The organism is Pedobacter sp. GW460-11-11-14-TSB4 (genome assembly GCF_059423705.1).
This window is the reverse complement of the sequence record NZ_JBWKYI010000003.1, coordinates 1-57671: the sequence shown is the minus strand read 5'-3', so window position 1 is coordinate 57671 and position 57671 is coordinate 1. Positions and strand designations below refer to the sequence as shown.

Annotated in this window: 50 protein-coding genes (1 of these 50 running past the window's edge); 22 read left to right on the top strand and 28 right to left on the bottom strand. The window is 38.5% G+C overall.

Annotation, left to right across the window (positions count from 1 at the left end; genetic code table 11):
- Positions 1-174: the 5' end (the start) of a chromosome segregation protein SMC gene (smc, locus tag AC07YT_RS04830; protein ID WP_086547074.1), read on the bottom strand. 3366 nt of this gene lie to the left of the window's left edge; the window shows 174 of its 3540 coding nt (coding positions 1-174); it begins with the start codon at positions 172-174; the stop codon falls past the left edge of the window.
- A 126-nt stretch (positions 175-300) separates the two neighbouring features.
- On the opposite strand from smc, the gene AC07YT_RS04825 reads away from it, so the two are divergent.
- Positions 301-720 (top strand): hypothetical protein, encoded by a 420-nt coding sequence (locus AC07YT_RS04825; RefSeq protein ID WP_086547073.1) that lies wholly within the window; start codon positions 301-303, stop codon positions 718-720.
- Positions 721-923: 203 nt separating this feature from the next.
- Here AC07YT_RS04825 and AC07YT_RS04820 read toward each other — a convergent pair whose 3' ends face one another.
- Positions 924-3227 (bottom strand): ATP-dependent helicase, encoded by a 2304-nt coding sequence (locus AC07YT_RS04820; RefSeq protein ID WP_057933526.1) that lies wholly within the window; start codon positions 3225-3227, stop codon positions 924-926.
- A 956-nt stretch (positions 3228-4183) separates the two neighbouring features.
- Here AC07YT_RS04820 and AC07YT_RS04815 point away from each other — a divergent pair.
- The gene (locus AC07YT_RS04815) at positions 4184-4507 is read left to right on the top strand and encodes a DUF493 family protein (protein WP_086547072.1); all 324 of its coding nucleotides are present in this window, start codon (positions 4184-4186) and stop codon (positions 4505-4507) included.
- Between the two features lie 143 nt (positions 4508-4650).
- Here AC07YT_RS04815 and AC07YT_RS04810 read toward each other — a convergent pair whose 3' ends face one another.
- Positions 4651-5004 (bottom strand): winged helix-turn-helix transcriptional regulator, encoded by a 354-nt coding sequence (locus AC07YT_RS04810; RefSeq protein ID WP_086547071.1) that lies wholly within the window; start codon positions 5002-5004, stop codon positions 4651-4653.
- 81 nt (positions 5005-5085) lie between these two features.
- Between AC07YT_RS04810 and AC07YT_RS04805 the strand changes: the two genes are divergently transcribed.
- Positions 5086-5970, top strand: coding sequence for an NmrA family NAD(P)-binding protein (locus AC07YT_RS04805; protein ID WP_086547070.1), 885 nt, complete (start codon positions 5086-5088; stop codon positions 5968-5970).
- 47 nt (positions 5971-6017) lie between these two features.
- Here AC07YT_RS04805 and AC07YT_RS04800 read toward each other — a convergent pair whose 3' ends face one another.
- From AC07YT_RS04800 to AC07YT_RS04785, 4 genes are read right to left on the bottom strand one after another with little or no spacing between them, the layout of a single operon-like run.
- Positions 6018-6389: a nuclear transport factor 2 family protein gene (locus AC07YT_RS04800; RefSeq protein WP_494945188.1), complete on the bottom strand. Its 372-nt coding sequence runs from the start codon at positions 6387-6389 to the stop codon at positions 6018-6020.
- Positions 6390-6410: 21 nt separating this feature from the next.
- A complete protein-coding gene (locus tag AC07YT_RS04795; RefSeq protein WP_086547068.1) occupies positions 6411-7916 on the bottom strand; it encodes a PH domain-containing protein in 1506 nt (501 codons plus the stop codon).
- On the bottom strand, positions 7909-8463 hold the full coding sequence (locus tag AC07YT_RS04790) for a PH domain-containing protein (RefSeq protein WP_086547067.1): 555 nt from the start codon (positions 8461-8463) through the stop codon (positions 7909-7911). Before AC07YT_RS04790 ends, AC07YT_RS04795 begins: the two co-directional genes overlap by 8 nt.
- Before the next feature lie 55 nt (positions 8464-8518).
- Positions 8519-9493 carry an SGNH/GDSL hydrolase family protein gene (locus tag AC07YT_RS04785; RefSeq protein ID WP_086547066.1) on the bottom strand — a complete coding sequence of 325 codons (975 nt, stop codon included), beginning with the start codon at positions 9491-9493 and terminating at the stop codon, positions 8519-8521.
- 302 nt (positions 9494-9795) lie between these two features.
- Between AC07YT_RS04785 and AC07YT_RS04780 the strand changes: the two genes are divergently transcribed.
- Positions 9796-11166: a dipeptidase gene (locus AC07YT_RS04780; protein WP_086547065.1), complete on the top strand. Its 1371-nt coding sequence runs from the start codon at positions 9796-9798 to the stop codon at positions 11164-11166.
- 553 nt (positions 11167-11719) lie between these two features.
- Positions 11720-12700 (top strand): glycoside hydrolase family 43 protein, encoded by a 981-nt coding sequence (locus AC07YT_RS04775; protein ID WP_086547064.1) that lies wholly within the window; start codon positions 11720-11722, stop codon positions 12698-12700.
- A 20-nt stretch (positions 12701-12720) separates the two neighbouring features.
- Here the strand turns inward: AC07YT_RS04775 and AC07YT_RS04770 are convergent, their stop codons facing one another.
- A complete protein-coding gene (locus tag AC07YT_RS04770; protein ID WP_086547063.1) occupies positions 12721-13968 on the bottom strand; it encodes an MFS transporter in 1248 nt (415 codons plus the stop codon).
- Between the two features lie 140 nt (positions 13969-14108).
- On the opposite strand from AC07YT_RS04770, the gene AC07YT_RS04765 reads away from it, so the two are divergent.
- Positions 14109-15005 carry a glycoside hydrolase family 25 protein gene (locus tag AC07YT_RS04765; RefSeq protein WP_086547062.1) on the top strand — a complete coding sequence of 299 codons (897 nt, stop codon included), beginning with the start codon at positions 14109-14111 and terminating at the stop codon, positions 15003-15005.
- Between the two features lie 76 nt (positions 15006-15081).
- Here the strand turns inward: AC07YT_RS04765 and AC07YT_RS04760 are convergent, their stop codons facing one another.
- The gene (locus AC07YT_RS04760; RefSeq protein ID WP_086547061.1) at positions 15082-16179 is read right to left on the bottom strand and encodes a mandelate racemase/muconate lactonizing enzyme family protein; all 1098 of its coding nucleotides are present in this window, start codon (positions 16177-16179) and stop codon (positions 15082-15084) included.
- A 261-nt stretch (positions 16180-16440) separates the two neighbouring features.
- Between AC07YT_RS04760 and AC07YT_RS04755 the strand changes: the two genes are divergently transcribed.
- The 4 genes from AC07YT_RS04755 (at position 16441) to AC07YT_RS04740 (ending at position 20708) form a co-directional block, all read left to right on the top strand.
- The gene (locus AC07YT_RS04755) at positions 16441-18450 is read left to right on the top strand and encodes a thioredoxin domain-containing protein (protein WP_086547060.1); all 2010 of its coding nucleotides are present in this window, start codon (positions 16441-16443) and stop codon (positions 18448-18450) included.
- Positions 18451-18601: 151 nt separating this feature from the next.
- Entirely contained in the window at positions 18602-19159 is a 558-nt protein-coding gene (locus tag AC07YT_RS04750; protein WP_086547059.1) for a hypothetical protein, read from the top strand.
- Between the two features lie 276 nt (positions 19160-19435).
- The gene (locus tag AC07YT_RS04745; RefSeq protein WP_086547058.1) at positions 19436-19960 is read left to right on the top strand and encodes a hypothetical protein; all 525 of its coding nucleotides are present in this window, start codon (positions 19436-19438) and stop codon (positions 19958-19960) included.
- 241 nt (positions 19961-20201) lie between these two features.
- The gene (locus tag AC07YT_RS04740; RefSeq protein ID WP_029280752.1) at positions 20202-20708 is read left to right on the top strand and encodes an FKBP-type peptidyl-prolyl cis-trans isomerase; all 507 of its coding nucleotides are present in this window, start codon (positions 20202-20204) and stop codon (positions 20706-20708) included.
- 88 nt (positions 20709-20796) lie between these two features.
- Here the strand turns inward: AC07YT_RS04740 and AC07YT_RS04735 are convergent, their stop codons facing one another.
- From AC07YT_RS04735 to AC07YT_RS04715, 5 genes are all read right to left on the bottom strand, one after another.
- The gene (locus AC07YT_RS04735) at positions 20797-21426 is read right to left on the bottom strand and encodes a Uma2 family endonuclease (protein ID WP_086547057.1); all 630 of its coding nucleotides are present in this window, start codon (positions 21424-21426) and stop codon (positions 20797-20799) included.
- A 40-nt stretch (positions 21427-21466) separates the two neighbouring features.
- Positions 21467-22684: a hypothetical protein gene (locus tag AC07YT_RS04730; protein ID WP_086547056.1), complete on the bottom strand. Its 1218-nt coding sequence runs from the start codon at positions 22682-22684 to the stop codon at positions 21467-21469.
- Positions 22677-23261 (bottom strand): RNA polymerase sigma factor, encoded by a 585-nt coding sequence (locus AC07YT_RS04725; protein WP_086547055.1) that lies wholly within the window; start codon positions 23259-23261, stop codon positions 22677-22679. Before AC07YT_RS04725 ends, AC07YT_RS04730 begins: the two co-directional genes overlap by 8 nt.
- Before the next feature lie 123 nt (positions 23262-23384).
- On the bottom strand, positions 23385-24077 hold the full coding sequence (locus tag AC07YT_RS04720) for a DUF4397 domain-containing protein (RefSeq protein WP_086547054.1): 693 nt from the start codon (positions 24075-24077) through the stop codon (positions 23385-23387).
- A 168-nt stretch (positions 24078-24245) separates the two neighbouring features.
- Positions 24246-25868: an ABC-F family ATP-binding cassette domain-containing protein gene (locus AC07YT_RS04715; protein ID WP_086547053.1), complete on the bottom strand. Its 1623-nt coding sequence runs from the start codon at positions 25866-25868 to the stop codon at positions 24246-24248.
- A gap of 414 nt (positions 25869-26282) precedes the next feature.
- Between AC07YT_RS04715 and AC07YT_RS04710 the strand changes: the two genes are divergently transcribed.
- The 5 genes from AC07YT_RS04710 to AC07YT_RS04690 all read left to right on the top strand — a co-directional run bounded on the left by AC07YT_RS04710 (position 26283) and on the right by AC07YT_RS04690 (position 29485).
- A complete protein-coding gene (locus AC07YT_RS04710) occupies positions 26283-26963 on the top strand; it encodes a hypothetical protein (protein ID WP_086547052.1) in 681 nt (226 codons plus the stop codon).
- Positions 26964-27146: 183 nt separating this feature from the next.
- Positions 27147-27707, top strand: a complete 561-nt coding sequence (locus AC07YT_RS04705) for a HEAT-like fold family protein (RefSeq protein WP_086547051.1) — start codon at positions 27147-27149, stop codon at positions 27705-27707.
- 188 nt (positions 27708-27895) lie between these two features.
- Complete coding sequence (locus tag AC07YT_RS04700) at positions 27896-28471, top strand: nitroreductase family protein (protein WP_086547050.1); 576 nt, start codon at positions 27896-27898, stop codon at positions 28469-28471.
- Positions 28472-28652: 181 nt separating this feature from the next.
- Positions 28653-28997 (top strand): DUF1801 domain-containing protein, encoded by a 345-nt coding sequence (locus AC07YT_RS04695; RefSeq protein WP_086547049.1) that lies wholly within the window; start codon positions 28653-28655, stop codon positions 28995-28997.
- Between the two features lie 35 nt (positions 28998-29032).
- On the top strand, positions 29033-29485 hold the full coding sequence (locus AC07YT_RS04690) for a 3-oxoacyl-ACP synthase (protein WP_086547048.1): 453 nt from the start codon (positions 29033-29035) through the stop codon (positions 29483-29485).
- 308 nt (positions 29486-29793) lie between these two features.
- Here AC07YT_RS04690 and AC07YT_RS04685 read toward each other — a convergent pair whose 3' ends face one another.
- The 3 genes from AC07YT_RS04685 to AC07YT_RS04675 are packed head-to-tail and all read right to left on the bottom strand — an operon-like array spanning position 29794 to position 32757.
- Positions 29794-30963, bottom strand: coding sequence for an RsiV family protein (locus tag AC07YT_RS04685; RefSeq protein WP_086547047.1), 1170 nt, complete (start codon positions 30961-30963; stop codon positions 29794-29796).
- Positions 30964-31002: 39 nt separating this feature from the next.
- Positions 31003-31866, bottom strand: coding sequence for a polysaccharide deacetylase family protein (locus AC07YT_RS04680; protein ID WP_086547046.1), 864 nt, complete (start codon positions 31864-31866; stop codon positions 31003-31005).
- Between the two features lie 12 nt (positions 31867-31878).
- Complete coding sequence (locus AC07YT_RS04675) at positions 31879-32757, bottom strand: polysaccharide deacetylase family protein (protein WP_086547045.1); 879 nt, start codon at positions 32755-32757, stop codon at positions 31879-31881.
- 176 nt (positions 32758-32933) lie between these two features.
- On the opposite strand from AC07YT_RS04675, the gene AC07YT_RS04670 reads away from it, so the two are divergent.
- Positions 32934-35441 (top strand): S9 family peptidase, encoded by a 2508-nt coding sequence (locus AC07YT_RS04670; protein WP_086547044.1) that lies wholly within the window; start codon positions 32934-32936, stop codon positions 35439-35441.
- A gap of 827 nt (positions 35442-36268) precedes the next feature.
- A complete protein-coding gene (locus tag AC07YT_RS04665) occupies positions 36269-36691 on the top strand; it encodes a PepSY-like domain-containing protein (RefSeq protein ID WP_494945187.1) in 423 nt (140 codons plus the stop codon).
- 547 nt (positions 36692-37238) lie between these two features.
- On the opposite strand, the gene AC07YT_RS04660 is transcribed toward AC07YT_RS04665, so the two are convergent.
- Complete coding sequence (locus AC07YT_RS04660) at positions 37239-38075, bottom strand: M57 family metalloprotease (protein ID WP_086547042.1); 837 nt, start codon at positions 38073-38075, stop codon at positions 37239-37241.
- 122 nt (positions 38076-38197) lie between these two features.
- Between AC07YT_RS04660 and AC07YT_RS04655 the strand changes: the two genes are divergently transcribed.
- Both AC07YT_RS04655 and AC07YT_RS04650 read left to right on the top strand, forming a co-directional pair.
- Complete coding sequence (locus AC07YT_RS04655; protein WP_494945186.1) at positions 38198-41020, top strand: S8 family peptidase; 2823 nt, start codon at positions 38198-38200, stop codon at positions 41018-41020.
- A 144-nt stretch (positions 41021-41164) separates the two neighbouring features.
- Positions 41165-42817, top strand: coding sequence for a M28 family metallopeptidase (locus tag AC07YT_RS04650; RefSeq protein ID WP_086547040.1), 1653 nt, complete (start codon positions 41165-41167; stop codon positions 42815-42817).
- 79 nt (positions 42818-42896) lie between these two features.
- Here AC07YT_RS04650 and AC07YT_RS04645 read toward each other — a convergent pair whose 3' ends face one another.
- Together AC07YT_RS04645 and AC07YT_RS04640 are read right to left on the bottom strand one after the other, a co-directional pair.
- A complete protein-coding gene (locus tag AC07YT_RS04645) occupies positions 42897-43499 on the bottom strand; it encodes an outer membrane beta-barrel protein (protein WP_086547039.1) in 603 nt (200 codons plus the stop codon).
- A 319-nt stretch (positions 43500-43818) separates the two neighbouring features.
- Positions 43819-44376 (bottom strand): NADPH-dependent FMN reductase, encoded by a 558-nt coding sequence (locus AC07YT_RS04640; RefSeq protein WP_086547038.1) that lies wholly within the window; start codon positions 44374-44376, stop codon positions 43819-43821.
- A gap of 103 nt (positions 44377-44479) precedes the next feature.
- Here AC07YT_RS04640 and AC07YT_RS04635 point away from each other — a divergent pair, with 103 nt between their 5' ends.
- Positions 44480-45682, top strand: a complete 1203-nt coding sequence (locus AC07YT_RS04635) for an MFS transporter (protein WP_086547037.1) — start codon at positions 44480-44482, stop codon at positions 45680-45682.
- 53 nt (positions 45683-45735) lie between these two features.
- On the opposite strand, the gene AC07YT_RS04630 is transcribed toward AC07YT_RS04635, so the two are convergent.
- From AC07YT_RS04630 to pyrE, 7 genes are all read right to left on the bottom strand, one after another.
- Positions 45736-46371: a hypothetical protein gene (locus AC07YT_RS04630; protein WP_086547036.1), complete on the bottom strand. Its 636-nt coding sequence runs from the start codon at positions 46369-46371 to the stop codon at positions 45736-45738.
- A 282-nt stretch (positions 46372-46653) separates the two neighbouring features.
- Complete coding sequence (locus AC07YT_RS04625) at positions 46654-47151, bottom strand: hypothetical protein (protein WP_086547035.1); 498 nt, start codon at positions 47149-47151, stop codon at positions 46654-46656.
- Positions 47152-47162: 11 nt separating this feature from the next.
- Positions 47163-47816 carry a porin family protein gene (locus tag AC07YT_RS04620; protein ID WP_145954260.1) on the bottom strand — a complete coding sequence of 218 codons (654 nt, stop codon included), beginning with the start codon at positions 47814-47816 and terminating at the stop codon, positions 47163-47165.
- Positions 47817-47967: 151 nt separating this feature from the next.
- On the bottom strand, positions 47968-50568 hold the full coding sequence (gene clpB, locus AC07YT_RS04615; RefSeq protein WP_086547033.1) for an ATP-dependent chaperone ClpB: 2601 nt from the start codon (positions 50566-50568) through the stop codon (positions 47968-47970).
- A 613-nt stretch (positions 50569-51181) separates the two neighbouring features.
- Positions 51182-53857, bottom strand: coding sequence for an alpha-L-rhamnosidase (locus AC07YT_RS04610; RefSeq protein WP_086547032.1), 2676 nt, complete (start codon positions 53855-53857; stop codon positions 51182-51184).
- A 143-nt stretch (positions 53858-54000) separates the two neighbouring features.
- On the bottom strand, positions 54001-54399 hold the full coding sequence (locus AC07YT_RS04605) for an SRPBCC family protein (protein ID WP_029280423.1): 399 nt from the start codon (positions 54397-54399) through the stop codon (positions 54001-54003).
- A gap of 37 nt (positions 54400-54436) precedes the next feature.
- Positions 54437-55102, bottom strand: coding sequence for an orotate phosphoribosyltransferase (gene pyrE, locus AC07YT_RS04600; RefSeq protein WP_086547031.1), 666 nt, complete (start codon positions 55100-55102; stop codon positions 54437-54439).
- Positions 55103-55176: 74 nt separating this feature from the next.
- Between pyrE and AC07YT_RS04595 the strand changes: the two genes are divergently transcribed.
- Positions 55177-55338, top strand: a complete 162-nt coding sequence (locus tag AC07YT_RS04595) for a hypothetical protein (RefSeq protein ID WP_494945185.1) — start codon at positions 55177-55179, stop codon at positions 55336-55338.
- A gap of 177 nt (positions 55339-55515) precedes the next feature.
- Positions 55516-56559 carry an NAD(P)-dependent alcohol dehydrogenase gene (locus AC07YT_RS04590; RefSeq protein WP_086547030.1) on the top strand — a complete coding sequence of 348 codons (1044 nt, stop codon included), beginning with the start codon at positions 55516-55518 and terminating at the stop codon, positions 56557-56559.
- 94 nt (positions 56560-56653) lie between these two features.
- Here the strand turns inward: AC07YT_RS04590 and AC07YT_RS04585 are convergent, their stop codons facing one another.
- Positions 56654-57520: a hypothetical protein gene (locus AC07YT_RS04585; protein ID WP_086547029.1), complete on the bottom strand. Its 867-nt coding sequence runs from the start codon at positions 57518-57520 to the stop codon at positions 56654-56656.
- Positions 57521-57671: the final 151 nt, after the last annotated feature.

Below are 57671 nucleotides of genomic sequence, written 5' to 3'. Positions count from 1 at the left end.
TGAACGTAAAGCTTTGGTACTCTGCTCGCCCAAAACCCAGCGCATGGCATCGATTACATTTGATTTCCCGCAACCATTAGGCCCCACAATAGCGGTAACACCCTCATTAAAATTGATGGTCACTTTATCGCCAAAGCTCTTAAAACCTTTAATTTCTAACCTAGTAAGTTGCATGGTTTGTAATCGGGAGAACCGACCTCAATAATAAGGATAATTTTGTGGTTTTTCAAGATAAGCATTCTAAAATTTTAAGTCATATTTGGTGTTTACGATGGAAAATCAGAACTTATCGGTTAATTTATGAATATAGAATCTTTTTACACAGGCTGCCTTACTGCACAAGGAGAGAAAATTTATCTGGGAGACAAAATTCGCGGTAAATTTTTCTATAAAATGCAGGTTCAGTATGAAATGGCGACGCAGTCTTTTGTCTTGATTTCGCAAAATCCGCAATCACCTTACCGAAAGTATCTTTTATCAGATTTAGAAAAAATTGAAGGACTGAGTATAGTCGGAAATCAATTATTTTTCAAAGAGCCTAAGGTGGGGGAAAAGGTGAAAATTACAGTTGACAATAAAGGCGAATTTTTTCCTTTTGGTACTGTGGTTGAAGTTATTGAGGTGACAGATGAATGGAATGTGCAAGCTAAATCATTGGATCGTGAACAATTAATTACACTCAAGGCTGGAGAATTTCTCGAAGACCGGTCTGTTTATTAAAAGTGGAGAACGCAGAGAGAAAAGCACAGAGGGCTTAACGTTGGGCAGAATTTTCAAAAGCGATCGTGATGCTGAACTTGATTCAGCATCTATTAAGGTTTATCTATTAAAAATCCTGACCCGATGTAAAATCGGGTCAGGATGATGAATCTTTGTTAATTTTCTGTGTAGCTGAGTTTCCGTGGCTAAATGGAAATTTGTCCTTATTTTACAATCATCAGCTTGGCAAATTTAAGCAATAGCTGTTTATTACCTAAACCCTGGAAGAATACAGTTGCCTTAACATCGGGCAAAGTTCCTTCTAAGCTGATAATTTTTCCGAAACCGAATTTTTCGTGCTCCACTTCCATACCGCCCTGAAATTCATGTGGTTGCGATGGGGTAAAGCCTGGTGTTGGCACGTGTGCTTTTGCCAGTAACGAGGTTGTTTTCGGACGGACTGGTGGGGCAGAAGTAGTTGCGCCGGCCGCTGGTTTCGGTTTGCTAAAGAAATCGCGTGGTTGCGAGGTCCATGTTTTGCGGTCGTCATCAAAGTTTCCGTCGAAACTAGTTGATTTTGCCGGTTTAACATCCAATTCTAAAAACTTCGGACTAATTTCGTTGATGAAACGACTTGGTTCACAGTTGGTTAAAGTTCCCCAGCGGTATCGGGAAGTAGCGTAAGTAAGTGTCAGTTTCACTTCGGCACGGGTAATGGCCACATAAAACAAACGGCGCTCCTCTTCTAAATCAGTTCGGTTGGTTAACGACATTTGTGAGGGGAACAGGTTTTCTTCCAGTCCTACGATAAACACGTTTTTAAACTCCAAACCTTTAGCTGAGTGGATCGTCATTAAAGAAACCGTATCCTTATTCTTATCTCCATCTTTATCATCATTGGTTAAAAGCGCAACATCCTGCATAAAGATATCCAAACCTTTCTCTTCAATGTCTTCGCGCTCCGCAAATTCCTTAATACCGTTTAATAATTCTTGAATATTTTCGTATCTCGCACGTCCTTCAACACTATCATCGGTATATAATTCTTTTAAAATACCTGCATGTTGGGCAATAAATAAAGCAGTATCATAGGCATCGAGCTTTTTTGCCTCTGCCTGAAAGCTTTGCACCATCATGGCAAAATCGTTCAATTGATTGGCTAAACGCCCATCTACATATTCGTGTGCGTTTGAAATTACATCCCACATGGTTTTTCCATGCTGGTCTGCCGCAACAATAATTTTATCAATAGAGGTATCGCCAATACCACGTTTAGGATAATTAATGACACGCTTTATAGCCTCTTCATCCTTCGGATTAAAGGTTAAACGGAAGTAAGCAATTAAATCTTTAATCTCTTTGCGCTGGTAGAAAGATTGACCGCCATATATCCTGTAAGGGATGTTTAATTTGCGTAAACCTTCTTCCATAGCCCTGCTTTGCGCGTTGGTACGATACAAAATGGCGAAATCGTTGTGCTGGTAACCTTTAGTGCTGCGCTCCTGAATAATGGCTTCGGCAACTAATTTACCTTCTTCATTATCGGTAAAAGCCCGCGAAACCTTAATGCGGTCGCCAGGTTCATTATCCGAGAAAACATTTTTTTCGAGCTGGTTTTTATTGTTGGCAATAATACTGCTGGCTGCATCTACAATATTTTGGGTAGAACGGTAATTCTGCTCCAATTTATAAACCTTTAAATCAGGATAATCGCGTTCGAAATTTAAAATGTTCTGGATGTTTGCACCACGGAAGGCATAAATACTCTGAGCATCATCACCTACCACACAGATGTTCTGATAAGCAGCAGCCAGTTTTTTCACAATGGTATACTGCGAAAAGTTGGTATCCTGATACTCATCCACCATCAGGTACCTGAATTTCTGCTGGTATTTATTTAAAACATCCGGATGTTCTTTCAATAAAATATTGGTTTTGAACAGTAAATCGTCGAAATCCATGGCACCTGCTCTAAAACAGCGTTTAGCATAGGTTTCGTAAATCTGGCCAATCAACGGACGTTTATTCTGGATATCTTCGGCCTGTATCTGGTCGTTAGCCTGATATTCGCCCCAGGAAATTAGATTATTTTTAGCTGATGAAATTCTATTGAAAACAAAGTTCGCTGCATATAATTTATCATCCAGCTGCATTTCTTTCAAAATCGCACGGATTACACTTTTACTATCATCCGTATCATAAATGGTAAAATTGCTCGGATAACCGATTTTTTCGGCCTCTACCCTTAAAATTTTCGCAAAAACAGAGTGAAAAGTACCCATCCAAATGTTCTTTGCCTCTGCACCAACCACTTTACTAATACGCTCACGCATATCTTTACTCGCCTTGTTGGTAAAGGTTAAAACCAGAATGTTAAATGGATCAGTACCGGTTTGGATAAGGTGGGCTACACGAAATGTAATTACCCTGGTTTTGCCCGAACCTGCACCTGCAACAATCATTACTGGTCCTTTTGTGTTCTCTACTGCTGCTCTTTGTTGTGGGTTTAATCCTGCTAAATAATCCAAATCGGCTCCTGTTTTTTTGAGGTTCAAAAATAACAATTCCTATCGCTTTTTGCCAAAGTTGTTAGTAATTAGTTTAAAACCTAATCGGTCGTCCTAACGGTTCGTCATTCTGAACTTGTTTCAGAATCAATCATGCCATTAGACTTGTTGAAACTTATAGTCTAACATGGTAAAAAGAACTTGTTTTTGATTGATTTTGAGGAAAGCTACATCCGTATTTCATAGCATTTGGCAGCCCTTTGCTTTGCTCATACTGCTGCTGGCATTACCCACAAGGCCGGTATCCGCTTCGCCAAGGTTTATTTAAATTGGGTTTGTGCTACTATTGAGGGATTAAAACCCACAGCCTATTCTATCGTTCGTCATGCTGAACTAGTTTTATTAGCTGTTCTATTAAGTTTAGGTCTAATAGCTACCTCGTGGTCAGAATCTATCCGGTATTGCTTATATGGCCCTTATCTATCTTATATGGTAAAATGGCCCTTATTTTATTGGGGGCTAATATGGCTATGGTAAATCAGCTCCATGGGTTTATATAAAAGCCAAACCTGTATTTCATCGGCCTAGGTAGCCCTTTGCTTTGCTCATACGCCTACAGGCATTGCCCACCAGGCCGGTATCCGTTTCGCCATGGTTTATTTAAATTGAGTTTGTGCTACTATTTGGGGGGTAAAACCCATAGTTTATTTTGTCACTCGTCATGCTGCACTTGTTATATTAGTTGTTCTTATTAAGTTTAGGTTTAATAGCTACTTCGTAGTCAGAATCTATCCTGCATTGGCTTACATGGCCCTTATCTATCTTATATGGTAAAATGGCCTTTATTTTATTGGGGGCTAATATGGCTATGGTAAATCTGCTCCATCGGTTTTTAGAAAAGCCAGACCTGTATTTATTTAAATTCTGTCAGAATTGCACCCTATTTATTTGGGTATAGAATTTGATATGCTTTGATAATGGAAGAGAAAAAAATAAATAAGGATATCGAGTTTACTGATATCCCGGAGGGAACAAATACAGATATTTATGCTAATTTAAAAGAGAAACTGGAAAGTGTTGAGCAATTTCCGGGTGTGTACAATTTTAAATTTATTATTACGGGCGGACTAGACAAAATACAAGATTTGCGTACCGTTTTACCTGATGATGAGTTTATTGAGCATGCTTCAAAAACCGGGAAATATGTTTCCATTACCGTAAAAAAGATCATGCAAAATGCTGATGAGGTGATTGCTGTTTATAAGCAAGTCGGAAACATTAAGGGAATAATGATACTATAGGCCCCGTACGTATAAAATAATTTTAGCAAAATATTGGTTTTACACGTAGCGGCTTGGCTAACCGCTACGTCAAAGTTTTAAGCTACCTATTGCTCAATATCTTCCCTCCAATTAAAGATAGTCAGAAGGAGTACCTATCAAGGTTAAACCGATCCGTTTTTAACGGCCCAATCTACCATTGAATCCAATACCTCAAAAAGATCCTGCCCCGATGTTGTGAGGCTGTAGGTAACTACCGGCGGAACAACTGCTTGCGCATCTCTATAAACAAGTTCATCATTTTGCAATTGCTTTAAGTGTTGTATAAGCATTTTTTCAGTGATCTGTGGTATTGCACGTTTTAACTCGCTGTAGCGTTTTGGTCCGCTCATTAAATGAAAAATAATAATCGGTTTCCAATAACCACCAATTTTTTCCATTACAAAAGTAACAGGACAGCTGGTTAGCGCTATGCCTTTATTAAAATTACGGGTCGAACTTTCTTTAACAGCTGTCATAGTTACATACTTTGGGGTAAGTACTTGTATAAAAGTAAGTACAAATATAGCTTTGTATTCAATATTTAAAAACAAAAAATCATGAAAATAACATTAACAGGATCAACAGGTAATATTACAAAGCCACTTGCCGAAATATTGGTAGCTAAAGGTCACGAAGTAAAAATTATTAGCAGCAATGCTGAGAGAGCCGAAGAAATTAAATCGCTGGGTGCAATACCATTAATTGGTAGTGTAAGCGATATCGGATTTTTAAAAGCGGCCTTTTCTGGGGCTGATGCCATTTACACCATGGTTCCGCCGAATTTTGCAGCACCAAAATTTAGGGCATATATTAAAAGTATTGGCGAAAATTATGCTGTTGCCATTAAAGAATCAGGTGTTAAAAAAGTAGTGAATTTAAGTAGCGTAGGTGCAGACCTGCCGGATGGAACTGGTCCTATTGCCGGATTACACGATGTAGAAAATATTTTTGCTACATTAAATGGGGTAGATGTAAAACATTTGCATGCTGGTTATTTCTACATTAACTTTTTAGCCAATATTGATATGGTTAAACAGGCAAACATTTTAGGGTCTAATTTTGGTGCTGATGCAAAATTAGTTTTGGTGCATCCGCGTAATATTGCAGAGGTAGCCGCTGAAGTATTGGAAAGTAATTTTACAGGTAAAAGCGTACAGTATGTCGCCAGTGATGATGAAAGTACGCCAGCCGATGTTGCAAAAATATTAGGTGCTGCAGTCGATAAGCCGGAATTACCATGGATAGAATTTAGCGATGAAGATGCATTTAACGGAATGGTAGGAGCGGGTTTACCGGAAGAAATAGCCAAAAACTACGTAGAAATGGGCGATGCGATAAGAAGCAATAAACTTTTTGTAGATTATTATAAAAACAGGCCCGTTTTAGGTAACATTAAGCTTAAAGATTTTGCGGCTGAGTTTGCTGCGGCATACCAGGATTAATTGAACGATAACAGCTGCCTGGATTTAAACCTGGCAGCTGTTATTTTTTATATGGCCACACAACTTCCGGCAATTACTTTCCATTCCTGATCAAACAACTTCCAGACTCTCAAATACCTGAAAATACCTTCGATAGCTTGTGAAGCATATATGGCCTTTAGCTCAATTTTAACACTAACAACTGCAGTATCATTAATCAGGTTAATTTGCTGTTCAGAGGGGATAATAGAATTTACATCGATACTTCCGGATGTATAAGTTTCCAAATCCATGGCCTTTGTTATGGTTATTCCATTGGGCAGGTTAAAAAGTAAATCTTCATGCAAAAGCAGATTAAGGTCTGCAACATCACCATTCAGTATGGCCGTTAATAATCTCTTTTCGTTTAAAATGATCTGTTCCCTGGTATTCATATTCATTATTTTAATTCTTTAAAAAACTCACATCCAATCTTCGTTTCCATTTTCTACCTGATACAACCAGTAATTAACCAGCTGTTTAATTTCGGTATAATTTCCATATTTAAAGTGAATCTGGCCAGCCGCCGTATGTAAGGTAAGATGACCAACATCAACCCCTTTATGCCATGGATATTGAAAAGTGCTAATGGCCTGGATTTTATTTGGCATTACAATTTCATTCGAAATATCCCAGATTCCGCTTTTTTTAATGATAAAATCCTGGTTTACTGAAATCCGATGTCGGCGGTAGCTGATATAAATCATCAAAGTGCCTATAATAAAGTAAACAATTGATGCACCGATATAAGGTTTAACTTCAGGAATGTTAAACGCAATGATTAAAAATGCCACAACTGGCAAAACCAGTTTAAAGAAGATCGGTAAATTCAAAAAACGCCAGTCAGGGATAAAGGTTTTTGTTTTTAAAGGAATTTGACCCAATATCATTTTTAGCAATTCATCCCGTTCGCCAGGGTTACATCCCGGAATTTCCAAAGTATTTCCTTGCATTTCATGTCCTTTTTTACTTTGACCAAAATGAGCCTGTTTTAAACTCATATTCAGCATATTCATCTTTTTCTGAAAGTAATTCTGGCTGTATTTGGTAATCTGGACTTTATTGGGACTAATCAGAGTATTTTTCTTGGCAATTAGCCCTGAAGAGAGTAAAAGTGTGTTTTTATGTTCACTAATTTCGAGCTCGAAATACTTGTAAAAGGTTCTCACCAAATTAATAATCAACAATACCATTAATAGGCAGGCAATTAAGATAAAAACGGTAACAATGGTCAGCATACCTGTTACCATGCTCTGAATTTCATCTTTATTAATTTTAAAAGCATCGAGCAACTGCCTGCCCTCATAAATAACGGTGTAAAAAAAAGCAGCAAGTAAAGCTAAACTTTGCCCATAATTAGAGGTTAGTCCAACTTTAAACAATGTCCAGGCACTTATTCTTAAAAATGGTGTTTCTGCTGTCTTCTTGTTTTCTAATTCAATTTCTAATGGCGTTTCAATTGCGGCTCTTCTGTTTAATAAATGCTCTTTAAGGTTGTAGGCCGAAGTTTCGTCGATGGCTTTTATGCTTACTTCTTCGCCATGAGCCCCTGCAGTATCGATTTTTAAACCATAAACACCGATAATTTTCTGCAGCATATTCTGGTTAATGTTAACCTGCTGTATTTTATCAAGCTGAATAATGACCTGATCGCGATTGAATATCCCCTTATTCACTACAAATTCCTGCTTTTCTTTATTCAGAAAGAAGGTGAATTTTAAATACCATAAATAAGCAAATATGAAACTGAATACGATGATCGCAGCAATGCCCAACAGGAGATAGGTAAAAGAAGTGCCCGACATTTTTACAAATGCGATAATGAATAAGAAAAAACTCGCTTTGCCAATTTTTAGCATGGTATGGGAGCCCATGATGATGATACCAAAGGCCGATTCGCGTTGCGGTTTGCTAAAATCGTTATTCATTAGGATTCAATTCAGTTATTGGGTTTTCGAGCAGGTCTAGTTTTTTCAAAAGCAGGTCTCTAATACGCTTTGCCTCGTCAATGGCAATACCCGAAATATGGATATGCCCGGTTTGGCCACCTGCGGTAAATATTTGTAATGATCCCAATTTGTACATCCTGGAAAAAATCCCTTCATTTAATTCGATATGCTGAATCCTGTTTAAAGGTACAATTGTGGTCGATTCGGCAATAATCCCACTTTTATAGATTACATCATGTGTACGGATGGCATAACCGCGTTTTTTAAAACTGGCACGAAAGAGTAAAAAGAAGATGGCTAATAAAGCAAGATAAAGCGGGATAATCCATTTTGCGTTTGCTTTTACTTCATCGATAAAGAACAGGAGTAAACCAACAGTTATGCCTAGCAGGCCAAAAAAGATGAACAGATTGATGCAGATGATTTTCCAATAATCGGGATGTGGCTGGCCTAACTGAATGTCTTCGTATTTTGGGAGAAGATCGAGATCAATAACTTCATTGGTGAAAAATGTCTCAGTGGTCATGGTTAAAGGTATAAAACATATTAATCTATCAATAGACTAATGTTTAAATCTTTTGTTACCTCGCTACAATAAACTTTTTTGCAGAATTATATTGACCCGAATCGGAAGAGATTTTGAAGAAATAAATGCCGGGAACAAAAGCAGAAGTATTGATTTCTAGAGTGTGTTTTCCGGTATTAAGGTATTCGTTTACCACTGTTTTTACCAATCGGCCCATTAAATCGTAAATCTGGATGTTGATTTTATCCGTTTCCGGCAAAACAATATCAATAAAGGTTTGCATGGCCGCTGGATTTGGGTAATTCTGAGAAACGGTAAACTTTAAGAATTTATCAAAAATTGCTTTATTAATGGCATCGAAAATAACATAACTCACCAATCTATAACCGCGTGCATTTGGATGAAATGCATCCTGATAAAGCGAAAAATCGCGCCTCATCGCCGCATTTACATCCGCTAAATATATTTTATACTCGGTAACTAATTTCCGGTATGCGGTATTAAGGCTCCTGATATTGGTATTTACAGCAACATAACTTTTAACAGTCCTATCGTCAACAAACTGAAGGGTACATAAAATCGGAATCAATTTTTGTTTAAGGCTTGCTGTAATCAACACCCTCATATTTGCAACACTTTCGGCTATACTTCCTTTGCCTGCAGCAATCGCTATAGCATCATTAATACCCATATCAATCACAATAAAACCTGTTCTATTGGCTATGGCATTATCAATTCTGAGCAAACCCTGAAAAGTAGTCTGACCGCCTATACCGTGGTTAGTAATATCGACTACCTTATTGGTGTAACAGTTCAAAAAGTTGTTCTCCAGCATGGTTTGGAAACCCAATCCCTTAACACCTTCAACAGTACTGGCCCCAAAGGTTACAATATTTATACTGTCTTTCGAATAATATTGGGCTGCTTCCGGGCAACTTACGCGGGTGGGATTTTGCGCTTGAGCGAAGGAAGAGATGCGGACAACAAGAAGCAGCAGCAGAGATAGAAAAACTTTTGCGCTAAACTTCATTGTTAAAATTCTTTCGTACAGGATTTAAGGATATCTGTTATTCGCGCAATTTACAAAAAAGTAAATATAAATAATGCTGTGCAATCTTTTTTTACAAACAATAAATCATTTTTTGTATCTATTAACAGACGGGTTTTGCGTTTTGCAGATAATACATTGATTTTTAGCTTTTAAATAAAAAATAATTGAACCTATTATCATCTGGCGATATTAAAGTTTTACGCCGATATGAGGATAATTTATTAAGCGCTTGCTGTGCCTTTTATTTGGTAAAGCCTATATTTGTCCAAATTCATTTTGTTATGCAAGAGATTAAAAATTATGTAGAAACGCACAAACAACGTTTTTTAGATGAGTTGTTTGAGTTGTTGCGTTTTCCATCGGTTAGTGCTGATCCGAAATACAAAGGCGATGTTTTAAAAACAGCTGATTATGTTGCGCAGAAATTAAAAGATGCAGGAGCTGATCAGGTAGAAATTTGCCCAACAGCAGGATATCCTATCGTTTACGGCGAAAAAATTATAGATGCTTCTTTACCAACCGTTTTAATATATGGCCATTACGATGTTCAACCTGCAGATCCATTAGAACTTTGGCATACACCACCTTTTGAACCAACCGTACGCGATGGTAAAATTTACGCCCGTGGCGCTTGTGATGATAAAGGACAGTTTTATATGCATGTAAAAGCATTCGAACTGATGATGCAAACCAATACCCTGGCTTGTAACGTTAAATTCATGATCGAAGGCGAAGAGGAGGTAGGTTCTGCAAATCTTGGTATTTTTGTAAAAGCCAATGCTGAGCGTTTAAAAGCCGATGTCGTTTTAATTTCTGATACTTCAATGATCAGTATGGAACACCCGTCAATCGAAACCGGTTTACGTGGTTTAGCTTACATGGAAGTTGAAGTGGTTGGTCCGAACCGCGATTTACACTCTGGGGTTTATGGTGGGGCAGTAGCCAATCCGGCCACTATTCTTTGTAAAATGATCGCTTCATTACACGATGAAAATAACCACATTACTATTCCTGCTTTTTATGATAAAGTGCTTGAATTAACCGATGAGGAGAAAAAAGCATTAAATTCTGCACCTTATGACGAAGCTGAATACAAAAAGGATTTAGATATCGAAGAAGTTTGGGGTGAAAAAGGTTATTCAACGCTGGAGCGTACAGGTACCCGTCCAACTTTAGAAGTAAACGGAATTTGGAGCGGTTATATTGGCGAAGGTGCAAAAACCGTATTGCCAAGTAAAGCCAATGCAAAAATTTCTATGCGTTTGGTTCCACACCAGAGCTCAGAAGAAATTGCCGAGATTTTTACCAAACATTTCGAAAGTATTGCACCTAAAAATGTAAAGGTAAAAGTTACCCCTCACCATGGTGGCGAACCTGTGGTAACCCCAACTGATAGTATTGCATACCAGGCAGCAGAAAAAGCAATTGAAGATAGTTTTGGCAAAAAGGCTATTCCAACACGCGGTGGTGGTAGTATTCCAATTGTGGCTTTGTTTGAAGATGTACTGGGAATTAAATCGGTGCTTTTTGGTTTCGGTTTAGATAGCGATGCACTACACTCTCCGAATGAGAAATATGATATTTACAATTATTATAAAGGAATAGAAACTTTGCCTTTATTCCATAAATATTTCGCAGAGCTGAGCAAATAAGCTCAATTTCATTTATCCGTTCTGACCCAACAGATCGTCATTTCGAGCGGAGTGCAACGCAGTCGGGAAATCTATTTTCAGCAGATTTCTCTATTTCGCCAAACTTCAGTCGAGGTGACGATTTTTTTGAAAATGAGCGTTCTGTATTTCATAGGTGCTGCAGCCCCGCCATCGCTTATAGTCCTCATTTCGTTGCACTTCATTCCGGGCTATTTAGCTTTGTCGGGTTTATTTAACTGCAGGCAGTTCCCAGGAGGCAACACTACAGATGCAATTTGTACCTTTAAATAGTATAACAGGCCTAGCCATCTAAACCCGACAGTAGTGGAAAACCCACAGCCCGAAGTATGAGGGCGAGGATTTGAAACGGATGGCGGGACTACTTTAACTGCATTGTTACCGGTTTTGCTTTCCAAAACATTACATAAATTTAAGTTGACTGTCCGTCTGAGCGGAATCGAAGACCATCCCTGTTGTTTTCATATCAACTGGTTTCAACCAATTGATTTTAGTGGTTAATTTTTTTACCAGGTTTTTTTTCTAAATTGGTACCATGAAATACCTATTCTCATCTCTTTTACTTTTATCCGGACTCGCTTCTTTTGCTCAGGATACTAAAACGATTAACCAATCTGGAAATCCAATTTTTCAAGGTTGGTATGCAGATCCAGATGCTGCTATTTTTAACAATAAATATTGGGTTTACCCCACTTATTCGGCCAGGTATAAGGAACAGGTTTTTTTAGATGCCTTTTCATCAGATGATTTGGTGAAATGGAAAAAACACCCGCATATTTTAGATACGGCTGCTGTAAAATGGGCCAATAAAGCGATGTGGGCTCCTGCAATTGTTCAAAAAGACAAAAAATATTACCTGTTTTTTGGCGCCAATGATATTCAAAGCGACAAAGAAATTGGCGGAATTGGCGTAGCTGTTGCCGATAAACCAGAAGGACCATACAAAGATCACATCGGGAAACCTTTGGTAGATAAATTTCATAACGGTGCCCAACCTATTGATCAGTTTGTGTTTAAAGATAAAGATGGTCAGTATTATTTAATTTATGGAGGCTGGAAACATTGTAATATTGCCAAATTAAATCAAGATTTTACAGGCTTTTTGCCTTTTGAAGATGGTACGACCTTTAAAGAAATTACACCTGATAATTATGTAGAAGGACCTTATATGTTCATCCGGAATGGTAAATATTATTTCATGTGGAGCGAAGGCGGCTGGACTGGTCCGGATTATTCTGTAGCTTATGCCGTGGGCGATTCGCCATTTGGCCCGTTTAAAAGGATCGGAAAAATATTAAAGCAGGATGCCGCTATTGCTACCGGCGCGGGCCATCATTCGGTTATCATTAACGAGAAAAAAGGAAAGTATTATATCGTTTATCACCGTCGCCCCTTAACCGAAACAGATGGAAACCACCGTGTTACCTGTATTGATGAGATGAAATTTGATGCAGATGGCAATATTCTCCCTGTAAAAATTACAAACGAAGGGGTAAAAGCCCAGAAAGTAAAATAATTGCTGTTCAGCTGGCGATTTTATTCAATTTCCAGCTGAACTTTACTGGTTTGCAAAACAGTTTTCGCCTGCTTTTTATTCAGGGTATTAAATCCCCAGGCACACAATAAAAGCATACAGGCCAGCCCTAGCCAAAGCCAGTTGTAACCTAAGTTTTTGGCGATGAAGAATCCGAATAATGGTCCGACTACTTGTGCGCACGACCAGCTCAACGTATAACCTGCCGCATATAACCCCCTGTTATGCTCATTGCTTCTGCTGATCACGATCGTATTGATAAAGGGTAAGGAGAACATTTCCCCACAGGTAAAAACAACAATGGTAAGTGCAGCAGCAACGATGTGAAAACTCACCGGAGCACTCAACATGATATAAGAGACCGAAAATAAAACTGCCCCTATGATGATGAAAAACATGGGAGATTTTTTGGCTTCAATCTTGTTAATCATGATCATTTCGAATAAGGCAATCACTACTCCATTAATCCCAATAATAATACCAATGGCAAATTCATCAATGTGCCATTGCTCTTTAAAAAACACTGGCACAACCCTGAACATTAAAAAAGCACAGGTAATAAAAACCGTAGTGAGCAGGATAAATTTTACATAAAAAATGTCTCTCCATGGTTTCATAATCACCATGTTACTGGCATTTTCTTTGGCTTTTTTGATAAAATCTTTCACCTGTGGCAAAAACGACAGGATTAATAAACCAACTACAATGCTTACAGCTCCCTCAACAATGAATAGAAGTTTGTAATTTATGGAGGCAATAATACCTGCCAAACTGATTCCTACCGACCAACCTATATTGACGGCCAATCTGTTTAAGGAGTACGACCTGGTTATGGTTCCTTCTGCGGCATAATGGGCAACTGCTGTAAAATTTGCCGGACGGAATGCCTCAGAAAAAAAGCTGATGACTACGGCTAAAATACATAATGTAGAAAAGTGGGTGATCGTAGAAAAAAGCATGAAAAGCAAACCGCCAATAATTGACGATAGAATTTGCACCGGGCGAAAACCAATCATATCGGTCAGCTTTCCACCTGTTGCCGATCCAAGGATCGAACCTACACCAAATAAGGTGATGATCAAACCCGCATCCATTTCCGATCGATGTAAACTTTGGGTAACGTATAAGCCCATAAACGGAACGGCCATACTACCACATCGGTTAAACATCATTACAATGCTCAAAAGCCAGGTTTCTCTGCTTAATCCGCTAAATGATGTTTTATAAGTGTCGAAAATAAGTTTGAACATGGTGTATTTAGATGCAGTAAAAATACCAAAAGCCAGATATTATTTAATCATCTGAATTCAATATCCGCTTATTGAGCTAAAAAAGATGAGCAAAAAATATCCCATAATTTTTTACAAATTTGCATCCGGAAACCGATCAAATGCCGCCAGAGAAAAGAACCCCGATAAACAAAAGCCCAGTTGCCAGAAAACCTGCTGCAAGGAAACCTGTAGCCAGAAAACCTGGTGCAAACAAGAAAAAGAAAGGTGCGCTTTCCGTTCAGCTTAAATTGGTTATTGCTGCTTTATTGTTGGTTTTGCTCTCTCCATTTTATTATGGTTATGTATTAAGAAGTTTTGTGGCTACCTGGCGCTGGGTTAAAGATTGGGGGCAAGACCCCAATTACAGAACTTACGAAAGTTTTAATATCAAGATCCCCAAAAAATATACGGTTCACGGAATCGATGTTTCGTATTACCAGGGCAAAATAAACTGGCAAAAAGTAAAAGAAATGAAAGAGGATGAGGTCAGCATCCGTTTTGCCTTTATCAAAGCCACAGAAGGATTAATGTTAGTTGATCCCTATTTTCAACGCAACTGGCGTGAAGCGCCAAAAGCAGGGATTATATGTGGTGCTTATCATTTCTTCCGACCCAAAAAGGATGGTAAAACGCAGGCTAAATTTTTCTTGCAGGTGGTTAATATAGAGAAAGGGGATTTACCGCCTGTTGTGGACATTGAATCTCTTGATGGCGTTTCGCCACTAAAAATGAGGGCAGAACTTTCTGATTTTCTCAATTATGTAGAAATGAAAACCAAAGTCAGGCCGATTGTTTATACCGGACTTAAATTTTATGAAGATTATTTAGTCGATCATTTTGAAGATTATCCTTTGTGGATCGCCCATTATTATCAACCAAAGTTAAGAATGGATAAAAGCCGCTGGAAATTTTGGCAGCATTCTGATAAAGCTAAAATTAATGGTATTGGTCATGTAGTCGATTTTAATGCCTTTAACGGCGATAGTTTGGCGTTGGATAGGTTATTAGTTCATTAGATGAGGTTAACTGGTTAATTGTTTAAATCGGTTAACCGACTCCAAACGCCAAACGCTCAACTCCAAACTAGTACAGCTAAACCGTCCAGCTTTCACATTTCTCTAGGAAAAACTCATCTGCCTCGGCACCAATACCAATTTCTTCGGGAACATCAAGAAAGTAACCGTTATAAGTTAAGCCACCCACCACAGGGTCGACCAGGTGCCCCAATAGTGCCGTATCTAAGTCAAAAAACTCAACATTAGGACTGGCCAATGCAAAATGTAAGTTGGCACTTAATGCAATGCGGGTTTCGAGCATGCTACCGATCATGCATTTTACGCCTCGTTGCAAAGCTTCTTCATGGATTTTTTGCGCTTCTAAAATGCCCCCAGATTTCGAAAATTTAATGTTTAAATAAGTTGTTGATTGGCTATTGATCAATTTTCGGGCATCGTGATGGTTGTAACAGCTTTCATCGGCCATTAGTTTAATCGGCGAATTTACATTCAGTTCTGGTAATTGATCATCGTACCAGGTTCGCATGGGTTGTTCGCAAAACTCAATGTTGTACTGCGCTAATTCGCCTAAAGCAAATAAAGCATCATCAAAACTCCAGCCCTGATTGGCATCCAGGCGTAAAATCAAATCTTCACCAACCGCTTCGCGGATATGTTTTACCCTTTCGATATCATCATGTACTTTTTTACCCAGCTTAATCTTTAATATGCGGCAACCCTGGCTCTTATATTTTAAAGCTGTTGTAGCCATTCCCGCTGGCGTGTCGATACCAATGGTCATATCGGTTTCAATGCTGCGTTTGGTTCCGCCGAGAAATTTATACAGTGGTAATTTGGCGTTTTTCGCTGCAATATCGAATAATGCCATATCAAAAGCGCTTTTAATGGTATGGTTATGATCTGCATAACCCAATAAATCGTTCATCCGTTCAGGAATATCTAACGGATCTTTGCCCTTTAAAATGGCGGCGAAATCTTTAGCCATGGCAATACAGGTTTCCTGCGTTTCACCAACAATCATCGGGAAAGCGGAACACTCTCCAATGCCGTGAATGCCAGCATCAGTGTAAATCCTGATCAATACATTCTGGGCAAAATGCATGGTTCCGGTTGCAATCACAAAAGGTTCCATGGGGATGCTAAAGCGGTATATTTCGGTATGGGTGATTTTCATTTTTTTAAGGTCGAAGGTATAAGGTTGAAGGTGTAAGGTTTGCAAATCGGGATAGAAGCCGATAATGTGTACAATTCAATTCATAATGCAATGCATCATATTCCAATTAAATAGCTCATTTGTGCTTAATTCCATTCATCATTTAGATTTCCAACTAAAGTATAAAAACAAAAACTAAATAGAAACAGGTTTGTAGATTATTAATAGATTTACGCCTCAAATTAAAATTCCTTTTCCCACTTACATTTTACATTAGCAGCCATGTCTGATACCAATAATTTAATCCACGCTTCGTCGCCATATTTGCTACAACATGCCCATAACCCGGTTAATTGGTACGAATGGGGCGCAGAAGCATTAGAAAAAGCCAAAGCGGAAAACAAACTGATATTGGTTAGTATCGGCTATTCGGCTTGTCATTGGTGCCATGTAATGGAGCGTGAAAGTTTCGAGAATCATGAAGTTGCCGAAGTGATGAACCGACATTTTATCTGCATTAAGGTCGATCGTGAAGAGCGTCCGGATATTGACCAGATTTATATGTATGCCATCCAACTCATGACTGGTAGTGGAGGCTGGCCATTAAATTGTATCTGTTTGCCCGATCAGCGCCCGATTTATGGTGGGACTTATTTCCGTAAAAATGATTGGATCAATATTCTGGAAAATGTGGCTGCACTTTGGGCCAACGAACCTGATAAGGCCATTCAATATGCAGAACGGTTAACTTCGGGCATTAAAGACAGCGAAAAGATAATCCCTGCAGGTACAGCAGAAGCATATAGCCATGAACATTTAACTGAAATTATCGATCCCTGGAAACGTCATTTCGATATTGGCTTCGGGGGATATAACCGTGCACCAAAATTCCCTTTACCCAATAACTGGGTCTTTTTATTGCGATATGGCTTTTTAAAGGATGATGAGTCAGTTTTTACCGCTGTATGCCATACCCTCGAAGAAATGAGCCGTGGTGGTATTTATGATCAGATCGGCGGTGGTTTTGCCCGTTATTCGGTTGATGATAAATGGCACGTGCCACATTTTGAAAAAATGCTCTATGATAATGCGCAACTGATCAGTTTATATGCTGAGGCCTATCAATGCACTAAATTCGATTCTTTTAAACAAACCGTTGTTGAAACGATAAATTGGGTTTTCGATGAGATGACTTCAGCAGATGGATTGTTTTATTCGGCACTGGATGCTGATAGCGAAGGGGTAGAAGGCAAATTTTACATTTGGGATAAAAGTGAATTCAATGAGGTTTTAGGCGAAGATGCCCAGTTGATTGGCGCTTATTACAACATTACCGAAGAAGGCAACTGGGAAGAGGAGCAAACCAATATTTTACGTAAAACGATTAGCGATGATGACCTGCTTGCAAAATTTAATATTGATGCAGCAGTACTTCATGATAAAGTAAAGTCAGCTAAAGCAAAATTACTAGCGGTTAGGAGTAAAAGGATCCGTCCGGGGTTGGATGATAAATGTTTAACGGCCTGGAATGGGATGATGATTAAAGCTTTAGCCGATGCAGCAGAAGTGTTAAATCAAAAATCCTATTATGAAAAAGCTTCAGCTGCCGCCAATTTTATTTTAACGCACTTAAAATCAGAAAATGGTGGCTTATACCGCAATTATAAAAACGGAAAGGCTTCTATTACGGGTTTCTTAGACGATTACGCTTTTTTTATTGAAGCGCTAATTGCCCTGTATGAAGCTGATTTTGAGGAGATATGGTTAGAAGAAGCAAAATCATTAACCGATTATGTGATCGCTAATTTTACAGATGCAGATTCGCCAATGTTTTTCTATACTTCTGCCGAAAGTGAGGATTTAATTGCCCGCAAACATGAAGTAATGGATAATGTAATTCCGGCTTCAAATTCTACCATGGCGCAGAATTTGCAGCAACTGGGTTTGCTTTTTGATGTAGAACAATACACTGAAAAAGCTTCAGAAATGCTTGCTGCGGTTCATCCGAAGATAAAAACCTATGGTTCTGCCTATTCAAACTGGGCCATTCAATTGTTAAACGAAATTTTCGGCATAAATGAAATTGCCATTACCGGTTTAAAAACGGATGTTGTTAAATTAGCATTAAGCGGACATTATATTCCGAACAAAATTACATTGGGCGGAACAAAAAGTAACCTACCGCTGTTAAAAGGTAAGCAAAGCAATGAAACAAAAGTTTATATTTGCCGAAATAAAGTATGCCAGTTGCCTGTAAGGACAGTGGAGGAGGCATTAGAGTATTTACAATAAAAAATCTGAATATTTCACAACCGAGCAGTTATTCTTTGATAGGAACTTTAAAATTTGCGGTATTAATGTAGATAACTTCTTCTTAACTTTAAGTTTATACAATCAAGGTTTTAAAAGTTATACTTATCTTTGTCATAGACTAAATGATAACGTGCAAAGTAAAAACAAACGTAAAAGAATTGACTATTCCTCCAAGGTTGGTGAAGTAGTTGTAGATGTTGAAGCATTTGTAAAAAACAAAAGTTCAGAAAACGCAAAGAAAATTTCAACTACTGCCGAACACATTGAAATTGATATTTATTTTGATAAACATTATTTTGACAGGCAACAACATGGAGACCAAGAAGGTAAACGTGACGGAATCGAAAGTGATACTGTAAAATCATTACTTGTTGAAGCTGGGAGACATTTATTTTATTATTCTATAAAGAACAAAACTTTTTCTTTTGTTAATTTTGAAGTTGTACCAAGACCAGAGAGGATTGTTTTGACGAAAGAAGTTGAAGGCGAACTACCATTAAATGTTGTTGCTGAATACCATTATCTTGGACTAAATAAGTTTGAAGTTACTCTAAAAACTGCGATGAAAATTGGTGGTTTTAAATTGAGTGATGGGCAGTATCAACTAATACTTCATCCCGATGAAACCTCTACACTAATACGTCTAGAAAAGGCTAAGATGTTATTAGTCAGTGAGTGTACTCATTAAATTTCGATTAATTGTTATTAATATTTATTAAGCTTTAAAAATATTTGCAAAACATTTTACAAATATTTTTGTAATAATATACATAAAAATATAAAGTAATATTTATATTTGTATCAGTATTTGAGACAGGATAACAATCTGGACAGCCTTGCAAAGGGCAGGATAAAATTCTGGTCAGTCTCACTAAACCCCCTTAACTGGGGGTTTTCTTTTTTGTTGCCTTATCCATTTTTTTCTGTCGTCTAAATACTTTAAGTATTATCAAATCTATCAGATATGTTAATTATCGAAACTCTCTTTAAAACATATGGTTTTCAATTCGCTACTGTAATTGGTATAATTTCATTTTTTGCTAATAGATATTTCAACAAAAAGGATAAAAAGGATGAATTAAGGCATTCACTTTTTCAGAATTTAAAGGTGGAATCAATGAATAATTTTATTGAATGTTATACAGCTTCAGAATTATGCTGGATACAGCTTCCATATTTTGATATTCTTTCTCACAAGATTAAAGGTAAAGAAGTGGATGAATATGTTATACCAACTCATAATAAGTTTACTGCTTCATACTATAAATTATTCATCATTTTAGATAGTAAGGAGATGCTAGAGTTTACGGAAATCTACAGCTCAATCTCTGAAGTAAACCGACTTTTAGGTATATTAATGTTTGATTACGATGAAAAAAAGTTAGTAGTTAAAACCAACCGGTACCACGATGTTATTACAAAAGCACAGAAAGAAAATAGAATAAGGCTGGAGAGGATTGGTGAGAAATTCAAATTGAAATACGGCTAGTCAATCTATCTTTTTCCAATAGGAGAAAAAGGTATTACTTTTCGTACTAGTACTAAAAAACATCTTCTTTTCTGAACAATCAGCTCATCTTTTTTGTTAGGTAAATAATTAACTTATCTTTGCCTAGCAATATTTAAAAGCACTTAAACAAGTTTAATAAATATTTGCCGAAATAAAGTATGCCAGTTGCCGGTTAAAACTGTTGAGGACGCATTAGAGTATTTACAATAAATTAATTTAAATGAATATTTCACCAAACTCTGTAGTAGCGTTAACTTACGAATTGCATACTACTAACGAAGAAGGACAACAAGTTTTTGTCGAAAAAGCTGACGAACAAAATCCTTTAGTATTTTTATATGGCGTAGGCATGATGTTGCCTAAATTTGAAGAGCATTTAACTGGTTTAAAAACTGGTGATGAATATGGCTTCGAGCTATCTGCTGCAGATGGTTATGGCGATATCGATCCGGGTGCTTTCGCCGATTTGCCAAAAACGATGTTTACTGAAGCTGGTGGCGAATTGCCAAATGTAGGTGATGTAATTCCATTGCAAGATAACAATGGTAACCAGTTTAGAGCAGGTGTTACAGCTGTTCACGACGAAACCATTTCAGTTGATTTAAACCACCCAATGGCTGGTAAAAACCTGGTATTTAATGGTGTGATTTTGAATGTACGTGAAGCTACTCAAGATGAATTGGCTCATGGTCATGCGCACGGAGCGGATGGTCATTCAGGTCACTAATTAATAATATAAACGATTTTCAAAGAAGTCAAGTTTTAGATAGCCACTTTGCTATGTAAACTTGACTTCTTTCGTTATATGTGCATAATTAATCTTGAAAAACCTCTTCCAGAACAAGTAAAAACCCGGGCATAATCGGTGTGCTTACCTTTTCACCAACGGTTAACAGTTTGGTGGGCTGAAACTTGCCTTTATCATCAAGGATGTACCTGAAAAAAGTCTTTTCCGAAGGACTTACGATCCAGTATTCTTTAACGCCTGCTTCTTCATAAACCTCGTATTTGTTGATCAGTTCTTTTTTATTGTTGCCTGGAGATAAAATTTCGACAACAATATCAGGTGCACCTATGCATCCGCGTTTATCCAGTTTAGTCTGATCGCAAACCACCACAATATCGGGCTGTACTACCGTGAAAACTTCTTTATCCTCCTGGGTTTTCTTTGCTAAACGGACATCAAAAGGTGCTGAATATACTTCACACTTATGGCCATTTAATGCGTTGTAAATTGGAACATAAATTCTTCCCGATATTTTTTGGTGAATACGTGAAGGAGCAGGGCTCATCTCGAAAATGTACCCTTTGATGATCTCTAAGCGCTCTTCAAATTCGAAACGCATATAATCTGCATAACTGTAAGACGCAGTGAAATCAATCTCATTAAGCGTCTTAACTGGAGGCAGCTCCTCCTCAGTAGGGTATGGCTTGATATTTTTCATATGAGGTATTTAACCAAATATACTAAATATCTTAGTTTTTTTAAAAATCAATCTTCAAACGCAGTCCGCCATTAGTGAGATTGAGGTTTTCTTTAGAGAAAGTTTTCATCGGCAACCTTAAAAAAGGTTCGATGGCAATATTGTTCTTTTTAGATATTTTTTGTTTATAACCGAACGAGAAATTATAAAATCCGATGTATTTATCAGGATCTATATTGGCTTCAGGCTGTGGTTCAGTAGTTTTTTCTTTCACAATCATCGTTTTCGAATCCGCATAACCATTTGCTGTTGTAGAAGAAAAATTCTGTACCTGGTTTACAATGTAGTTATTCTGTTGCGAGTTGTTTAAAACAGCCAGTGCAGAAACCCCAATATTGGTGTAGAGTTTATCACTTATATTGTATTTTAATTCCAGAGGAACGTTAATTCCACGCACTTTAGCATCAACCGACTCGAGGTTTTTGCCTGATAAAGTTTGTGGTGCAGAAGCGTTTAATGATTCGGTGGTGCTAATAGATGCATAAGAAACACCAGAGCTTATCGATAGTTTGTTGGCGATGGCATACGATAAAGAAAAGCCATAGTTCATGGTTACTTTATTGTCATTACCCATCGCTGGTGCTACGTACACATCAGGCTGCCATTTAGAATTTTCACTTGTTTTGGATGGCGGTTTTTGCTGATTTACATAACTATCATGGGCAAGCAATCGCTCAAAACTTGTTTGCGTATTTGGCTGAGGTTTCTTCTTTTCCGTTAAAATATCAAACGGTTTTGATTTCAGGTTTGAAAGATTAGTACCCGCAAGCTTGTTATCTAAAAGATTATCATTTGCCGGAACCAATTGTTCGGTATTGATAAACGTATAATCGCTTTGTGGTGTTAATAATGGTTTTATGCTTTCTACAGTTTTGGCCGGGCGACTGGCAACAAGGTTGTTTGCAGCAGTTGCACTGCCATTTAATGCAGTAGGATTGGCCGGAGTTTCAATAACCGCATCTGTATGCCCCTTAGCCACCAGATTTTGCGTGGCTTTAGGTTTAATTATCGCAATTTCTTTTTTCTGATCTGTATCGTTCTGCATAAAAAATACACCTCCGAAGATAAAAATTAAGGCAGCAGCAGCCCACAAAGGCCAAAAAGCGATGCCTGGTCTCTTATTTTTTTTCTCCGAAAAGCGCTCCCATGCACCATCAGGGTATGTTTCCTCATGGTTTTGGAGTTGCGCGGTGATATGCTCAATTAATTCCTTATCCATTTTTTTCGTATGAATTAACCATGGTATTTAGGTAAAGGGTACGTAACTTATTTTTAGAACGTGTAAGGTAAACACGACTGGAACTTTCAGGAATGTTTAACATCTTCGAAATTTCATCATGGGCGAAGCCCTCAATTTCATATAAGTTAAATACCAGTCTCTGCGTATCTGGTAAGTGATTTAGTAAATTCAAAATATCATTAACGTGTAGTTCCGAAGCAACCGAAACCTGAGTAACCGGATGTTCACTTTCTGCTAAATCATCAACATAAAATTGAACTTTCGAACTTCGTATTTTGTCTATTGCTGTCCGCGAAGCAATCTGGGCAATCCAACCTTTAAATGATCGCTGTAATTCTTCCGGGTTTTTTGGTGCTTTGAAGCCGCCAACATGTTTGAAAATCTTGATAAAACTGTCATTTACAAGCTCTTCACTGTCCGAAGGATTCTTGGTATACCTTAAAATTATGCCCATTAAATAGCCATAAAATGATTTATACATCATTTCTTTACAGCTATTGTCGTTTTTTACACAGCCTTTTAAAATTTCCTCAAAACTGAGTATTTTTTTTATCACCCCTGTAAAGGACTATTTATTAAAGGTTTATCATGATTAATTATTGCAAATTTAAGAAAATAACACCACCCAATTTTTTGAGTGGTGTCAATTTTCGTTTCCACAGGTAGCGTGAAATATTTTTTATTTGTTTGTCATCACTGATAACCCAACGCCGGTACTATCGGTTTTGCTTGATAAGCCTTTAGCCCAGATGGTATAAATTTTACCTTTTTCGATTTTAACAGCTGGTAAACTCACTTTAACTGTTCCGCTTTGTTTTAGCTGGAAAGTATAACTGTCGTTCGGTGCAATATTGCTAAAAGTGGTAAACTCTTTAAATGCTTTTGCTGTAAATAATGGTGCATCTGTTCCGGCAATAGCTAAATCAAATGGGGCAGAACCTGGGCTTAAGTTTACAAAACGAACTTTAGCCTTATCGGTTTCTGGTGCTTTTAAATCATCTTCCAGGATTAAAAGTTTGGTAGATTTTAAAGTATCTACTACGAAAACCGAATAAAATGATCCTTCTTTTAAGGTAGCTGTAGCTGTTGTTAAATATTTTAAAGAGTCTTTTTTAGCAACGCCAACTAATCTTGTTCCGGGATAAGCAGCATAGTAACCCAGATCTTTAGTGTAGGTAAAGCTGTTTATTTTTTGGTTATCCAGGATAAAATCTAACGCAGCTGTTCCTGGTGATGCATGAACAAAGCCAATACCGGCAGCTTCTATCGGATCGTTGTTAAAATCTTTTTTACAGGCAGTTATGGTTAAAGCTATCGCTAAGAGAGAGAGTATAATTTTTGTAGTGCTGAAATTTTTCAAATTCGTTTTCATTTTAATGTTTTAAATCAATTTTATGAACAAAATTGGTTAATGGCCATTAACGCTTTTTTCTTGTAAAACGATTAACGGAATGAAAACGCTACAGCAGATGTGTTTTTTTATAAAGAAAAAGCCACATGGAGTGCATGTGGCTTCTAAATCAGTATTTTAATTGAAGAACTAAGAATACATTTCTTCTCTTAGTTTTGCAACATCACTACTGTTAATGTACTCATCGTAAGTCATCAACTTATCAATAGTGCCTTTCGGCGTAATTTCGATAATGCGGTTGGCAACGGTTTCTGTTAACTGGTGATCTCGAGAGGTAAACAATATTGCACCTTTAAAATCTTTCATACCATTGTTCAGTGCCTCGATAGATTCCAGATCCAGGTGATTGGTTGGCTCATCAAACATTAATAAGTTGGCTTGTTGTAACATCATTCTGGAGAACATACAACGCATTTTCTCACCTCCTGAAAGCACTTTTACGTTTTTAAGTACTTCTTCGCCTGAGAATAACATACGGCCTAAAAAGCTACGTACAAATTGCTCATCCGCATCAGTGCCTGAATACTCACGTAACCAATCAACCAGGTTTTCATCTTTACCGGCAAAATACTCAGAGTTATCGTTCGGAATATCTGCAGTGCTAATGGTAACACCCCACTTAAATTCACCCCTATGGTTTGCATCTCTGCCTGTTAATACATCATAAAATGCTGCGGTAGCCAAACTGTTCTGAGATAATACGGCAATTTTATCACCTTTGTTTACCATGAAAGTGATTTTATCAAACAATACACCGTCATTTCCGTTTTTACCCAGGTTTTCTACCTGTAAAATCTGGTCACCAGCTTCGCGACCGGTATTGTTGAATATAATGGCCGGGTATTTTCTGCTCGAGGCTTTAATTTCGGTGATATCAATCTTATCCAAAGCTTTCTTACGCGAAGTAGCCTGTTTTGATTTAGATGCATTGGCACTGAACCTGCGAATAAATTCCTGTAGCTCCTTCACCTTATCTTCCATTTTCTTATTCTGGTCGCTACGTTGCTTTAAAGCCAGCTGACTAGATTCGTACCAGAAAGTATAGTTACCAGTGTAAATACTCATTTTAGCGAAATCGATATCGACAATATGCGTACAAACGGCATCTAAAAAGTGCCTGTCGTGCGATACAACCAATACAATATTCTGGTAATCGGCCAGAAAGTTTTCTAACCAGGCAATGGTTTCAATATCCAAATCATTGGTAGGCTCATCCAGTAATAAAATATCCGGGTTACCGAATAAGGCCTGTGCCAATAACACACGTACTTTCTGTGTGTTGTCCAGTTCTTTAAGTAACTTATAGTGATTATCTTCCGTTATGCCCAAATTGCTCAACATCGTTGCAGCATTGCTCTCCATGTTCCAGCCATCCATTTCTGCGAAAAGATTCTCCAGCTCTCCAGCACGTTCGCCATCTTTCTCCGAGAAATCTTCTTTCATATAAATGGCATCTTTCTCTTTCATGATGGCATAAAGTTCTTTATGACCGATCATTACGGTTTCTAATACCGAAAACTCATCAAATTCGTAGTGGTTTTGTTTTAAAACCGCCATTCTTTCGCCTGGAGTAAAAGCCACGCTACCAGAGGTTTGGTTCACTTCTCCCGATAAAATTTTTAGAAAAGTAGATTTACCTGCGCCGTTAGCCCCAATTACGCCATAGCAGTTGCCCTGGGTAAATTTTAGGTTAACATCTTCAAATAATGTGCGTTTGCCGTATCGTAACGATAAATTAGAAACTGAAATCATGCTGTAATTGAAATAAGCCGCAAAGATAGGGAAAAAGGTTGAGGGTAGGAAAGTGTTTGATGGTTTGGTTGTTTTATTGTTTTATTGTTGAAAGGTTTTGAGGTTGGAAAGTTCGATTGCTATGTTGTTGAAAGCTGTATGATCAGTTAACCGGTTAACCAATTTTTTTGAAAACGGAGGTTCCGTTCTTTTTTGGCTAAGCAGTCCCGTTATCCGCTTTACTCCGTTACACCTCGTGCCCGCTGCTACCGGGTTTATTTTACAAAGGGGGGAAGCTTTTGGCTAATGGTATAAAACCCAGAGACTAAATTAATAACAAAATGTAGCGCAATTGATAAAAATAGATTTTTGGTCATTACTTTTTTTCATGATGTGATTTTAGTATTTTAGTGATACACACAAAATGAAATCAATATGAAAAAATTAACACTAGGCATCATCATGTCTGCTATTTCCGTCGTGGCTTTTGGCCAAGAATCCCAGTATCAATATAAAGTCGATTTTTTTGGCGATACCATTCTGGTCGATTCCAAAGATAATACCATCGGCAAACAGAAGAAAGACTTTTTTGGCAATACCATTATTGTAGATAAAGATGGCAAAACCATAGCCAAGCAAAAGCAGGATTTTTTCGGTAATACGATTTTAGAAAATGAAGCCGGAAAAACTGTAGGTACACAAAAGAAAGATTTTTTTGGCAATAAGGTGTTAGAAAGTGAACGTGATCAAAACCTGGTGCCAAAGCCATTAGGAGGTTTGGTTCCTGGTGATGGGAAAACAGAAGTGGCCATCAGGCAAAAAACAGATATCTTCGGTAATATCGTTATTGAAAACGACCGTGGCCAGATCTTAAATGTTTATAAAACAGATATTTCGGGCAACATCATCATAGAAGATGGCAATGGTAAGGTAATAGGCAAACAGAAAAATAATATTTTTGGCGATACCGTTGTCGAAGATGACCATGGAAATGTATTAGCTAAGTATAAAAAAGATGTATTTGGCCATACTGTAATAGAAGATGTTAATGGTAAAAAGATGGGGATTTTCAAAACCGATATTTTTGGAAATAAATCTTTTGTTCCCGAACATTAAAGGGTATTGATTATTTAATAAACTTTTTCAAAGGAGGGCGTCATTCTCGCGCATGCATGAATCTTAATGCAAGTTGCATATAACATTTAGATTATCCTCGATGAGCACTTCGTGGTTCCCAATTAAGTTGGGAATGACGACCTATCTCAATGTACTTTGTGGTAAAATATTTATTTTAGTCCCATGCCAAATCATATCTTGCTAGATACCATAAAAACCACGCTGCAAAAAAGCAAAGTAGAAAAATTAGCTGCAATAGCTTCTGAAGATACCTTTTCGGTAAAAGATTTGATTGATTTGAGTTTCTATCATGATGAACAGATTGGTTTCAGGGCCGCCTGGATCTTAGAAAATGTATTCACTAACCATCAGCAGAGATTTCTGCCCTTTGCGCTTTATTTTTTAGAGAAATTTCCACAACAAAACAATTTGTCGGCATTGAGGCATTATGTTAAAATTATGGCCTTTATGACCAAAAAAAATGCCTCAGTGGAAGTTAAGAAAATCCTTGCCGAATATGATACTAACCAGTTGGTAGAAGTTGCTTTCGCCTGGTTAATTGATGAGCAGATTCCGGTAGCTGTAAAATCACACTGTTTAAACCTTTTGGCCAATTTAAATGTCAAACACAAATGGATTAAGGAAGAATTGTTACAAACCATGGATTTCCTGGTAGATAAAGAAAGTATTGCCTTTTTCGCAAAGGTTAAACAGATCAGGAAACAGTTGGCAGTTCGCGGTTAACAGTTATCAATTTGCAGTTCTTCTTAACAGATTCAGCTGACAGTTTTTGAGCCCTCAATCTTCCTGCCTTCCGCCATTAAGCTTTCTTCAGTTAACGTAAAGTCAAATCTTCGGGATTTAACCTTCAACCCTCTACCTTCCGCCTTCTACCTCATATATCATTCCACCTTTTACCTTATATTTACCAAATGAGTACAACATACGATATTGTTTCAAAAGTTATAAAAGAACGTCGCAGTATTTTCCCTGCCAGCTATATAAAAAAAGAAATTCCGGTTGAGGTGATCAACCAGATTTTAGAAACAGCCAATTATGCACCAACACATAAATTAACACAGCCCTGGCGCTTTGTCGTGATCAGAAAGGCGGGATTAACAAAACTTGGTGAAGAACTGGGTAAATTATACAAGGAATTGGTTAGCCCCCAGCAGTTTTTACAGAAAAAGTACGATAGTTTTGCCGAAAAAACGAGTCAGGCCGATTGCATTATTGCCATCAATATGCAGGTGAGCGGTAAAATACCAGAGTGGGAAGAGTTGGCGGCAGTTTCGTGTGCGGTTCAGAATATGGCTTTAACTGCCGAAAGTTTAAAAGTTGGCGCCTACTGGAGTTCTCCGCCTTTAATTGATGATTTAGGTAACTTTTTAAGTCTGAGTGAAAACGAAAAGTGCATCGGTTTATTCTACATGGGCTATCATAACGAAAAACCATGGGAACCCAACCGGACTTCGATAGAAGAAAAGGTGAGGTGGATAGAGGGGTAGTATATTGGTTCATTAGTTCACTGGTCATTAGTTCATTGGTCATTAGATCAGTAGTTCATTGGTCAATGGTTGATATGGTTAATCGACTTTAGACTACGGACTTTAGACTACGGACTGAAGACTACAGACTGAAGACTACAGACTGACGACTACAGACTATCTCCATCTAACATCATGCATTATGCTAAATCCTTTGGATAACTATTTCGAGCAAAAAGATGAACCTGTTAAAAGCTGTTTGCAATATTTAAGATCGCTTTTAGTGGGCTATGCTGATATTACCGAGCATTGGAAATATGGAATGCCTTTTTATTACCATAAAGGAAAAATGTTCTGTTATCTTTGGATCCATAAAAAACTTCATCAACCTTACATTGGTTTGGTTGACGGAAATAAAATTGAACACGAAGATCTGTTACAAGAGAAAAGAGCCCGGATGAAAATTTTATTGATCAACCACCTCGAAGATATTCCTAAAAAGAAAATCGAATCTATTTTAAAACAGGCCTTTGCCCTCCGTAGTTAATTACGTCTTCCATCACCCATTATCCATAATCATATATGTCTACCTTAAAATCAAAACTTTATCAGCTTTGTTTGACTTTTATCCAAAACAGGATAGAAAATATCGAGTATTCCTTAAAACAAGCGAGGCAGGCATCAAACGATGATACAAAAAGTAGCGCTGGTGATAAATACGAAACCACCCGCGAAATGATGCAGCAGGAGATGGATCGTAACAGTAAATTGTTGTACGAAGCCGGTCAGCAGAAAATTGCATTACAGCAAATTGAAAATGTAGAATCAGATCGCCTGGTTAAAAACGGAAGTCTGGTTTTAACCTCAGAAGGTAATTTTTACATCAGCATCAGCGCCGGTGAACTTAATACCGATGGACAGAAATTTTTCGCCGTATCGCAGGCATCGCCAATAGGCAGGTTTTTAATTGGAAAAGTAATAAATGAGCGCTTCAAGTTTAATGGCAAGGAATATATTGTAAAAGAGATACTATAAAGTTTTCAGTTGGCAATTTGCAATTCTCCATTGAAGATTATTTCGTAAAAGAGATAGTATATGGTTTTCAGTTGGCAATTTGCAATTGTTCATTGAAGATTATTTCGTGAAAGAGATACTATAAAGTTTTCAGTTTGCAACTTGCTATTCTCCATTGAAGCTAGCGATTAACTGTTTTTCTCCAGTATTTCTTAATCAAAATCTGCGCTCAAATCTGTTTGATCAGCGGGGAAACCTTTTTTAATTATGCCCGCTGATTTAAGGGGTAAACGCAGAATTAAGTTAACTGAAAATTGCTAACGGAGAACTTACTTAATTCCCATCCTTTCTGCAAAAGCCGGCACTAAATAAGTTTTTAAATCCGAATAAGGAATAAATACGACAATTTGTCCCTGTGCATAACTGGCTACTTCGTAAGGGTTGTACATAAAAGCAATCCCATTCGCATTGAAATAGAAGTTTTTATTCGGTTTTATAAAATCATCAAAAAGTACGGTGCTTAAAGCATCTTTAGCTTTAATGTTGTATTCTTTCCTAACATTACGTTCTAAAATGCCTTGTAAGGTATTCGAATCTATTTTAATGATATCGCTCAGCACCAATTGTTTTTTGTTCTTCACATCTAAACAGAACATGGTACTGCTGTAATTGCCATGTGCGCCGCCGGTATAGGCATCAGCCAGGAAATCGATTACGACATAACCATTATCATTATAATTAACCGACTGCTGACTGTTGTTGGTATAATTCATCCAGGCCTGAAAATCATCGCCACGGCTATTTTTGGTTTGCTCGGTAACTTGCGTTTTATAGTCTTTGAAATAGGCAGCTGCAATGTTTTTGAAGCCTGTGGAGCGGTCAACATTTGATTTTACGCCCGATATTTTTTTAAGCTCCGAGTTTAGCCAGTTGCCATATTCATCATTGTTTTTGCTTTCCAGATACTCAAAACTGATTTCTGCAGCAGGCGATTTTGGCTGACTGGCAAATGCTTTTACCGAATCTTTATAAATGCCTGCATTGAACTGATAACTGCCCTCAGGATATTTTTCCGTTAAAACAATCGGAAATTTTTTGTTTTTATCGCCACTTTCCCAATTGCCATTAAAGCCATTTCCATTCCACTTTAAGGCCAAATGCGGCGATTTAAAGTCCCGGGTGAAGTAAGATTCGTAAAAACTGTATTCGGTAAGGATAATGCTGTCTTTCCCGATCAAAGTATCAGTTGATAGGTTAAGCCAGGAGCCATCGTAATAATAGGTGCCACTTACATCGTCATCCACCTTTTGCAAATGCATAATTACTTTTTTGCCCGCAATGGTGCCTTCAAATCTCTTGTAGAAACTTTCTGTAAGTTCGGCCTTTACATTCGCTGTGCTATCAGCTGTAGTTTCAGTGGTATTGGCGCTATTTTTAGGGTTGTTACAAGCCGATAAAACCAGTAATCCGAAAAGGCAGTAAAGAAAAGCGTATTTCATAAGTTAGGGAATTGATTTACTTAAGATTTACAGTCAAAACTATGGTTTTGTTTTATTAAAACTCTTGTTTATGCTGTAATATAAGTTTTTTGCTGTGTATCTCCCCGGATCAATGATTCTTCTAATGGTGTAAAGCGGATAATTTTCATCTCGTGCTGTCGAAAGTATAAATGCCGCTTTAAAGCCATGTTCTTTTAGTTTATGCAAAGTTGATGCTTTAAAAACGCCATAGGGATAAGCGAAATATTCCACTTTTTTTCCTGTAATCTCTTCCAGTTTTTTAGTAGGTGCATCAATTTGGCTTGTCCAGTCCTCATCGGTAAACTGGGCAAAGTTTTTGTGATCGTAGGTATGGCTGGCAATCGTATTTCCTTCGTCGGATAACTGTTTAATCTGCTCTTTAGTCATGTAATTGATCCGGCCTTTTCTCCCGATGGATACCGTCATGATAAAATAAACGCCTTTAAAACCATGTTTTTTCAGCGTTGTATTTCCAATCGTAAATTGATCCTCATCCGTATCATCAAAAGTGATCATAATTGGCTTTTCAGGCAGCTTAGCGCCATATACCAAATAATTGTACAGCTGATCAGGTAGGATGGAGTGGTAGCCACTATCGGCCAGCATTTTCATGTGTTCCTTAAACTTATCAGGAGCTATAATATCATCATGCGCCCTTTTGCTATCAGTGGCAATATTATTCCTGATCTGGTGATAACACAAAACCGGCACCTCCCTGCGCGCCAGTATCGTTTTGGTATCGGCAGGTTTGGTGTGGGTCGAATCTATTTTAACTTCTTCTGTTTTGGTTTTTGCGGCAGTTTTTCCTTTTGAAGCATCAGATGATTGGCAAGAGGCTAAAAATAATGCAGAAACAGCACCGTAGAGCAGAAAATTTTTCATATTCGTCGCCTGTTAAAAGCTGTTTTTAATGCTGTTGCTTAATGTTTTAGGCGACCAGTAACCACTGGCAATAATCCTGCGGATGGTAAATAACGGATCTTTTTCATCGCGTTTGGTTGATAGTTGATAAGCCATTCTAAACCCACGTTTTTTAAGTTCCGGAATTCCTTCTGCATTCCATAAACCGAAAGGATAGGCAAATTCTGTCATTTTTTTTCCTGTAATTTCTTCCAGTTTTTTAGTTGGTTTATCTAACTGCTCTTCCCAATCTTTACCCGCATATTTCTTGAAATTTTTATGATCGTAAGTGTGGCTGCCGATCACATTTCCTTCGTCAGCAAGTTGCTTAATCTGCTCTTTGCTCATGTAATCTACAAATTTCCCTTTTTTACCGATCGAAACCGTCATGATGAAATAAACGGCTTTATAACCTAATTTATCTAAAGTTGGGCGCACAATCGTAAACTGATCCAGGTCAGTATCGTCGAAGGTTAACATAATGGGTTTGCTCGGTAGCGCTGCACCAGTGTTCAGGTAGGCGTAAAGCTGATCGGGTAAAATGGTATGGTAACCGCTATCGGCCAACATTTTCATCTGATCTTTAAAGTTCTGGATTTCTACAATATAATCTTTGCCTACTTTGCCATCTGTTGCTTTCCAGTTTCTTACCTGGTGGTAGCATAAAATGGGCACCTGTTTTCTGGCTAAAATGGTTTTAGCATCAGCAACTTTAATTTTCGAAACATCAACCGGTGTTCCGGTGCTGGCTGCCGTATTGCTGGTTTGTGCAGTAGAATCTTTGGTAGCAGAATTTTCTGTTTGAGATTTAGATTGGCAGCTGGCAAATAAGATTGCTCCGGCTGTTATTAGGGTTAAAAAGCTGTATTTCATTATTAGGATATATAGCTACAAAACTATAAAATCCATTAATTATTTATCCATCAAAACAAATTGTGTTAATAATTAATTTCAGTTGCAGGAAATTACGCTAACTATCGCATTTATTACACATCAAAAACTGCTTAATATCCTTTAATTAAATAATTTAGCGGCTCAAACAAATTTTGATGAATAAACTTTATAAACTCCTGCTGTGTGCGCAGTTTTTATCCTTAACTGTAGCCGCACAAAACAAAACATTTACCCTAACCGAGAATATTCAGCCTCAGCCTAAAGCAAATTATCAGCTTGCATCGCGTTTTTCGCCAAATAAGCTGAAAAAAATGGTTTATTCTACTGCAGTAGATCCGCATTGGTTAAAATTGAGCAATCGTTTCTGGTACACTTTCGAAAGTCCAAAAGGAAAGTTTTGGTACCTGGTAGATCCGGCATCAAAAAGCAAAAAACTGATGTTTGATAATGCTAAACTGGCAGCCGATATTACCCTGATTGTCCGCGATCCCTTCGATGCCGAACATTTACCACTCGAAAACCTGAAATTTGCCGCCGACGAAAAAAGTATCTCTTTCGAAATTAAAAGCAGTGTAGATGAGCTTAAGAAGGATAGAAAAGATAAAAAAGCTGCAGATTCTATGCAGAAGAAAATATTTTCTTTCAAATACGAACTGGCCAGTGCAAAATTAACAGAGGTGCCAAATTTCAGCAAGCCAAAACCGAAACCATCATGGGGATCTGTAGCACCCGATTCGTCGGCCATTATCTTCTCCCGTAATTACAACCTGTATTGGATGGATAAAGACAACTACAAAAAGGCAGTCAAAAATGAAGATGACAGCACCATTGTAGAACATCAGCTTACTAAAGATGGCGTTAAGTTTTATTCGTACGGAAGCGATGGTGATGGCGAAAACAATGTAGAGAACGAAAAAAACAATAAAAAACGCCGTGGTGCTTATGTGCTCTGGTCGCTGAATTCGAAATATTTCGTATTGGACAGAACCGATTCGCGTAAGGTTAAAGATCTTTGGGTCATAAATAGCGTTACACCGGGTCGTCCAACTTTAGAAACCTATAAATATCAAATGCCTGGCGAGGCTGAAGCCCCTCAGGATGAAGTGCTGTTATTTGATTTCGCTGCAAAATCTTATAAAAAACTAAGTGTTGCCGCATTTAAAGATCAAAGTGTTTCGGTTTGGAGCAAACCATCATTAAATAAAGACCGTGATAACGAATTCCGTCCATCTATTTGGTTGGGTAACGATAGCAAGTTCTATTTTTCGCGCACCAGCCGCGATTTAAAACGTATCGACATCGGTACGGTTGATATTGCCAGCGGAAAAGTTACGCCTTTAATCGACGAACGTTTTAATACTTATGTGGAGGTTAACCGTCCGGGTTTGGTAAACGATGGTAAAGAACTGATCCATTGGAGCGAGCGCGATGGCTGGGCACATTTTTATCTTTTTGATGAAAACGGGAAGCTGAAAAACCAGATTACCAAAGGCGCTTTCCACTGTGAGAGCATCGTGAATATCGACGAGAAAAAACGTATCCTTTATTTTACGGCAAATGGCAGGGAAGGTAAAGAAGATCCTTATTATCTGCACTTGTACAGCATCAATTTTGATGGTTCGAACCTGAGATTGTTAAATGCAGGCGATTTTGATCATGCGGCGAACATGAACGATAACAATACTTTTTTTGTCGATAATTATTCGAGGGTAAACACGGCTCCAAAAGCAACGCTTTATGATGGAACCGGTAAAAAAGTAATGGACCTTGAAACTACAGATCTTTCATTGCTGATGACAGCGGGTTACAAATTCCCTGAGCCTTTCAAAGTAAAAGCTGATGATGGAATTACCGATTTATATGGCGTAATGTATAAACCTTTCGATTTCGACCCAAATAAAAAGTACCCGATTATCGAGTATGTTTATCCAGGTCCGCAAACGGAAGCCGTAAATAAGGCTTTCAGCAAAAGCATGGATCGTACCGAACGTTTGGCGCAATTTGGTTATATCGTCATTACGGTAGGTAACCGCGGTGGAAACCCTTCGCGCTCTAAATGGTACCATACTTACGGTTATGGTAATTTGCGCGATTACGGTTTGGCAGATAAGAAAACAGCTATTGAGCAATTGGCAGCTAAATATGCTTACATCGACGAATCTAAAGTGGGCATTACAGGCCACTCTGGAGGCGGATTTATGTCAACAGCTGCGATGTTGGTTTACCCTGATTTCTTTAAAGCTGCAGTTTCTAACGCCGGAAATCACGATAATAGCATTTACAACCGCTGGTGGAGCGAAAAACACCATGGTGTAAAAGAAACCATTTCATTAAAAGGAGATACCTCGTTTAAATACAGCATTGATAAAAACCCTGATCTAGCCAAAAACCTGAAAGGTCATTTGTTGTTGATGCACGGCGATGTAGATAACAATGTGCATCCGGCAAATTCTATCCGCGTGGCTAATGCATTGATGAGGGCAGGCAAACGTTTCGATTTCCTGATTATTCCTGGTCAGCGCCATGGTTTTGGCGATATGACGGAGTATGCTTTCTGGAAGCTGGCTGATCATTTTAACAAATATTTAATCGGCGATTTTTCTGAACCGAGCGATGTTGATTTGGTAGAAATGGACAGAGATATCGAACAGAACGGAAAATAGTTTGAATACAATAGTTATTACAATGGCCTGCGGAAACGCAGGCCATTTTTTTTATAACGATAAGTCTTCATTGCGGAGCTAATCTTTCATTAATCGTGGCAATCTACCTGATTAGCGTTGCATGAAGCACGTATTCATAAACCTTAAAAATGGAATGCTGCCTTGGCCGCCTAGCCCCGGTTGAAGTGTTACCCTGCAGCAACGAGGTACGAGGCAGCGAAGCGTATAAGCGTAAAACGGGAGAGGCTAAATGTTTTGCACAGGTATTGCGCTCCAAAAAAACTCATAACTATTGAGACTAATCTTCATTTGCCATAGCAACCTACCTAACTAGTATTTCTCCATGGTGGTGTCCTCACAAACCATTTTCATTTTTTTTATGATGAATTATTGTTTTGAAAAGCAGCGTCCCGACGTTCTTCGGTTATTTCAGTCCTGCTATTGCCTATTAACATAAATCGTGATTGCGAGGCTAATTTTTCATTAGCCGTGGCAATCTTTTTTTTCCTTGCCATGGTTTGTGCACTCACAAACCATTTTCATGTTTTTTATGATGAACTATTGTTTTGAAAAGCAACGTTCGGCAGTTCTTCGGTTATTTCAGTCCTGCTATTGCCTATAGTCCCGATTTTAAGATCTCTTAAATCATAAATATTTGCTCCAATCGGGAGCTATTTGGCGCTATCAGGTTTAATTCATTTAGGGCTGCATCTCTTTATTCGCAAAACCATGGTATTATCTTACCTATATAAAAAAAGGAGCAGATTAAGCTTGAAACAATTGCAGGAGATGGCTGTTATTTTAATATGAATTACAAAAGCACAATTTTGGCAACATTACTTTTAGTTGGAGGAATTGCCAGTAGCAACGCTCAAGATATAGATCAGAAAAATGTTCCCTCATTGGTTAAAACGGCATTTAATAAAGCTTATCCAAAAGCAACAGATGCAGATTGGGAAAAGAAAGGTGCAAATTATGAAGTTGATTTTAATTTAGGAAAGGTAGATCATAAAGCCACTTACTCAGCAGCTGGCGAAACGGTTTCTTTCGAAAAAGATATTCCAAATGCGCAGCTTCCGGCGGTAATAGCTAAAAATATTAAAGCTAAATATCCAAAAGGCAGAATTGATGATGTAGATTGGATTAACACTGGAGGAAAAATTACCTATAAAATTGATATTGAAGGTACACCAGACGTAAATGTATGGTACGACGCAAGCGGCAAGTTTATTAAAGAAGTGGCCGATTAATTTTAACCGCATGAATCGTCGTTGTGGCTAATTTTTAATTAGCTGTGGCAATCTTTTTTCTCTTGCCATGGTTTGTGTCCTCACAAACCATTTTCATGTTTTTATGATGAACTATTGTTTTGAAAAGCAGCGTTCGGTAGTTCTTCGGTTATTTCAGTCCTGCTATTGCCTATTAACATAAATCGTCATTGCGAGGCTAATTTTTCATTAGCCGTGGCAATCTTTTTTTTCCTTGCCATGGTTTGTGTCCTCACAAACCATTTTCATTTTTTTTTATGATGAGTTATTGTTTTGAAAAGCAACGTTCTGACGTTCTTTGGTTATTTCAGCCCTGCTATTGCCTATAGTCCCGATTTTAAGACCTCTTAAATCATAAATATTTACTCCAATCGGGAGCTATTTGGCGCTATCAGGTTTGGTTAATTTGGTGCCGTGTTCCAAATTTTGACTGTTTACATTGCAAAGGTGCTGTGATACCGTGGTATAAAAAAAGCCCCGAATAAATTCGGGGCTTCTGATCTGTTAAGGTAATCCTTTGGGGTATTTTTTATTTATAAAGGTAATTTACGGCAATTACATCATTTGCATTGAAGGTCCGATTACCGCCGTTAGAACAGGCTAACATAAATGAGCCCGCATCAGGACTCGAAGGTGTTCCCGGAATTCTAATCGCACCAACATTCGATGCACCTTCATTTCCTGCCCCACTTGCACCGCAACTAAAGGCACGGTTCATATAATCCGTATGGCGGAAACCGATGCAATGGCCAACTTCGTGCTGGATCACGGAAGCTAAATACAATAAATTAGGATTGGCACCATAGGCTGCTGCATTGGTGTTCATTCTGATCTGATTAAAAGGTTTACCTGATGAAGTAGGGAAACCTGCAGAGCCTAGGGTAATAAAGCCTCCACTTGGACCTTCATTAAAGCCAACAACATTAATGTTTCCGGTTGTTCCGGCGCTGGCCCTTTGGAAAGTGATACGTAAACCCAACGAGTTGTATCTCGAAATCATCGTGTTAACCGCGTCGCTATACACCTGAGGTAAATTGGTTACCGAAACGGTAATTACCCGTGGTAAAGATTTAACAAGGTTTGTGGTTCGGTACTGTTCAGTTTCGGCAATGTTTAAATTTGCACCAGTAGAAGGCTCAGCTAAGTTGTCGTCAGTTAAAAGAATATCGCCCTCTACCAAATAGCCTTCATCTATCTTACGGATATTGTCGGTGCTAAAGCCTAGCGATTTAATCTGTGATAATTTGTCTGCTGAGATATCAGTTTTGTCTTCTACTGCATTTTCTGTATTATTACTCTTACATGAGTATAGGTTAGTGAGCAGAAAACATACTGCTGCAATCGATAAAAATTTTGTTGTTTTCATCTTGGTTAGAATTAAATTAGTTTAGGTTGAATAAGTTAGTTAATAAAATTTGTGGATTACCTTATAAATCCTAATTTAGAGAAGATAATCGATGTAAACAAAATTTTATAATAAAATAATTTTTGAAAGTCAATACTGTATTTTTAGTTATATGTTTTTGTCTGTCTGTGCTGGGTTTAAAAGCACAGGTACAACCTGGCGGAATAGAAAAATCTTTTGAAAAATATATTTCAAAAACTGGCAATTTGCAAAAATTAAGTGCCGATCAGCCTGTTTTAGTTCGGTTCAAACATAGTTTAACAGCGGCTGAAATTCAATTGTTGAAGCCCAAAAAGCGGCTTGCAAGCGATTATTTTATCGTCGATAGATCTAATATTGATCGCTTTTCTAACAGTATAGCTTCACAAGAACAAGCCAACGGACTTTGGAAGGTGAGTGATCGATTGATGAAGGTATTAAACAAAAGCACTAAAAAGAACGATTCTATCCTGGTTAGGCTGGCCTTCAAAAATATAAATGCATTACCAAAAGCTGTTGCAGGCCTAAAGATAAAATCAACCGATCATGTCAATAACATTTGTTCGGTTTACCTGTCGCCAGGCGATTTAATGGCTTTGTTGGAACTCAATGATATTTTATACGCAGATGTTCTGCCGGTGGCGAGAGAGGAAGTAGTGGTTAACGGAATCGATCTGGGTTTAAACCAAATTTCTAATACCCGTAGTCTTTTTCCCGGTATTGATGGCACAGGCATAAATGTTTCGTTTAAAGAAGGAATGTATGATGCAGCTGATCTTGATTTATTGGGAAAAACCCTTCCGGGCGCTACGATTGGTAAAACACCAACTACGCATGCCACTATTATGGCTACTTTAGCCCTGGGGAACGGGAACTCTTTTATCCGTGGCCTGGGCGCAGCGCCTAAAGCCAAACTTGCCTATTCCGATTTCGCTAACCTCATGCCTGACCTGGCTGCCGATTTAAATAAACTTCAGATTAAAGTTCAAAACCATTCCTACGGTACTGATATAGATAACGATTATGGTATGGAGGCTGCTGCCTACGATAAACAGATTTTTGAAAGCGATACCTTGATTCATGTTTTTTCTGCAGGGAACAAGGGAACAAGCACGCCATCCGTTGGTGTTTATCAGGGCATGACCTCCCGCGCTAATTTAACGGGCAATTTTAAACAGGCTAAAAATTTATTGGTAATAGGTGGAATCAACAGGGAAAATATTTCTGAAAACCTAAGTAGTAAAGGTCCTGCCTACGATGGTCGTGTAAAACCCGAACTTGTTGCCCTTGGCGAGGATGGAACATCTGGCTCTGCAGCGATTACCAGTGGATCGATTACTTTGCTGGAACAATTTTACCAGCAGAAATATAAAAAAGCACCTTCTGCATCATTGATCAGGGCAACGGTAATTAATTCGGCTGATGATTTGGGCACACCTCAGGTTGATTTTGTGTACGGATACGGGAAACTCAATGTCGCCCAATCCTTAAAAACTTTAGATGAAAACAGGGTTTCTCTATATGAGGTGGCTAAAAATCAGGATCTGCTTATTCCGTTGACTATTCCAGCGAATGTAGCCGAAGTTAAACTTACCATGACCTGGAACGATCCTCCTGCAATTGTAAATGCTGCACAAAGTTTGGTGAACGGATTAGATTTAAGTCTCGAAAATCCTGCCGGAAATTTAACGCTGCCCTGGGGGTTAAGCAGTTTTCCTCATTTAGATTCCCTCTCAAAGCCAGCGGTGCGTAAGGCCGATCTTATCAATAACGTTCAGCAGGTTACACTCGATAATCCTGCTGCCGGTGCTTACAATATCCATGTTAAGGGTAACAGGATCGCACAAGGCAATAACCAGCGTTTTGCACTGGCTTATCGTTATACATTCAAAAACACTTTTTCTTTCATCAGCCCGGAAAAAAACGAATACTTTTTCGCCAATGAAGATAACTACATCCGGTGGGAGAATACTTACGCAAGTAAAACCGGAAACTTATCGGTGAGTTATGATGATGGACTTACCTGGAAATCAATCGCCTCGGGGATCGATTTAAGCAAAGGTTTTTACCATTGGAGTACCCCTGATTTATTCACTAAAGCCATGATCAAAATGGAGGTAGAGGGAAATATAATTTTGAGCCAATCGTTTACTATTTCCAGTCCAAGGATATTGAAAGTTGGCTATGTATGTAAAGATGGTGTGGTGTTAAACTGGAACCCTCAGCCCGGTGCAAAAGATTATACGTTATATAATATAGTAGATAATATCCTTTCTCCGGTGTTAACCCTAACCGATACCATTGTTAAGCTTGATGTAAACAAGGTTAATAGTAAATATTTTGCTGTGGCCGCAAATGGTCTAGGTTTTACAGCCGTAAAAAGTTATACCATAGATTATACACAGCAGGGCATTGCTTGTTATGTTAAGAGTTTGTCTGCCGCTGTAAGCGACGATAAAGTAAGGCTTGATCTCAGTATTGGAAGCACCCTGGATTTAAAGAATATCATTTGGGAAAAACAAACGGGTGTTAATACTTTCACGGCATTACAGCAAACCAAACCTGTCCAGAATCAGCTTGATTATGCCATTTTCGATGATCAGCCAAAAGCGGGCATTCAGTTTTACCGCGTTACTTTCGAAACGGCTAACGGCCAGGTACAGAGCGATCTGGTTTCGGTAGTGTTCCTTAAGGAAAATGAATTTACTTTCTATCCCAATCCGGTAACTGATTATTTAACCATTCTGAGCGGATCTTTCGAAGATTATAGTTTGTTGTTATTTAATATATTAGGGCAGAAGGTTTTCGAAGAAAAGGCCACAAGCTCAAACCGCTTTTTGCTCAATGCATTATCAACGGGTGTTTATGTTGGTATAATCAATAAAAACGGGCAACAGTTAAAGAAATTTAAGCTGATTAAGAAATAAGCATTTTCTGTGGAAATCTGTGAGATCTGCGGGAGATTCTTTTGCGCGTTTTGTTCTCAGATTTAAGATGATAAACACAGAATGTTCCCAATTTCTTCGTATTTTTCAGCAAATGCGATTAATTATTTAAAAACGATCCTTTAAATGAAAAAACTCCTGCTACTTCCCAGCTGTGCACTCCTTTTCTTTTGTTCATGTAAGCAAGGTGCAAAAAATAACAGTGTTGGTGCCGATTCTTTAGCCATAAAAGCCATTAATGATTCGAGTTTAACCCAATATCTATCCGTAATTGCAGCTGATAGTTTAGAGGGGCGAAAGCCTTTTACCAATGGAGAAACCAAAACCATTAATTATCTAAAAACTCAATTCGAAAAACTGGGCCTGCAGCCTGGCAATGGCGATAGTTTCTTCCAGGAGGTACCCATGGTGGAAATTAAATCCATACCTGAAGATAAAATGGTGCTTAAAGGGAAATCCGCTTCCTTAACCCTCAATTATTTAACCGATTTTGTGGCTGGCACGCGCCGTGTGCAAGATGAAGTAAGCATAAGTAACTCACCACTGGTTTTTGCGGGTTATGGTATTGTGGCGCCCGAATATGGCTGGAATGATTATGCAAACCTTGATGTAAAGGGGAAAACGGTAGTGGTGCTGATTAATGATCCGGGTTTTGCCGATTCGACCTTATTTAAAGGCAAAAATATGACTTACTACGGCAGATGGACCTATAAGTTTGAAGAAGCTGCACGACAGGGCGCTACAGGAATTATTATCGTTCATGATACCGAACCGGCAGCTTACCCCTGGACAGTTGTGCGCAGTGGCTGGTCGAAATCTAAACTTACGCTGCAAAGCGAAGACAATGGCATGAGCAGGGCTGTAGTAGAAGGCTGGATTACTTTAGAAAAGGCGAAACAGCTGTTTGCAATGGATGGGAAATCATTCGATCAACTGGCTTTAAGTGCCCGGAAAAAAGGTTTTAAGGCTGTCGATTTAGATATCACCACCTCACTCAAAGTTAAAAATACCATCAAAAAATCAGTTACTTATAACGTTCTGGCTAAAATACCCGGTGATCAACGTAAAGATGAAGCGATTATTTATTCGGCACACTGGGATCATTTGGGCGTGGGCGAAAAAATACAGGGCGATTCGATTTACAACGGAGCGGTTGATAATGCCACTGGCGTAGCTGCTTTATTCGAAATTGCATCAGCATTTAAAAAACTACCCAAAACTCCCGCACGGACCATTTTATTTATTTCCTATACGGCAGAGGAGCAAGGCCTTTTAGGATCAGAGTATTATGCCAAACATCCTACCTTTCCTTTAGCTAAAACCGTAGCCAATATTAATATGGACATGATGGGCATTGCCGGTAAAACCAAAGATGTTGTGGTATATGGTTTTGGCCAGTCAGAACTGGAAGATTATGCTGCCGAGGCGGCTAAAAAGCAGGGTAGGGTAATTGTTCCCGATCCTGTTCCATCATCAGGATTGTACTACCGTTCAGATCATTTTAACCTGGCCAAGGTTGGTGTGCCTTCACTGTTTACTGGTTCGGGTGTAGATAACATTAAGAACGGCAGGGCATGGGGATTAAAACAGGTAGCCGATTTTACCAAATTCCGTTACCATTCGCCGCAGGATAATTTCGATGCCAAAACATGGGATTTATCAGGTATTGTAGCAGATGTTCGGATGCTTTTTGATTTGGGCTATCGCATCAGTAACGAAGATTCGTATCCAAAATGGAAAGATGGATCTGAATTTAAAGCCATCAGAGAAAAGAAGTAAAACAAAGAGCGTCCCGATGGTAAACCGGGACGCTCTTTGAAAAAAAGTCATTTATTATTTTCCCCTAAGGGAGAATGAATTAAAAGTAGAATTGTACACCTAATCTTGGTGCAAAAGTATCAGCGTTTAAGCCAAAAGTGTTTGTTTTTAACTTAGCGCCTGTACCTTCAGCTTTTAAAGTATAGTTTTCATAACTTAAACCTTTAACTGAAAGTTCGATACCGATTCTTTTGGTTGGGAAAAATGCAAATCCCGGAGCAAGTTCTACACCGATTTTAGTCGTAGTACCCAATTTAACTGCGTTATCGCCGTTAGCATCAGTTGCTTTTAACTCACCAAATGCCAATGGCACTGATAATTGTCCGAAGAATTTGAATTGATCAGATAAACCAACATAGTAACGTCCGAATGGAGCAACTTTAAAAGCACCATCCTGAGTTTTGTTGCTTACTTCTTTATTGTATTCGTAACCAACACCAGTACCGATTGCAAAATTGTTGCTAATAAAATAACCAACACTTGGTAATACGCTAAAGCTGAAATCTGCTTTTGGAGCGCCATCTGCTTTTGTAGAGTTTACACCTACATTACCGCCTAACATAAAATTTCCTTTTTCAGTTTGTGCTTGTGCACCATAAACTAAACCTGCTACTGCTACTAAAGATAATAATAGTTTTTTCATCTTTTTTATTATTTATTTGTTATAAAAATATAGTCAATTTTACTTTTTTAATTTCTGACTATATTTGAATAAAAGTCAACACTTGTGCCAAAAAACTTTGTCAGCGTCATCAAAAAATCAGTTTTTGGTCAACTGTCTAATTGATAAAGAGATATAAATTTAGTGTTAAGTCAATATTATTTTCGTGTGACCAAAAATTAATCAACTGATTAATTTTTCAGGCATGACAGATTGACAATCTGACTTTTTTTGTATAAATGTCAGATTTTAAACTGTCGCAAATGGCAGGTTTTGTATAGGGGAATGCTGCCGTTTTGGATTAAACTTTACAGGCAGAAATTAAATTTTCTATTTTCTTTTTGATGATACCGATGGTTCTCTCATCCGTCAGATTTCCCTCTGCATCGAATTTATTTTGCGCCTGGGCCACTAAAACTTCTGGTTGTAAAACCGGATTCATGTTCAGGAAGGTAAAAACAGGCAAAAATGCTGTTTGCATTCTAACCGTTCCCCACATGCCCTGTGTGGCGCCCATTACGGCAACTGGTTTATGCATTAAGGGCGAATCTTTTCCACGGCTGGCCCAGTCGATGGCATTTTTTAGTCCACCAGGGATGGAATAATTATATTCAGGAGAAACAATAATAAAAGCATCAGCTGTAGCGAGGGCATCTCTAAATTTCGTCACGCTTGCAGGCCTTTCTTCTGTTTCAGGCAAGTCGAGGTCTGCATTATAAACAGGAATATCATCAAAAGCCACTGTTTCGAAGTGGATACCTTCGGGGATTAAACTGCCTGCAACTTTAAGCAGCATGGCATTGTACGATCCCTTTCTTAAACTTCCGCATAAGCCAACAATTTTTCTGTTCTTTTCCATAGCTATAAAACCAAAACTTTATAAAAATGTTTGGTTTGTGCAAGGACAATCGGTGTAGTTTAAAAATTTATATTCACTATTTTTGACGGTATAATTTACCGTTATGACTGAGAATAGCACCACCACCTCCATTATTGAAAAAACCGTTTTCCCTATACTTTTCGCTTTAAGTTTTTCACACCTGCTTAACGATACCATACAGTCGTTAATTCCTGCCATTTACCCCATTATCAAAACCAGCTATCATTTAAGTTTTTCGCAGATCGGCCTAATTACATTAACCTTTCAGCTGGCCGCATCATTGCTACAACCTTTTGTGGGTTTATACACGGATAAAAAACCTCAGCCATACTCATTGGCTACAGGCATGGGTTTTACGCTGATCGGCTTAATCTCGCTCTCACAATCCACCCATTTTTACACCATATTGCTTTCGGTATGTTTTATTGGCATTGGCTCTTCTATATTTCATCCTGAGGCGTCACGTATGGCGCATGCTGCATCAGGAGGGAAGCGGGGATTGGCGCAATCTGTTTTTCAATTGGGCGGCAATGCCGGGAGTTCTTTAGGCCCCTTATTGGCTGCCTGGATTATTGTTCCCTACGGGCAGTTCAGCGTGATCTGGTTTTCGGTTATTGCACTTTTGGCCATTATTATTTTAACCTATGTAGGCAACTGGTACAGGGGATTTATGCTTTCGAGGAGTAAAAAGATCAATATTCAAACGGTTGTGAATCAATTTTCGAGAACTAAGGTGATCTTTTCTGTTTGTATCTTACTCTTATTGATTTTCTCGAAATACTTCTACATGGCGAGTTTAACCAATTATTTTACCTTTTATCTGATCGATAAATTCCATGTTTCGGTGCAAACCTCGCAGATTTATTTATTTGTGTTTTTATTTTCGGTAGCTGCCGGAACATTGCTGGGCGGACCAATAGGCGATAAAATAGGCCGGAAATATGTAATCTGGGCTTCAATATTGGGTACTGCTCCATTTGCATTGTTGCTGCCACATGCCAGTTTATTTTGGGTAGGTGTGCTCATTGTGCCTATCGGGATGATTTTGGCGTCGGCGTTCTCGGCAATTCTGGTTTATGCGCAGGAATTGATTCCAGGAAAAGTAGGTTTGGTGGCCGGTTTGTTTTTTGGCTTTGCCTTTGGCATGGGTGGTATTGGTTCGGCTTTGTTAGGGAAGTTAGCTGATTCTACCAGTATCGAATATGTATTTAATGTTTGTGCGTTTCTGCCTTTAATCGGTTTACTAACCGGTTTCTTGCCGAATATTGAAACAAAGAAGAAATAAAAAAGCCCATCCTTTTTTAAGGGGATGGGCCAAAGCTTTAATGGTTGAGGAGGTTAAAATAGGATATAGATCTTAAAGCCGAGGTTGTTGATAACTCCTTGGCTGCTGAAATTGAATGAGGTATATTCATTTTTTGTAAAATAGTTATTCGCATTAATCTCATTTTGTTCTGTTTTATTGTAAACGATATCTGCTGATAACAAACTTGTTTCTAAGGCGAATCTTTTTGATACAAACCAGGTAATACCACCATAGGCTCCTATAGCGTATTGGTTTGATTTATAGCCTGATATTGGGGTATAACTACTGTCATATAAATTATCGTTTTTACTATAAGTATAAGCTGCTTTTCCGCCCGCATATGCAAACAAGGTTTTTACAAGAGGGAAGTAGTGTTGGTAACTTAGGTTTCCGCCGTAGCTTTTTTGCTCTTGGTGGCTATTATTTCCCGAGGAATTTTTATTTGTTCCATAGGTTAAATCTAAGCCAATCTTATCATTGTCTTTAAAGAAAAAGCCATAACCAAGTGTGAAATAGTTGTTTTTTGATTTGGTTTCGTAGTTGTTACCGCTACTTTTGCTTGTGGTAGTATTAATGCCAAAGCTTAAAGCGTTTGTTCCTTTTGTTTGCGCAAAACCGCATAGGGAGATACCCACGGCCATAGCCGTAACTAATAATTGTTTTTTCATTTGTGTTTGTGTTTTTTTTGTGTATCCAATAATAGAATAAAAAAAACACAAAAACTAATTATTTAGTTGATTTATTTTTAAGTCGTTGTAGGTCAGTAAATAAAAAAAAAGGCTGTATCATAAATGCGATTTCACTTAAGATGCTGTCATGTTGAGCTTCCCGAAGAATCGGGACAAGTAGTCGAAACACCTTAAAGCGTATTTAAACAGGTCCTTAGACAGGCTCAGGATGACAGTCTATAATTATGATACAGCCTCTTCCATCATTTATTAGGTTGTAAATTATTGACAATTGAGTCTTTCAATAAAGTAATAGGTGTCTAATGCGTCTTCTGATCCGGAATCATCATTTTCATTATGGATTGATTTTATCTTACCATCACTTTTTTGAGATCCGTTGTTATTATATTCAAATTTGATATTACCAATCGACTTAATTTTTCCGTCTTCCGATTTAAAAACCGAATTGTAATATTCAATTTTAATACCATTGATAGATTTGATTTTTCCATCCTCGGAGGGGAATACACTGTTATAATATTCCACTCTTTTATCGCCAATTGTTTTTACTTTTCCATCTTCCGATTTAAAAACCGAATTGTAATATTCAATTTTAGTACCATTGATAGATTTGATTTTTCCATTTTCAGAAGGGAATACACTGCTATAATATTCTATTTTGCCCCGAAAGCGCTGAGCAATTGCCTGATTGGAAAGGCTTAAAAGAAATAATAAGCTTATACTCGTTACGCTTAAAATTTTGGTGAATATATTTTTCATGAGCTGTGAACTTAGAAGTGGATATTGATTGTGAAAGTAGGGGTAAAGTTATCGAGTGCCAATCTCAGGTTATTTTTCTTATCGAAGTTGTACAACGATTCTTCAGCATAATAATTTTGATGAAAGAAACTTAAAATTGGAAATGAAAAATCTATGCTCGAATCATTAGAAAGCAAATAAGTAAACCCTGGAGTTAAACTGGCTCCAAAGCCTTTTGCACGTGCATCGGTGCGGATGAGGTAACCTTGATCATCAACCCTGTTGAAGGTATTAATCTGAAGAAGCAAATTGGCCTGTACAAAAAACTTAAAACGTTCTTTTACATCTACATATTTGCGTACAAAGGGAGAGATGCCGAAGCTAAATTCTTTGGGACCATAACGATCTTCGTATCTTCCATCTTCTTCATCCCAGGAGATATAACTTTCGCCGCGGAGTTTGGAAAGATTTAAAGGAATTTCCAGGCCTATGGCGAAGTTATTGGCCAAAAAGTAGCCTCCGCGAGGCGTAACGGTGAAGGTGTTTAGGCTTGGTGACGAATTGTTTTGTTTTGAGGTTCCAAAACTCAGGCTTAAACCAGCAAAGCCGGTTCCTTTTTCAGTTTGGGCATAACAATGCCAACTGACGGCGCATAGCAGCGCCATGATGATTAATTTAGGTTTCATTTTATTTGTGTTTTTGTGTGTAATCAATAATAATCATTATTGAAACAAAAAACAAGAAAATGAACTATCATGTTAGTTACTTTTAGTGAGGTTCTTTTTTAAACAAAAAAATCCCACAGAAATTAAGCTGTGGGATTTGATCTGGAATGTTTTAACCTGCGTTTTGGTTCAGGAACACAAAATTGTGATCGAACATATCCAATTTAATTTTGCTGTCTTTATCTATCTTACCCGCCAATATCTCTTTCGACAACTCATTTAAGATTCTCTTTTGAATAACCCTTTTTAACGGCCTCGCACCAAACTGCGGATCGTAACCCAATTGTGCCAGCCAATCTAAAGCTTCGTCGCTGGCATCCATTTCTATACCCATCTCGGCCAGTGTTTGCTGTACATGTTTAAACTGTAAGCTTACAATATTTCTGATTTCACTGCGGTTTAACGGGGTAAACATAATCAGTTCATCAATCCTGTTCAAAAACTCCGGACGAATGGTTTGTTTTAATACTTCAAACAGTTCGTTTTTGGTTTTGGCAATTACTTCCTCACGGTTTTCATCACTTAAGTTTTTGAAGTTATCCTGAATTAAATGTGCACCAATGTTGGAAGTCATGATGATGATGGTATTTTTAAAATTCACCGTTCTTCCTTTATTATCGGTTAAACGTCCGTCATCCAACACCTGTAGCAGGATATTAAATACATCCGGGTGTGCTTTTTCAATCTCATCAAGCAATACCACCGAATAAGGTTTACGCCTAACGGCTTCGGTTAACTGTCCGCCTTCATCATAACCCACATATCCCGGAGGCGCACCAATTAAACGCGACACGGCGTGACGTTCCTGGTATTCACTCATATCAATACGCGTTAAGGCATTTTCATCGTTGAATAAAAATTCAGCGAGGGCTTTTGCCAATTCCGTTTTACCCACACCAGTAGTACCTAAAAAGATGAAAGAGCCGATTGGTTTGCGTTTGTCCTGCAAGCCTGCACGGGAACGGCGAATGGCATCAGATATCGCTTCAATTGCTTCATCCTGACCCGCTACGCGCTGGTGTAATTCTTCTTCCAGGTGAAGTAATTTTTCGCGCTCACTGGCAATCAGTTTGGTAACCGGAATACCTGTCCAGCGACCCACCACACCAGCAATATCATCGGCGGTAACTTCTTCTTTAAGCATGCGGCTATCGCTTTGCTGGCTTTCTAAATCGGCTTTTAGTTTCTCAACTTTATCCTGTGCTTCTTTAATTTTTCCGTAACGGATTTCGGCCACTTTGCCATAATCTCCTGCACGTTCAGCTTGTTCTGCTTCTAATTTGTAGTGCTCAATCTGCTCCAGTTCGTTATTTACGGCATCTACCAGGTCTTTTTCGCCTTGCCATTTCGCTTTAAATTCATCACGCTCTGCTGATAGGTTGGCAATTTCTTCTGAAAGTTCTTTGACCTTTCTATCGTCTTTTTCCCGTTTAATCGCTTCGCGTTCAATTTCTAAACGCATAATTTCACGGTCTAAAGCATCCACATTTTCGGGCACACTATCCATCTCCATACGCAATTTCGATGCAGCCTCATCCATTAAATCTATGGCTTTATCTGGTAAGAAACGGTCTGAGATATACCGCTGACTCATTTCTACGGCTGCGATAATCGCTTCATCTTTAATCCTTACTTTATGGTGTGTTTCGTAACGTTCTTTCAGTCCGCGAAGGATCGAAATGGCATCCTGGGTATCCGGTTCTTCGACCATTACCTTCTGGAAACGACGCTCTAAGGCTTTATCTTTTTCTAAATATTTTTGATATTCATCTAAAGTGGTTGCACCAATAGCGCGCAACTCTCCACGGGCAAGGGCAGGTTTTAAAATGTTCGCTGCATCCATGGCACCTTCACCACCACCGGCACCCACCAAAGTGTGGATCTCGTCGATAAAGAGGATAATGTCGCCATCGCTCTGTGTCACTTCTTTAACTACGGCTTTTAAACGCTCTTCGAACTCACCTTTATATTTGGCGCCTGCAATAAGCGATCCCATATCGAGCGAGTAAACCACTTTACTTTTTAAATTCTCGGGTACATCACCTTTGATAATCCTGAAAGCAATACCCTCAGCAATGGCCGTTTTACCCACGCCTGGCTCACCAATTAAAATAGGGTTGTTCTTGGTCCGGCGGGATAAAATCTGGATAACCCGACGGATTTCTTCATCGCGGCCAATTACCGGATCAAGTTTTCCGCTCTCGGCGTATTCGTTTAAATTTCTGGCATATTTGCTTAAAGCCTGATAAGTGGCTTCGGCATTTTGATCGGTTACCCGGTTATCGCCACGTAGCTCTACAATGGCTTTTTTAAGGTCTTTTTCGTTAACACCTTGTTCTTTTAATAATTTCGAAGTGCTGTCGTTAACGGCTAAGATGCCTAATAATAAATGCTCAACAGACACAAATTCATCTTTAAATTCTTTTAAAAATGTTTGCGCTTTTTGCAAAACGCTATTGGCATTAGATGACAGATAGACATTACTGCCGCTCACTTTCGGGAATTTGGCAATCTCTGCATCTAAGTTTTGATTCAATGAATTTAGGTTAACGTTTAATTTCTTTAACACGTAAGAAACCACGTTTTCATCAACAGTGAGCAAACCTTTAAGCAGGTGTGCCGTTTCAATAGCCTGTTGCTGATTGCCTTGGGCTATTTCAGAAGCCTGTTGAACTGCTTCCTGGGCTTTTATGGTAAAATTGTTGAAGTTCATATTCCCTTTAAGGTCAAAACAAATGCCACATCAATTTTGATTTTATAATCGGAAATTTTGTCGGTAAGATTTTATTTTTAATGACTAAATTGCTGATAATTAATGAATTATACTGAAAATTTGTCGTGTTGGTTCTTTTAAACCTCTCAGGTTTCGAATATGCATGGTGATTTATGTAGTTAATCTTATTTTGAAAATCAGGGGTCAGTCCGTGTTGGTTAGAACAGTCCTGCTATCACTCCAAGTCCGCTCCCGAAGAAAAATCGGGATGCGGGCTTTCCACTTTATCAGGTTTATTTTACTTAGGTCTGTGGTGTTAAAACCAACGTATTTAAACTTGGGGGCGTGAGATCCTTCCATCCTAATAAGATATTTATCGCTGGAAGATACCGCAAAAGTTTAATTCACGGTCTGTAGTATGTGTAGCCAAAAGCAAGTGCCTTATCGTTAATAAACCCGATAGCAGCATAAAACCCGAAGGTGAGGTACGAGCCGAGGCTTTGAAGCGGATAGCGGGACTTTCATAGCCTAAAAGCACTAACGCTGCTTTTCTAAAAACAAATGACCACCTAAGCCACCTGAGTACATCTAAGCCAGGCGGTAATGTTATAGATTATTTTTTTGCTTTATGTTCAATTACATACTTACCGGCCGCTAAATCTATTTTTCCAGTGTTGTTTATTTTACCATCTACATAAACAATCATACCACTTGTAAGCGGTACATTAATAGTAGCTGTAGAATTTGCAGGAATGGTAATATCGTACCTGATTCCATTATTAATTCTTTTCCATGCACTCATAATTTTACCGTACGGACCAATATGACTAGCCTCAAAAGAATTGAGGCCTTCCATAATGTGCGGATCCAATATCACATGTTTAAAGCCAGGCTGCTTTTCATCTGGTTTAATGCCTCCCGGCGATTTGTACAACCAGGCACCGATTTCTCCAAACATAATGTGGTTCATCGAGATATCCGATTTTGCATCAATAGGCCAGTTCTCGTATAAAGTGGTGGCTCCGTTTTCCATCCACCAGCCCCAGCTTGGATAGGTTTTTTGTGCAGCAACTTTGTAGGCAATGTCGCTGTAGCCATTTTCGCTCAGCGCATTTAAAATGGCTTTTGTACCCAATAATCCCACATCCAGGTGGAAACCATCGGCTTCTACACGTTTGGCTAAATTTTTGGCAACTAAGGCAACTGATTCTTCCGGAACAATTTTCCAATAAAGCGGAACACTCATTTCGGTTTGTACGCCAGAAGCATAAATCCCTTTTTCTTTATTCAAATACTTGGCATTAAAAGCATCTTTAATTTTTTTAGCCATGGCCATGTACTTTTCATAATCATCGTTTTTACCTAAAATTTTTGCTGCCTTGGCTAAAATAAGCACATCAGCATAGTAATAGCAGGTAGAGGTAAGTTCGACAGGCGATTTAGATTTTACCGGAATCCAATCACCCAGGCCCCAGGTAGTTAAACCCGTAGGGTAGGTTTCATCAATATGGTTTACGTATTTCCTGATATTTTCGTAACAATCGGCAAGTAATTTTTTGTCGCCGTAAAACAGGTATACATTCCACGGAATAATCGCAATGGTACTGGTCCAATCTGGTCCGTTGCCCCATTCATAACCCCAGCCATCGGTAGGGATAATGGATGGTAAAACACCATTTGGCTGCTGCTCGTCACGGTGATCGGCGAGCCATTTTTCGTAAATGGTAATGCCATCAAAACCATAAAGGCCTGTTTCGATGGCGATCTGTGCGTCGCCTGTCCAGCCGTTTTTCTCCCGTTGCGGACAATCTGTTGGGTAGCCAAAAAGATTGGATAGGTAAGAATTATTGGTGGCGTAATAGATTTTATTGATGATCGGCTCTGAAGATTTAACATCGCCCACAACTGGCACATCACTGTGCATAAAATAACCTGTGAGGTCTTCTTTTTTCAATTCGATGGGAGCGGAGCTGCTTACTTCCACATATTGAAAGCCCTTATAATTAAAATAGGGCATGAAACTTTGTGCACCTTTTCCGTTTAAAATCAGAATGTCGGTTTGGAAAGGATCGGTATTATCCGTTGGACGGTAATGGGCATCAATATTCGAAATATCCACATGTCCGTTGGTGTATAAACGCTCGCCATGTTTCAGTTTAATCACCGTTCCGGCCGGTCCGCTCACTGTAATTTTGCTTACTCCCGAAATATTCCTGCCCAGATCGAAAAGGTAGGTGGTATCATTAAATTTTCTTAAACTTTTGCTGGCTATTTCCTCCACATTACGGATAGGGTGCATGGCCTGTGCAACAATATTTTTAGAGGGTGCTGAACGGTATATCACATTTTTCCAATCGGTATCGTCGAAGTTTGCGGTGTTCCAGCCTGCTTTTTCCAGACGAGCATCGTAATGTTCGGCGGTATAAATACTATTAAAAATAATCGGGCTTAAAGCCGTTTTCCAATCTTTACCCGATTTAATGATTTCGGTAGTGCCATCTTCGTAAGTAATGTTTAGGTCCAGACAAAAAGTTGGTCTATTGCGCCATGGGGCACGATCGAAATACCATACTGCAGTTGATTGGTGGTTGTACCATCCATTGCCCAGCAATACGCCTATTGCATTTTTGCCTTTGCTGATTGCATTGGTTACATCATAGGTAACATATAAGCTTCGTCTATCAAAACGGGTGTACATCGGATCCATGCGGTGGTTGCCTATTTTCTTCCCATTGATGGATAGTTCGTATAATCCCGCTGCGGCAATGTATGCCCTGGCCGATCTGATTTTTTTATTCGTGGTAAAGGTATTCCGGAAATAGGGAGCAGGTTTAAGTTTGATATTTTCGGTATCCGAGATCCATGCACCCTGCCAGTTTTCCATTTTCATCATGCCTGTTTCGAAGCTGGCGATATATGGCTTATTTGATTTCTTTTGATTTCCATCGGCAATGTCAACCCTCCAATAGTATTTAGTAAAAGGTTTTAGTAACTGGCCCGAATAAACGATCAGATTTTTTTCTGAAGCTATCCACCCTGTATTCCAAAGTTTTGCTTCAGCTTTAACAAGCGAAGCCGAATCAGTATCTACCAAAATACGGTAAGCAGTTTGTTTAGCGCCCTGGCTGGCATCGTTCATTTGCCAGGTAAAACGCGGATTTGGGTTGTCTAACCCGATCGGATTAACCAAATATTCGGTTTTCAAGGCCGTAACTGATTGAGCAAACGTTTTGGAAACAGGAAAGAGGGCAAAAAACAGAGCAGTTACCTGTAGAAATCTGAGGTTCATAGTTTAATGGTTATTCAAAAAACTAAGGTATTAAAATAAAATGCTGATAAAAGAACCACAATGGAATTTTTACGCATAAAAAAAGACGAGGGTTAACTCGTCTTTTGTATCTGTGCAATCATTTAAATCTTTGCAATCACTTTTTATCCTAAAATTTCTTTCAATTTTTCGGTTTGGTGATCGGCCAACTTTTGTAATGGACCAGATGCCAGCATTTTCATCATCATGTTCAAATCTGCTGAGATAATGTGTTTCGCTGTAGTTGTTCCGTTTCCGTTATCTGCTACAGTCCACTTTAACTCCACATCGAAAGGTGCTTTTTCACTCGGAATGGCTGTTATTTCCTGATTTTCGATACGGCTCGAAATTTTAATGGCCAATTTTGCCATGTTCTGAATGGTAAAACGAGCATCATCTTCAGTAGATTCCCAGTTATAGATATTTTCTGGCATCAGTTGCTGATGATTGTTCATATTGGATAGGAATGCATAAACCTCTGCAACTGGTTTATTCACCTCCACTGCGCTTTCAATAACAGTCATTATATATTTTTTATAGATTTTTGTTTTTTCTCAAAACTTAAGACTCCGAACTTAATACTTGTCCTTGTCCCCATTCTGAAGGATTTAAACGCCATTTACCTAATAATTCCATATCACTTTTGGCAATAATGCTGTGCTCAGCAGCATAATCGATTAGGGCGCCATAGTTTGATAAGGTTAAGTAACGACATTTTGCAGCTGCGAAATTTTCGTCTGCTTTTTCGAAACCGTAAGTGAAAATTGCCGCTAAGCCAGCTACCGATAATCCTGCCGCTCTTAGTGCTTCAACAGCTTGTAAACTGCTTTTTCCGGTTGAAATTAAATCTTCGATAACCACTACACGCTGACCTTCTACCACTTCACCTTCAATTAAACTTCCGGTACCGTGTTCTTTAGCTTTCGCCCTTACATAGATAAAAGGTAAACCAAGTTCCTGAGCGACTAAAACGCCCTGAGGAATTCCGGCAGTTGCAACACCCGCAATAACATCTACTGAACCAAACTCTTCCTGAATGGCCTGCGCAAGTTTCTGACGGATGTAAGTTCTAACCTGAGGGTGGGAAAGGGTAATTCTGTTGTCGCAATAAATCGGCGATTTCCAACCAGATGCCCAGGTAAAAGGGTTATTTGGTTGTAATTTGATTGCTTTTATCTGTAATAAAAATTCCGCTACCTTTAATTCAATATCACTTTTATTATACATGGCTCAAAATTACAGATTTATTTGTGTTTGTCATAACGTTTATTAAGCCCCACTTGTTTTAGCGGGGAAAGAAAATGTCGGGAATTGAATTGAATCACGACTTCCAAATGCTACAAATATCGGAAATTTTGATGGATGGTAAAAGCTATTTCTTGCCAAGCGCTGTAAATCAATGTGATAAAGAATGGCAAGGCCTGAAAATAGAAGAGAATGTAAATGTTATATTGGCTAGCTAAGTTTTTAGACTGACGAATTTTGTAGCATTAAATGATTATTTTCGTTCAAATAGCGTTTTTAAAATCTCTCGTAAATGATAAGTATTGTTTGAATTTTGCAATGAATTATTTGATTTGCGTAATTGTTCTTAACAAAAGCTGTTTACATTTGTTATGGTAAAATTAATTTAAATTTTTATGATAGCAACAAAAGGATATGCGGCACAAAATGCCGAAACAGATCTTGCACCCTGGAATTTTGAGCGCCGGGAAGTAGGGCCTCATGATGTTCAGTTTGAGATACTTTTCTGTGGGGTTTGCCACTCAGATTTGCACCAGATCAAAAACGATTGGTTTCCGGGAATTTTCCCAATGGTTCCGGGGCACGAAATTGTGGGCAGGGTAGTAAAGGTTGGAGATCATGTGAAGAAATTTAAGGTAGGCGATCTTGCCGGTACAGGTTGTATGGTAGATTCGTGCCAGGTTTGCGAAAACTGCAAGCAAAATTTAGAACAATACTGTTTAGAAGGAAATACGCAGACCTATAATGGTTTAGAAAGAGATGGTAAAACACCAACTTATGGTGGATATTCGGATTCGATTGTAGTAAGAGAAGAATTTGTGCTTCATGTATCAGATAAATTAAACCTTGCAGCTGTAGCCCCACTTTTATGTGCGGGTATTACCACTTATTCTCCATTAAAACACTGGAAAGTAGGAAAAGGCCATAAACTAGCCGTACTTGGTTTAGGTGGTTTAGGTCACATGGCCGTGAAATTCGGTGTAGCTTTTGGCGCTGAAGTTACGGTATTGAGTACTTCACCAAAAAAAGAAGAAGATGCCAAAAAACTGGGCGCACACCATTTTGTAGTTACGACCGATCCGGCACAGGTTAAAGCAGCAAGGGGTACCTTCGATTTTATACTGGATACGGTTTCTGCAGAACATGATTTTAACATGTACCTTTCCTTGTTGAGAACAAATGGTATACACATTTGCGTAGGTGTTCCGCCTAAGCCAGCAGAAATTGCCGCTTTCAGTTTACTTGGTGGTAGAAAAAGCCTGGCGGGATCAGGTATTGGAGGTATTGCCGAAACTCAGGAAATGTTGGATTTTTGTGCAGAGAACAATATCGTATCGGATATCGAAATGATTGATATCAAAGACATCCACCATGCCTACGAGCGTATGGAAAAAGGTGATGTGCGTTACCGTTTCGTGATTGATATGGCCACATTATAGATCTGAATATCTGATCGTATTTAATCAATAGGGGTTTAGGAACTGGAAATAAAGGTTGCTAAATCCCTATTTGTTTATCAAACAAATCAGTTCCCTAGGCAGTGTAATTTTGCTTTACAAATTCTGATAAGGAAATCTTGTGCTCAGATTCTACCTTGAAAATTTGTTTTTTGTTTTCCGTCAGCAGGTTTTGGAGTGTAGCTAACGAATCTTTAAGATAAGAGATAGATAACATGCCAGAGATCCTGCTCCTGATTTTTTCGGCAAGGAACAATTCGACCAAAATCAGCGCGATTAAAAAGATATAATGGGTAAAGATCAGGTTATTGGTATTCTTGCTTAAAGCAGGCAATCCTAAGGAAACAAGACCCAGATCTAAGATTAAAGGAATACCGATAATGGCAATAATGGCGATTGCACTTGCTTTTAGTGTAATGCGTTTTTCTGCTTGTTTGAGCTGTTCGGTAAAAGCAGAAAATTTACTGTTCAGCGGCGTATTTCTATTGTTTTGTTGCTGTTCCAGCTTCTGAAGGTCTTTTCCATGCGCTATATCTATTTTTCTAACCTGCTCTACAACAGATGATTCCGCATGGTTAAGCTTTTCCTGATCTTCAACGATGGATTCTTGCTCAGCTATAATTTTATCCATTACCATCAAATCGTCGGGTATACCGTGACGTAGCTTTTGCTCTGCGGCAACAATGCGGTTGTCTAGTTGTTTAAACTGCCTTTTAAGTTCCGTAATTTCCTTATTGTATTGGTCTTTTTTAGAAGCGTAACTATTTTCTAAACTTTGCAGTTCGGCGGCATACTCAAAATTTGCCAATAGTTGTTCATTGCCGGCAAAACGCTGATAAAGCCCGGTTAATGTGATAAAGAGTTCACCTGTTGATTTTTCTGGGTTAGAAAGATCATTTCGGTATGCTTCCAGATCTGTTTCGGATAGTGAAGGTATGGGCATGGCAGATTAAAAGGTTAAAATTATGAAAAATATTATCGTTGAGGGAATTATTCACCATTGTTTTCCCGTTGAATGTTCCAATACAGATTACTAACTATTTTTTTTACATTCTAGTGTATCTGGCCTCAAGTGATATAGGATGATTATGGAT

Bases quoted from the DNA above. Each gene is read 5' to 3' on its own strand.
- AC07YT_RS04825 (WP_086547073.1), top strand. From the start codon at position 301: ATGAATATAGAATCTTTTTACACAGGCTGCCTTACTGCACAAGGAGAG.
- AC07YT_RS04815 (WP_086547072.1), top strand. From the start codon at position 4,184: ATGGAAGAGAAAAAAATAAATAAGGATATCGAGTTTACTGATATCCCG.
- AC07YT_RS04810 (WP_086547071.1), bottom strand. From the start codon at position 5,004: ATGACAGCTGTTAAAGAAAGTTCGACCCGTAATTTTAATAAAGGCATA.
- AC07YT_RS04805 (WP_086547070.1), top strand. From the start codon at position 5,086: ATGAAAATAACATTAACAGGATCAACAGGTAATATTACAAAGCCACTT.
- AC07YT_RS04800 (WP_494945188.1), bottom strand. From the start codon at position 6,389: ATGAATATGAATACCAGGGAACAGATCATTTTAAACGAAAAGAGATTA.
- AC07YT_RS04795 (WP_086547068.1), bottom strand. From the start codon at position 7,916: ATGAATAACGATTTTAGCAAACCGCAACGCGAATCGGCCTTTGGTATC.
- AC07YT_RS04790 (WP_086547067.1), bottom strand. From the start codon at position 8,463: ATGACCACTGAGACATTTTTCACCAATGAAGTTATTGATCTCGATCTT.
- AC07YT_RS04785 (WP_086547066.1), bottom strand. From the start codon at position 9,493: ATGAAGTTTAGCGCAAAAGTTTTTCTATCTCTGCTGCTGCTTCTTGTT.
- AC07YT_RS04780 (WP_086547065.1), top strand. From the start codon at position 9,796: ATGCAAGAGATTAAAAATTATGTAGAAACGCACAAACAACGTTTTTTA.
- AC07YT_RS04775 (WP_086547064.1), top strand. From the start codon at position 11,720: ATGAAATACCTATTCTCATCTCTTTTACTTTTATCCGGACTCGCTTCT.
- AC07YT_RS04770 (WP_086547063.1), bottom strand. From the start codon at position 13,968: ATGTTCAAACTTATTTTCGACACTTATAAAACATCATTTAGCGGATTA.
- AC07YT_RS04765 (WP_086547062.1), top strand. From the start codon at position 14,109: ATGCCGCCAGAGAAAAGAACCCCGATAAACAAAAGCCCAGTTGCCAGA.
- AC07YT_RS04760 (WP_086547061.1), bottom strand. From the start codon at position 16,179: ATGAAAATCACCCATACCGAAATATACCGCTTTAGCATCCCCATGGAA.
- AC07YT_RS04755 (WP_086547060.1), top strand. From the start codon at position 16,441: ATGTCTGATACCAATAATTTAATCCACGCTTCGTCGCCATATTTGCTA.
- AC07YT_RS04745 (WP_086547058.1), top strand. From the start codon at position 19,436: ATGTTAATTATCGAAACTCTCTTTAAAACATATGGTTTTCAATTCGCT.
- AC07YT_RS04740 (WP_029280752.1), top strand. From the start codon at position 20,202: ATGAATATTTCACCAAACTCTGTAGTAGCGTTAACTTACGAATTGCAT.
- AC07YT_RS04735 (WP_086547057.1), bottom strand. From the start codon at position 21,426: ATGAAAAATATCAAGCCATACCCTACTGAGGAGGAGCTGCCTCCAGTT.
- AC07YT_RS04730 (WP_086547056.1), bottom strand. From the start codon at position 22,684: ATGGATAAGGAATTAATTGAGCATATCACCGCGCAACTCCAAAACCAT.
- AC07YT_RS04720 (WP_086547054.1), bottom strand. From the start codon at position 24,077: ATGAAAACGAATTTGAAAAATTTCAGCACTACAAAAATTATACTCTCT.
- AC07YT_RS04715 (WP_086547053.1), bottom strand. From the start codon at position 25,868: ATGATTTCAGTTTCTAATTTATCGTTACGATACGGCAAACGCACATTA.
- AC07YT_RS04710 (WP_086547052.1), top strand. From the start codon at position 26,283: ATGAAAAAATTAACACTAGGCATCATCATGTCTGCTATTTCCGTCGTG.
- AC07YT_RS04705 (WP_086547051.1), top strand. From the start codon at position 27,147: ATGCCAAATCATATCTTGCTAGATACCATAAAAACCACGCTGCAAAAA.
- AC07YT_RS04700 (WP_086547050.1), top strand. From the start codon at position 27,896: ATGAGTACAACATACGATATTGTTTCAAAAGTTATAAAAGAACGTCGC.
- AC07YT_RS04695 (WP_086547049.1), top strand. From the start codon at position 28,653: ATGCTAAATCCTTTGGATAACTATTTCGAGCAAAAAGATGAACCTGTT.
- AC07YT_RS04690 (WP_086547048.1), top strand. From the start codon at position 29,033: ATGTCTACCTTAAAATCAAAACTTTATCAGCTTTGTTTGACTTTTATC.
- AC07YT_RS04685 (WP_086547047.1), bottom strand. From the start codon at position 30,963: ATGAAATACGCTTTTCTTTACTGCCTTTTCGGATTACTGGTTTTATCG.
- AC07YT_RS04680 (WP_086547046.1), bottom strand. From the start codon at position 31,866: ATGAAAAATTTTCTGCTCTACGGTGCTGTTTCTGCATTATTTTTAGCC.
- AC07YT_RS04675 (WP_086547045.1), bottom strand. From the start codon at position 32,757: ATGAAATACAGCTTTTTAACCCTAATAACAGCCGGAGCAATCTTATTT.
- AC07YT_RS04670 (WP_086547044.1), top strand. From the start codon at position 32,934: ATGAATAAACTTTATAAACTCCTGCTGTGTGCGCAGTTTTTATCCTTA.
- AC07YT_RS04660 (WP_086547042.1), bottom strand. From the start codon at position 38,075: ATGAAAACAACAAAATTTTTATCGATTGCAGCAGTATGTTTTCTGCTC.
- AC07YT_RS04650 (WP_086547040.1), top strand. From the start codon at position 41,165: ATGAAAAAACTCCTGCTACTTCCCAGCTGTGCACTCCTTTTCTTTTGT.
- AC07YT_RS04645 (WP_086547039.1), bottom strand. From the start codon at position 43,499: ATGAAAAAACTATTATTATCTTTAGTAGCAGTAGCAGGTTTAGTTTAT.
- AC07YT_RS04640 (WP_086547038.1), bottom strand. From the start codon at position 44,376: ATGGAAAAGAACAGAAAAATTGTTGGCTTATGCGGAAGTTTAAGAAAG.
- AC07YT_RS04635 (WP_086547037.1), top strand. From the start codon at position 44,480: ATGACTGAGAATAGCACCACCACCTCCATTATTGAAAAAACCGTTTTC.
- AC07YT_RS04630 (WP_086547036.1), bottom strand. From the start codon at position 46,371: ATGAAAAAACAATTATTAGTTACGGCTATGGCCGTGGGTATCTCCCTA.
- AC07YT_RS04625 (WP_086547035.1), bottom strand. From the start codon at position 47,151: ATGAAAAATATATTCACCAAAATTTTAAGCGTAACGAGTATAAGCTTA.
- AC07YT_RS04620 (WP_145954260.1), bottom strand. From the start codon at position 47,816: ATGAAACCTAAATTAATCATCATGGCGCTGCTATGCGCCGTCAGTTGG.
- clpB (WP_086547033.1), bottom strand. From the start codon at position 50,568: ATGAACTTCAACAATTTTACCATAAAAGCCCAGGAAGCAGTTCAACAG.
- AC07YT_RS04610 (WP_086547032.1), bottom strand. From the start codon at position 53,857: ATGAACCTCAGATTTCTACAGGTAACTGCTCTGTTTTTTGCCCTCTTT.
- AC07YT_RS04605 (WP_029280423.1), bottom strand. From the start codon at position 54,399: ATGACTGTTATTGAAAGCGCAGTGGAGGTGAATAAACCAGTTGCAGAG.
- pyrE (WP_086547031.1), bottom strand. From the start codon at position 55,102: ATGTATAATAAAAGTGATATTGAATTAAAGGTAGCGGAATTTTTATTA.
- AC07YT_RS04595 (WP_494945185.1), top strand. From the start codon at position 55,177: ATGTCGGGAATTGAATTGAATCACGACTTCCAAATGCTACAAATATCG.
- AC07YT_RS04590 (WP_086547030.1), top strand. From the start codon at position 55,516: ATGATAGCAACAAAAGGATATGCGGCACAAAATGCCGAAACAGATCTT.
- AC07YT_RS04585 (WP_086547029.1), bottom strand. From the start codon at position 57,520: ATGCCCATACCTTCACTATCCGAAACAGATCTGGAAGCATACCGAAAT.